At 51.4% G+C, this 45,873-nt stretch carries 39 protein-coding genes, 1 tRNA gene, 1 rRNA gene and 3 pseudogenes; 12 read left to right on the forward strand and 32 right to left on the reverse strand.

The annotated features are described in order from the left end of the window. From BQ8005_RS16315 to BQ8005_RS16330, 4 genes are all read right to left on the reverse strand, one after another. Nucleotides 1-353: nucleotidyltransferase family protein (locus BQ8005_RS16315; RefSeq protein WP_234984072.1), on the reverse strand; the 353-nt coding region annotated here is incomplete at its 3' end. A 7-nt stretch (nt 354-360) separates the two neighbouring features. Then, nucleotides 361-627 (reverse strand): PqqD family protein, encoded by a 267-nt coding sequence (locus BQ8005_RS16320; RefSeq protein ID WP_075318773.1) that lies wholly within the window; start codon nt 625-627, stop codon nt 361-363. Between the two features lie 30 nt (nt 628-657). Continuing rightward, entirely contained in the window at nt 658-1,098 is a 441-nt protein-coding gene (locus tag BQ8005_RS16325; protein WP_075318774.1) for a S24/S26 family peptidase, read from the reverse strand. Then, nucleotides 1,095-2,033: a hypothetical protein gene (locus tag BQ8005_RS16330; protein ID WP_075318775.1), complete on the reverse strand. Its 939-nt coding sequence runs from the start codon at nt 2,031-2,033 to the stop codon at nt 1,095-1,097. The genes BQ8005_RS16325 and BQ8005_RS16330 overlap by 4 nt, the downstream gene beginning before the upstream one ends. 129 nt (nt 2,034-2,162) lie before the next feature. On the opposite strand from BQ8005_RS16330, the gene BQ8005_RS16335 reads away from it, so the two are divergent. The 9 genes and pseudogenes from BQ8005_RS16335 to rodA (BQ8005_RS17955) all read left to right on the forward strand — a co-directional run. Then, entirely contained in the window at nt 2,163-4,121 is a 1,959-nt protein-coding gene (locus tag BQ8005_RS16335) for an ABC-F family ATP-binding cassette domain-containing protein (RefSeq protein WP_075318776.1), read from the forward strand. A 34-nt stretch (nt 4,122-4,155) separates the two neighbouring features. Further along, nucleotides 4,156-6,192 (forward strand): M13 family metallopeptidase, encoded by a 2,037-nt coding sequence (locus BQ8005_RS16340; protein WP_075318777.1) that lies wholly within the window; start codon nt 4,156-4,158, stop codon nt 6,190-6,192. 306 nt (nt 6,193-6,498) lie between these two features. Then, nucleotides 6,499-8,025, forward strand: coding sequence for a bifunctional phosphoribosylaminoimidazolecarboxamide formyltransferase/IMP cyclohydrolase (gene purH / locus BQ8005_RS16345; RefSeq protein WP_075318778.1), 1,527 nt, complete (start codon nt 6,499-6,501; stop codon nt 8,023-8,025). Nucleotides 8,026-8,136: 111 nt separating this feature from the next. Beyond that, on the forward strand, nt 8,137-9,159 hold the full coding sequence (locus BQ8005_RS16350; protein ID WP_021848740.1) for a rod shape-determining protein: 1,023 nt from the start codon (nt 8,137-8,139) through the stop codon (nt 9,157-9,159). A gap of 123 nt (nt 9,160-9,282) precedes the next feature. Further along, a complete protein-coding gene (gene mreC, locus BQ8005_RS16355; protein ID WP_075318779.1) occupies nt 9,283-10,128 on the forward strand; it encodes a rod shape-determining protein MreC in 846 nt (281 codons plus the stop codon). Nucleotides 10,129-10,152: 24 nt separating this feature from the next. After that, nucleotides 10,153-10,662, forward strand: coding sequence for a rod shape-determining protein MreD (gene mreD, locus BQ8005_RS16360; RefSeq protein ID WP_075318780.1), 510 nt, complete (start codon nt 10,153-10,155; stop codon nt 10,660-10,662). Between the two features lie 25 nt (nt 10,663-10,687). Next, nucleotides 10,688-12,556: a penicillin-binding protein 2 gene (gene mrdA / locus BQ8005_RS16365; protein WP_075318781.1), complete on the forward strand. Its 1,869-nt coding sequence runs from the start codon at nt 10,688-10,690 to the stop codon at nt 12,554-12,556. Continuing rightward, nucleotides 12,537-13,224, forward strand: a pseudogene (gene rodA, locus BQ8005_RS17950) (rod shape-determining protein RodA); the annotation flags it as partial. The gene mrdA and the pseudogene rodA (BQ8005_RS17950), both read left to right, overlap by 20 nt. A gap of 23 nt (nt 13,225-13,247) precedes the next feature. After that, nucleotides 13,248-13,997, forward strand: a pseudogene (gene rodA, locus BQ8005_RS17955) (rod shape-determining protein RodA); the annotation flags it as partial. Here rodA (BQ8005_RS17955) and BQ8005_RS16375 read toward each other — a convergent pair. The 14 genes from BQ8005_RS16375 to BQ8005_RS16440 form a co-directional block, all read right to left on the reverse strand. Then, nucleotides 13,939-14,466: a gliding motility lipoprotein GldH gene (locus BQ8005_RS16375; RefSeq protein ID WP_159436286.1), complete on the reverse strand. Its 528-nt coding sequence runs from the start codon at nt 14,464-14,466 to the stop codon at nt 13,939-13,941. The pseudogene rodA (BQ8005_RS17955) and the gene BQ8005_RS16375 sit on opposite strands and share 59 nt — an antisense overlap. After that, nucleotides 14,453-15,799 carry a PSP1 domain-containing protein gene (locus BQ8005_RS16380; protein ID WP_075318784.1) on the reverse strand — a complete coding sequence of 449 codons (1,347 nt, stop codon included), beginning with the start codon at nt 15,797-15,799 and terminating at the stop codon, nt 14,453-14,455. Before BQ8005_RS16380 ends, BQ8005_RS16375 begins: the two co-directional genes overlap by 14 nt. A 19-nt stretch (nt 15,800-15,818) precedes the next feature. Then, nucleotides 15,819-16,940, reverse strand: a complete 1,122-nt coding sequence (gene holB / locus BQ8005_RS16385; RefSeq protein WP_021848747.1) for a DNA polymerase III subunit delta' — start codon at nt 16,938-16,940, stop codon at nt 15,819-15,821. Between the two features lie 19 nt (nt 16,941-16,959). After that, nucleotides 16,960-17,913, reverse strand: a complete 954-nt coding sequence (gene metF, locus BQ8005_RS16390; protein WP_075318785.1) for a methylenetetrahydrofolate reductase [NAD(P)H] — start codon at nt 17,911-17,913, stop codon at nt 16,960-16,962. Between the two features lie 156 nt (nt 17,914-18,069). Beyond that, complete coding sequence (locus BQ8005_RS16395) at nt 18,070-19,359, reverse strand: HlyD family secretion protein (protein ID WP_075318786.1); 1,290 nt, start codon at nt 19,357-19,359, stop codon at nt 18,070-18,072. Between the two features lie 22 nt (nt 19,360-19,381). Further along, on the reverse strand, nt 19,382-21,571 hold the full coding sequence (locus BQ8005_RS16400) for a peptidase domain-containing ABC transporter (protein WP_075318787.1): 2,190 nt from the start codon (nt 21,569-21,571) through the stop codon (nt 19,382-19,384). Further along, a complete protein-coding gene (locus tag BQ8005_RS16405) occupies nt 21,568-22,779 on the reverse strand; it encodes a TlpA family protein disulfide reductase (protein ID WP_075318788.1) in 1,212 nt (403 codons plus the stop codon). The genes BQ8005_RS16400 and BQ8005_RS16405 overlap by 4 nt, the downstream gene beginning before the upstream one ends. Before the next feature lie 104 nt (nt 22,780-22,883). Beyond that, entirely contained in the window at nt 22,884-23,102 is a 219-nt protein-coding gene (locus BQ8005_RS16410) for a hypothetical protein (protein WP_075318789.1), read from the reverse strand. A gap of 219 nt (nt 23,103-23,321) precedes the next feature. Continuing rightward, entirely contained in the window at nt 23,322-24,728 is a 1,407-nt protein-coding gene (locus BQ8005_RS16415) for a TlpA family protein disulfide reductase (protein WP_159436287.1), read from the reverse strand. A gap of 234 nt (nt 24,729-24,962) precedes the next feature. Continuing rightward, nucleotides 24,963-25,160, reverse strand: a complete 198-nt coding sequence (locus BQ8005_RS16420; RefSeq protein ID WP_075318791.1) for a hypothetical protein — start codon at nt 25,158-25,160, stop codon at nt 24,963-24,965. Nucleotides 25,161-25,200: 40 nt separating this feature from the next. Continuing rightward, nucleotides 25,201-25,392 carry a hypothetical protein gene (locus BQ8005_RS16425; protein ID WP_075318792.1) on the reverse strand — a complete coding sequence of 64 codons (192 nt, stop codon included), beginning with the start codon at nt 25,390-25,392 and terminating at the stop codon, nt 25,201-25,203. A gap of 97 nt (nt 25,393-25,489) precedes the next feature. Further along, nucleotides 25,490-27,010: a vitamin K epoxide reductase family protein gene (locus tag BQ8005_RS16430; RefSeq protein WP_075318793.1), complete on the reverse strand. Its 1,521-nt coding sequence runs from the start codon at nt 27,008-27,010 to the stop codon at nt 25,490-25,492. Nucleotides 27,011-27,033: 23 nt separating this feature from the next. Continuing rightward, complete coding sequence (locus BQ8005_RS16435; protein WP_075318794.1) at nt 27,034-27,435, reverse strand: DUF3244 domain-containing protein; 402 nt, start codon at nt 27,433-27,435, stop codon at nt 27,034-27,036. A gap of 127 nt (nt 27,436-27,562) precedes the next feature. Next, nucleotides 27,563-29,230 carry a tetratricopeptide repeat protein gene (locus BQ8005_RS16440; RefSeq protein ID WP_075318795.1) on the reverse strand — a complete coding sequence of 556 codons (1,668 nt, stop codon included), beginning with the start codon at nt 29,228-29,230 and terminating at the stop codon, nt 27,563-27,565. A 202-nt stretch (nt 29,231-29,432) separates the two neighbouring features. Here BQ8005_RS16440 and BQ8005_RS16445 point away from each other — a divergent pair, with 202 nt between their 5' ends. Beyond that, complete coding sequence (locus BQ8005_RS16445; RefSeq protein WP_075318796.1) at nt 29,433-30,731, forward strand: ATP-binding protein; 1,299 nt, start codon at nt 29,433-29,435, stop codon at nt 30,729-30,731. Nucleotides 30,732-30,975: 244 nt separating this feature from the next. Here BQ8005_RS16445 and BQ8005_RS16450 read toward each other — a convergent pair whose 3' ends face one another. The 5 genes and pseudogenes from BQ8005_RS16450 to BQ8005_RS16470 form a co-directional block, all read right to left on the reverse strand. Further along, a complete protein-coding gene (locus BQ8005_RS16450; protein WP_021848753.1) occupies nt 30,976-31,383 on the reverse strand; it encodes a DUF2442 domain-containing protein in 408 nt (135 codons plus the stop codon). After that, a complete protein-coding gene (locus BQ8005_RS16455; protein WP_075318797.1) occupies nt 31,358-31,630 on the reverse strand; it encodes a DUF4160 domain-containing protein in 273 nt (90 codons plus the stop codon). Before BQ8005_RS16455 ends, BQ8005_RS16450 begins: the two co-directional genes overlap by 26 nt. A gap of 153 nt (nt 31,631-31,783) precedes the next feature. After that, nucleotides 31,784-33,058, reverse strand: a pseudogene (locus BQ8005_RS16460) (ATP-binding protein). 349 nt (nt 33,059-33,407) lie between these two features. After that, on the reverse strand, nt 33,408-34,643 hold the full coding sequence (locus tag BQ8005_RS16465; protein WP_075318798.1) for a M16 family metallopeptidase: 1,236 nt from the start codon (nt 34,641-34,643) through the stop codon (nt 33,408-33,410). 22 nt (nt 34,644-34,665) lie between these two features. Then, nucleotides 34,666-35,502, reverse strand: a complete 837-nt coding sequence (locus tag BQ8005_RS16470) for a peptidylprolyl isomerase (protein WP_075318799.1) — start codon at nt 35,500-35,502, stop codon at nt 34,666-34,668. Nucleotides 35,503-35,590: 88 nt separating this feature from the next. On the opposite strand from BQ8005_RS16470, the gene BQ8005_RS16475 reads away from it, so the two are divergent. Beyond that, entirely contained in the window at nt 35,591-36,952 is a 1,362-nt protein-coding gene (locus BQ8005_RS16475) for a sigma-54-dependent transcriptional regulator (protein WP_075318800.1), read from the forward strand. A 500-nt stretch (nt 36,953-37,452) separates the two neighbouring features. On the opposite strand, the gene BQ8005_RS16480 is transcribed toward BQ8005_RS16475, so the two are convergent. The 4 genes from BQ8005_RS16480 to BQ8005_RS16495 all read right to left on the reverse strand — a co-directional run bounded on the left by BQ8005_RS16480 (nt 37,453) and on the right by BQ8005_RS16495 (nt 42,121). Next, nucleotides 37,453-39,993, reverse strand: coding sequence for a S9 family peptidase (locus tag BQ8005_RS16480; RefSeq protein WP_075318801.1), 2,541 nt, complete (start codon nt 39,991-39,993; stop codon nt 37,453-37,455). A 29-nt stretch (nt 39,994-40,022) separates the two neighbouring features. Continuing rightward, nucleotides 40,023-40,697 carry an RluA family pseudouridine synthase gene (locus BQ8005_RS16485; protein ID WP_075318802.1) on the reverse strand — a complete coding sequence of 225 codons (675 nt, stop codon included), beginning with the start codon at nt 40,695-40,697 and terminating at the stop codon, nt 40,023-40,025. A 12-nt stretch (nt 40,698-40,709) separates the two neighbouring features. Beyond that, nucleotides 40,710-41,456: a 3-oxoacyl-[acyl-carrier-protein] reductase gene (fabG, locus tag BQ8005_RS16490; RefSeq protein ID WP_075318803.1), complete on the reverse strand. Its 747-nt coding sequence runs from the start codon at nt 41,454-41,456 to the stop codon at nt 40,710-40,712. 65 nt (nt 41,457-41,521) lie between these two features. After that, complete coding sequence (locus tag BQ8005_RS16495) at nt 41,522-42,121, reverse strand: TetR/AcrR family transcriptional regulator (protein WP_021847652.1); 600 nt, start codon at nt 42,119-42,121, stop codon at nt 41,522-41,524. A 141-nt stretch (nt 42,122-42,262) separates the two neighbouring features. Here BQ8005_RS16495 and BQ8005_RS16500 point away from each other — a divergent pair. Next, nucleotides 42,263-42,338 (forward strand) — tRNA-Met (locus tag BQ8005_RS16500). A 56-nt stretch (nt 42,339-42,394) separates the two neighbouring features. Here BQ8005_RS16500 and BQ8005_RS16505 read toward each other — a convergent pair. The 5 genes from BQ8005_RS16505 to rrf form a co-directional block, all read right to left on the reverse strand. Then, the gene (locus BQ8005_RS16505) at nt 42,395-43,234 is read right to left on the reverse strand and encodes a hypothetical protein (protein WP_075318804.1); all 840 of its coding nucleotides are present in this window, start codon (nt 43,232-43,234) and stop codon (nt 42,395-42,397) included. Beyond that, nucleotides 43,231-43,614, reverse strand: a complete 384-nt coding sequence (locus BQ8005_RS16510; RefSeq protein WP_075318805.1) for a GntR family transcriptional regulator — start codon at nt 43,612-43,614, stop codon at nt 43,231-43,233. The genes BQ8005_RS16505 and BQ8005_RS16510 overlap by 4 nt, the downstream gene beginning before the upstream one ends. A gap of 2 nt (nt 43,615-43,616) precedes the next feature. Next, a complete protein-coding gene (locus BQ8005_RS16515; RefSeq protein ID WP_159436289.1) occupies nt 43,617-44,447 on the reverse strand; it encodes a hypothetical protein in 831 nt (276 codons plus the stop codon). A 20-nt stretch (nt 44,448-44,467) separates the two neighbouring features. Next, complete coding sequence (locus BQ8005_RS16520) at nt 44,468-45,325, reverse strand: ABC transporter ATP-binding protein (protein WP_075318807.1); 858 nt, start codon at nt 45,323-45,325, stop codon at nt 44,468-44,470. Nucleotides 45,326-45,747: 422 nt separating this feature from the next. Then, a 5S ribosomal RNA gene (gene rrf, locus BQ8005_RS16525) occupies nt 45,748-45,858 on the reverse strand. Nucleotides 45,859-45,873 lie beyond the last annotated feature (15 nt).

A 45,873-nucleotide genomic window follows, 5' to 3' on the forward strand; every position in this document is an offset into this window, starting at 1 on the left:
TGGCGGGGCTGGCGGTAGCAGGCGGCCATGCCCTGCCCCTTGAGCAGGACGGGGCGCAGGCCGGCGTCGGTGTAGAGGCGGTCGAGGCGGACAATCATGCGGTCGAGGCGGTCGTTGGCCTGCTCAATCTGGAGCGTCTGCGCCGCCCATTGCAGGTAAAGCGGACGGGGCGGGCGCAGGTCGGCAGGCAGGGTGTTCAGCCCGTCGAACACGACGGCCAGCAGCGACTGCGTATGCGCCAGCCGGTGGAACTCCTGCCACTGGGCGGGAGCCAGTCCGCGGAAGAGGGCCGCGTCGGCGGGCGTATTCCACAGCCCGGCACGGACAAGCGAAAAGAAGGCTTGCTGCATCATGGCGCGGTCAGCTGAGGATGCCGCAACGTTGCAGCGACTGGATGAAGGCCTCGGCGTCGCGACGCGCCTGTTCGGGGACGACATCGTAGCGCTCGGTCAGAGCGGCAGTCAGGGCGTCGGCGTCAAAATCTTTGTCGCGGAAACACTGCCACAGGTAGGCGGCCGTGCGGTTAAGGTTGATGATGCGGCTGAAGTCCACGTTCGTGGAGCCGTCGTGCATGACGATGTATTCCTCGCCAATCTGATGAAGCATGAATTCGGGTTTGATTTTCATATTCAATTATCCATTATCAATTATCCATTCTTATATTCTCCTGTATATCGCCAGTAACCACCGTCTGACGGGCGTGAGCCGCCGCCACCAGCGGGAGTAACGGAGCCAGACGGCACCGTCCGTGGGATACGTCCGCCCCTTGCGGATGACGGCGGTCAGCAGGCCGACGACGCGGCCGGTGTCTGTCCGCTCCGTCTGGTGCAGGTTGCCGTCGCCCAGCAGTATCAGCTCGTCGCCCCGACGACACACGATGCGGTGGAGCACATAGCGATGGTCGTCCGTCAGGGCCAGTACCACGGCACCGGGTTGCAACTGGGCGTCGGTGCAGGGACTCAGTACCACGCGGTCGCGGCGGTCGACGATGAACGGGGTCATGCTGTTGCCGCGCGCTGTCAGCGTCACCGTGTGCCCTTGGCGGATAAGCTCGGCCACCTCGGGGATGAGCAGGTCGTTGGGCAGGCTCTTCTTCATGACGGCTGTCCTCCTCTGGCTTGAGTGACGGTCTGCATGCTGAGACGTGCGGCGGCCTCATCGGGCAGGCACTTCAGATGGCAGACAGGGATGCGGGTGGCGATGCGCGTCACGGTGTCGATGATACCTTTATAGATGGCCGCGTCCTGTTTGAGGCATGAGCACGAGGGCAGCAAGGCGGCGAAGGCGTGCGTGGCCGTCAGGCGGCTGATGTCGTTGGCGGGCGCCTGCTCCAGGCGGACGAAAGCACCGACGGGCACCGACTCGTTCAGATAGCAGGGCGTCTTGCCACTCCAAGGCGTACCATAGACGGTGATTTCGCCCGTCTTGGGGTCGAGAGCCACCACGGGGTTGTCGTCGTTCAGCAGGCGGCTCCCTTCGATATGCTTCAGCCAGAGGCGGGTATGCGTGCTCTTGCCCGTGCCGCTCTTGCCCAGAAAAAGATAGCCACGCCCTTCGTAGCAGATGACAGAGGCGTGCACCATCAGCGTCCCCCGCTCGGCGGTAGCAAAGGTGTAGATCATCATCAGGAAGTTGTTCACCACGAACGGAGCCATCGGGTGCAGGGCTTCGGGCAGGTTGATGACGTTGCGACGGAAACGGTCGGTGCAGTCGGCATAAGCCTCGACGGTGAGGTTGTTCAGCGGAGCGATGCCGATGCGGTAGCTTCCGTCGGCCCGTCGCCGCAGGGTGCAGCGGGCGTTCTCCCATTCGAAAGAGACGGGTTGCGGGAAGGTGTCTTCGACGTCAGTGACGGCAGTAACCTCACTCGGGCAGATGTCCACTTCGATGACTTCCGCGGCCTTCTCTCTCTCCTCCACCGAGAGGACGAACGGGGCGAACGAAGGCAACAAGGCGGACGGCTCCAACGACTCGGCACCGCCGATGCGGAGAACGTGCGGCCCGACGCGATAGTAGGTATTTGTCTGATTCATTTACGCTTTGTTTAAGGCTTCAAAGATAAGCAGAATTGTTGATAATTAATAATTGATGGGCGAGAATTGTCCACAGTTCGCCGCGAATCGTTACCTTTGCAGGCTCAAACGAAAAAAGACATTGACTCTATGATATCTGTAGAAGGACTGAAAGTGGAATTCAACGCCACGCCCCTGTTCGAAGACGTGTCTTACGTCATCAACAAAAAAGACCGCATCGCCCTGGTGGGCAAGAACGGGGCGGGCAAATCGACCATGCTGAAGATACTGGCCGGATTGCAGCACCCCACGGCGGGTACGGTATCCATTCCCCGCGAGTGTACCATCGGCTATCTGCCGCAGGTGATGGTACTGAGCGACGAGCGGACGGTGATGCAGGAAGCCGAGCTGGCTTTCGAACACATCTTCGAGATGCAAGCCGACATCGAGCGCATGAACCAGGAACTGGCCGACCGCACCGACTACGAAAGCGAGGACTATCAGAAGCTCATCGACCGCTTCACGCACGAGAACGACCGTTTCCTGATGATGGGAGGCACCAACTATCAGGCCGAGATAGAGCGCACGCTCCAGGGCCTGGGCTTCAGCCGTACGGACTTCGACCGCCCCACAAGCGAGTTTTCGGGCGGATGGCGCATGCGCATCGAACTGGCCAAGCTTCTGCTCCGCCGCCCCGACGTATTGCTGCTGGACGAACCTACCAACCACCTGGACATCGAGTCCATCCAGTGGCTGGAGAATTTCCTTGCCACGCGCGCCAATGCCGTGGTGCTGGTCAGCCACGACCGCGCTTTCCTGAACAACGTCACGACCCGTACCATCGAAATATCCTGCGGACGCATCTACGATTACAAAGTGAAGTACGACGAGTTTGTCGTTCTACGCAAGGAGCGCCGTGAACAACAACTCCGTGCCTACGAGAACCAACAGAAGCAGATTGAGGATACCGAAGCTTTCATCGAACGTTTCCGCTACAAGGCTACCAAGGCCGTGCAGGTGCAAAGCCGCATCAAGCAGCTGGAGAAAATCGAACGCATCGAGGTGGACGAGGAAGATAACTCCGCCCTGCGCCTGAAGTTTGTCTGCTCCAGCCGTAGCGGAAATTATCCCGTCATCTGCGAAGATGTGACGAAAGCCTATGGCGACCACGTAGTTTTCCACGACGTCAACCTCACCATCAACCGTGGCGAGAAGGTGGCCTTCGTGGGCAAGAACGGCGAAGGTAAGTCTACGCTGGTAAAGTGTATCATGGGCGAAATTTCCGACTACACGGGTAAACTGACGCTGGGACACAACGTACAGATAGGCTACTTCGCGCAAAACCAGGCGCAACTGTTGGACGGCGAGCTGACGGTGTTCGACACCATCGACCGCGTGGCCGTGGGCGACATCCGTCTGAAGATTCGCGACATCCTGGGTGCCTTCATGTTTGGCGGCGAGGCGTCGGACAAGAAGGTGAAGGTGCTCAGCGGTGGCGAGCGCACCCGCCTGGCCATGATCAAGCTCTTGCTCGAGCCGGTGAACTTCCTCATCCTCGACGAACCGACCAACCACCTGGACATGCGCTCCAAGGACGTGCTGAAGGAAGCCATCCGCGACTTCGACGGCACGGTAATTATCGTGAGCCACGACCGTGATTTTCTCGACGGGCTTGCGACTAAGGTCTATGAGTTCGGCGGCGGAGTGGTGAAGGAACACTTGGGTGGCATCTACGACTTCCTGAAGAAGAAACAGATCGAGAACCTAAACGAATTGCAGAAGTCGCCTTCCCTGTCGGAGTCGCCTACGGGAGCCAAGAAACCGTCGGCGGCGGAAGCCCCCCAAGCCTCAGCGGGCCGCCTGTCCTACGAAGAGCAGAAGGAACTGAACAAGCGCCTGAAAAAGTTGGAGCGACGCGTAGCCGATTGTGAGGCCGAAATCGAACAGACAGAAGCCGCCATTGCCATCCTCGAGGAAAAGATGGCTACGCCTGAAGGAGCTTCGGACATGTCGCTCTACGAACAGCACCAGAAGTTGAAGCAACAGCTCGACCGCGTGATGGAAGAATGGGACGCCGCTTCGACCGAACTGGAGGAAGCCAAGAAATAAGCAAGAAAATGTAAACTTTTAAACAATAGAGATTATGAATTTGAAGTATTATTTCCCCGTTGCAGCCCTTTGCCTGGCATTGGCATCCTGCAACACAGGCAAGCAGCAGACGGCTCTGACCGCCGGCATCGACCTTGCCAACCTGGACACAACCAACCTGCCAGGTACGGACTTCTACCGCTATGCCTGCGGCGGTTGGATCAAGAACAATCCGCTGACCGACGAGTATTCCCAGTATGGCTCGTTCACCGTCCTGGCAGAAAACAACCGCAAGCAGATTCAGGGCCTTATCGAAGAACTGGCCGCTACGCAACACGAGGCAGGCTCTGTCGCACAGAAAGTGGGCGACATGTATAAGATTGCCATGGACAGCGTCAAGCTGAATCAGGAAGGCGTAGCTCCCATCAAGGCAGAACTCGACCAGATTGCCGCCCTGAAAGACAAGAAAGAGCTTTACCCGTTGCTGGCTGAGATGTACAAGAAAGGCATCGCTGCCTACCTCGCCATCTATGTAGGTGCCGACGAGATGAACAGCAACATGAACGCCGTGCAAATGGCCCAATATGGCCTGAGTATGGGCGACCGCGACTATTATCTGCTTGACGATGAAGCTACCGTGAAGATTCGCGAGGCCTTCAAGGAGCATGTAAAGAAAATGTATCAGCTGGCCGGCTTCGATGACGCTACCGCCGAGCAGGGCATGAAGGCCGTGATGGACGTGGAAACTCGTCTGGCCAAGGCCTTCCGTTCGCGTGTGGAGCTGCGTGATCCGCATGCCAACTACAACAAGATGGCGATGGCCGACATCAAGAAACAATATGCCGCTTTCGACTGGGATACCTATCTGAAAGGACTCGACCTGAACAATGTGAACGAAATCATCGTCGGCCAGCCCGCTTCGCTCGAGGCTTCAGTCAAGATTATCGACACCCTGCCCCTCGACCAGCAGAAGCTCTACCTGCAATGGAAGCTGATTGACGCCGCCGCCAGCTATCTGAACGACGCCATAAAGGAGCAGAACTTCGACTTCTATAGCCGCACGATGTCGGGTGCACAAGAGATGCAACCCCGTTGGAAGACGGCCGTAAGTGTGGTAAGCTCCATGCTGGGCGAAGCCGTAGGTCAAATGTATGTAGAGAGATACTTCCCTGCCGCCGCCAAAGAACGTATGGTAGGCCTTGTGAAGAACCTGCAGACAGCCTTGGGCGAACGTATCCAAGCCCTTGAATGGATGGGCGACTCCACCAAGGTGAAGGCTTTGGAGAAACTCTCTACCTTCCACGTAAAGATTGGCTATCCTGACAAATGGAAAGACTATAGCGCACTGGAAATCAAGGACGATTCCTACTGGGCAAACATCGAACGTGCCAACCTGTGGGGACATGCCGAGATGGTGGCCAAGGCCGGAAAGCCTGTTGACAAGGACGAATGGCTGATGACGCCTCAGACGGTAAACGCCTACTATAATCCGACAACCAACGAAATCTGCTTCCCTGCCGCCATCCTGCAACCGCCTTTCTTCGACATGAACGCAGACGATGCCTTCAACTACGGAGCCATCGGCGTGGTAATCGGCCACGAAATGACGCACGGATTCGACGACCAGGGCCGCCAGTACGACAAGGACGGTAACCTGAAAGACTGGTGGACGGAAGAAGACGCCAAGAAGTTCGAAGAACGCGCCAACGTGATGGTAGCTTTCTTTGACAGCATCGAGGTGGCTCCTGGTGTACATGCCAACGGCAAGATGACGCTGGGCGAGAACATCGCCGACCATGGTGGCTTGCAAGTTGCCTTCCAGGCCTTCAAGAACGCTACGGCTGGTGCTCCGCTCGAAGTGAAAGACGGCTTTACACCCGAACAGCGTTTCTTCCTGGCTTATGCAGGCGTATGGGCCAACAACATCCGTCCAGAGGCTGTACTTCAAATGACGAAAATCGATGTACACTCGCTGGGCGAATGGCGTGTGAACGGCGCCCTGCCTCACATCGGTGCCTGGTATGACGCCTTCGGCATTACCGACAAGGATCCGATGTTCATCCCCGCCGCCGAACGCGTGTCCATCTGGTAAAATATCTTTCATTGCCGAAACGCATGGCGTATCGGCAGGAAAACTTTTGAAAATGCCCGAACTTCTCGTTGTGGAAGTTCGGGCATTTCTTGTCAAACAGAAAAGCATCGTTTTCCGAAACGGAAAGCACTGCTTTTCGAGGAAGAAAGCAATGCTTTCCCAACAAGGGGCGACTGGGACGGGAAAAACATAAACCGCTCATTCTTTTAATTATAGTAAATTTCTTGCCAAGGTGTATATGGGTAAACCAACAAAATTTGTAACTTTGCGGGGTTATTATATAATACGCATAAAAACCATATAGCCATGACGGAAGCAAAGAGAATCAAAACAGCATTGGTATCTGTTTACCATAAAGACGGTTTGGACGAAATCATTACCAAACTGCACGAAGAAGGTGTGGAATTCCTCTCAACAGGCGGCACACGCCAGTTCATCGAAGGACTGGGTTATCCTTGCCGCGCGGTAGAAGAACTGACCACCTATCCGTCCATCCTGGGCGGCCGCGTAAAGACGCTCCACCCGAAAGTGTTCGGAGGCATCTTGTGCCGCCGCGACGTGGAGCAGGACCTGCAACAGATCGAAAAATATGAAATCCCCGAAATAGACCTCGTTATCGTAGACCTCTATCCGTTTGAGGCAACCGTAGCCAGCGGAGCACCCGAAGCCGACATCATCGAAAAAATCGACATAGGCGGCATCTCGCTCATCCGCGCCGCTGCCAAGAACTACAAGGACGTGGTCATCGTAGCTTCGCAGGCACAGTACCAGCCCCTGCGCGACATGCTGATGGAGCATGGCGCCACGACTTCGATTGAAGAGCGCCGCTGGTTTGCCAAGGAAGCTTTCGCCGTTTCGTCACACTACGACTCGGCCATCTTCAACTATTTCGACGGTGGCGAAGGAAGTGCCTTCCGCTACTCGGCCAACAACCAGAAGACCCTGCGTTATGGCGAAAACCCCCATCAGAAGGGATATTTCTACGGCAATCTGGACGAAATGTTCGACCAGATCCACGGCAAGGAAATCTCCTACAACAACCTGCTGGACATCAACGCTGCCGTAGACCTCATCAACGAATTCGGCAATGACACGACGTTTGCCATCCTGAAGCACAACAATGCCTGTGGTTTGGCTACCCGTCCGACGGTGCTCGAGGCTTGGAAAGATGCCCTGGCAGGCGACCCCGTATCAGCTTTCGGTGGTGTGCTCATCACAAACGCCGTCATCGACAAGGCTGCTGCCGAGGAAATCACGAAAATCTTCTTCGAAGTCATCATCGCTCCCGACTATGACGTGGACGCCCTCGAAATCTTAGGTCAGAAGAAGAACCGCATCATCCTGGCCCGCAAGCAGGGCGCACTGCCCACGAAGCAGTTCCGTTCGTTGCTGAACGGCGTACTGGTACAGGACCGCGACCTCAAGGTTGAGACCCCCGAAGACTTGAAAGTAGTGACCGTCAAGGCTCCTACCGCACAGGAAATCGACGATATGCTCTTCGCCAACAAGATTGTGAAGAACTCCAAATCGAACGCCATCGTCCTGGCCAAGGGACACCAGCTGCTGGCCAGTGGCGTAGGTCAGACAAGCCGTGTGGATGCGCTGAAACAGGCCATCGAGAAGGCCAAGAGCTTCGGTTTCGACCTGCACGGAGCCGTGATGGCCAGCGACGCTTTCTTCCCCTTCCCCGATTGCGTGGAGATTGCGGGCAACGAAGGCATCACAGCCGTCATCCAGCCGGGCGGAAGCATCAAGGACCAGCTGAGCTTTGACTACTGCAACGAGCATGGCATCGCCATGGTGACAACAGGTTTCCGTCACTTCAAGCACTAAAAATAATGAAGAATGAAGAACGAAGAATTTGAGCGCATCGAAGTGCCTGCCTGAATTCTTGTTTTCCGTTCTTCATTCTTAATTCTTCATTCTTAATTCTTCATTAAAAAGATGGGATTATTCTCTTTTACCCAAGAAATAGCCATGGACCTGGGCACGGCCAACACCATCATTACCTCCAACGGTAAGATTGTGGTAGACGAACCTTCGGTTGTGGCCCTCGACCGCCGTACGGACAAGATGATTGCCGTGGGCGAGAAAGCCAAGCTCATGCACGAGAAGACGCATGAGAACATCCGCACCATCCGCCCCCTGCGCGACGGCGTTATCGCCGACTTCTATGCCTGCGAGCAGATGATACGCGGACTCATCAAGATGGTAAACACCCGTCACCGTCTCTTTTCGCCTTCGCTCCGCATGGTCATTGGCGTGCCCTCAGGCAGTACCGAAGTGGAGCTCCGTGCCGTGCGCGACTCGGCCGAGCATGCTGGTGGACGTGACGTTTACCTCATCTTCGAACCCATGGCCGCCGCTATCGGTATCGGCATCGACGTAGAAGCGCCCGAAGGTAACATGATTGTGGATATAGGTGGTGGTTCGACCGAAATCGCCGTCATCTCGTTGGGAGGTATTGTATCGAACAACTCCATCCGCATCGCAGGCGACGACCTTACGGCCGACATTCAGGAGTACATGAGCCGCCAGCACAACGTGAAGGTCAGCGAGCGTATGGCCGAGCGTATCAAGATACATGTGGGAGCCGCCTTGACCGACCTGGGCGACGATGCCCCTGAAGACTATATCGTACATGGCCCGAACCGCATCACGGCCCTGCCTATGGAAGTGCCCGTATGCTATCAGGAAGTGGCCCACTGCCTCGAGAAATCCATCTCGAAGATCGAAACGGCTATCCTCAGCGCACTGGAGAACACACCACCCGAACTGTATGCCGACATCGTACACAACGGTATCTATCTGGCTGGTGGAGGCGCTCTGCTTCGCGGACTCGACAAGCGTCTGACAGACAAGATCAACATTCCTTTCCATATCGCCGAAGATCCTTTGCACGCCGTTGCCAAAGGTACAGGCATTGCGCTGAAGAATGTAGATCGTTTCTCGTTCCTGATGCGATAAATAATCAGCGGTTAGTGGTAAGCGGTTAACGGTGAGTAGCCATCTGAATGGGGATACTAACCGTTAACCCCTTACCACTAACCGTTCATCATTAACCACTAACCGTTATTTAAGATAAGAGACGTGCGTGACCTCCTTAACTTCCTGTTAAAATACAACCACTGGCTCCTCTTCTTGCTACTCGAGACAGTCAGCTTGTTTTTGTTGTGCAACACCGGTCCTTACCAGCACAGCGCGGCTCTTTCGTCCGCCAACCTGATTGCGGGAAAAGTCTACGAAGTAACGGGAAGCATCACGTCCTATTTCCACCTGAAGGATGCCAACGAAGACTTGCTCGACCGCAATGTATGGCTGGAACAACGAGTCTTGCAACTTGAAAGCGCTTTATCCGGATACGTAGGCGACTCTGCCGTCCGCCAAGCGCTGGATCGCTACATGCCGCCAGGCACAGGAATCGAACAAAGCTTCAAGGCGCATGTGATAAAAAACAGCCTGAACCGAACAGACAACTACATAACCCTCGACCAAGGGAGTGCAGCTGGTGTCAAGCCTGATATGGCCGTAGTAGGTGCAGCCGGTGTAGTAGGAATTGTTTACCGCACTTCTCCAAGCTATTCGTTGGTCCTTCCTCTGCTCAACAGTAAGTCCAGCATCAGCTGCAAGATCCAGGGAAGCGACTATTTCGGCTATCTGAAATGGGAAGGAGGCGATCCCCGCTATGCCTATCTGAAAGACCTTCCTAGACATGCAGAGTTCAATCTGGGCGATACCGTTGTCACCAGCGGATTTTCATCTGTCTTTCCACAAGGACTTATGGTAGGAGTCGTCGACGACATGGCCGACTCCAACGACGGGTTGTCTTACCTGCTCAGAATCAAACTTGCGACAGACTTTGGCAAACTGGGTTCTGTCCGTATCCTTGCCCGACGTGGCCAGGAAGAACAAAAAGCATTGGAACAAGAACAATGAGTTCTAAATTCAGAAATAAAAAAAATGACAATAACCTATCTACATAAAGCAGGATGGCTTGTCGCACTGGTTTTGTTGCAGGCATTGATATTGAACAACCTCCACATCGGCGGTTATGCCACCCCTCTCCTGTACATCTACCTGCTCTTGAAGTTTGAGGCAGACGTGCCGACAAACAGGCTGATGTTATGGGCATTCGTACTGGGGTTGATGGTCGATATCTTCTCAGACACCCCTGGATTGAATGCGACCGCAACAGTACTTCTCGCTTTCGTCCGTCCTACCCTACTGAGACTTTTCGTTCCCCGTGACCTCCAAGAGACACTTGTCCCTGCCATCCATACCATGGGAATAAATGTCTTCCTGAAATATGCGACCACAGCCGTGTTACTGCACCACGCCGTATTGCTCTCACTTGAATCATTCTCCTTCGCCCATCTGCCAGAGTTGTTACTGCGGATCATCTCCAGCACCCTCTTTACCATGCTTTGCGTACTGGCTTTAGAAATGCTCTTCCAAAAAGGTAAACGATGAAACGAACTAAAAAATAAACAGACTGATGGCGAAAGATTATACATTCGAAAAACGGAAATACATCCTCGGCGCAATTGTCGTTTGCATCGTCCTGATATACATTCTCCGTCTGGCAGGACTCCAGATCTTCTCAGACAAGTACAAGCGCTACGCCGACAGCAATGCTTTCCTCAATAAAATACAATACCCCTCACGTGGAGCCATTTACGACCGAAACGGCAAACTGCTCGTTTTTAACCAACCGGCCTATGACATCACATTCATTCCACGTGAAGTGACACAACTCGACACACTCGATTTCTGCCGCTCACTGGGAATCACACGCGAACAGTTCCTGCAACGCATGGAAGAAGTCCGCAACTTCCGTAAAAATCCGGGCTACTCCAAATACACCCCCCAAGTATTTATGACGCAACTTTCGGCCGAAGAATGTGGCGTGTTTCAGGAAAAGCTCTATAAGTTCCCCGGCTTCTCCATCCAACGACGCACCATCCGCCAGTACTCCTATAATTCGGCCGGTCATGTCTTGGGCGACATCGGCGAGGTATCCATGCGCGACATTGAAAAAGACGACTATTATATCCGCGGCGACTACATCGGCAAACAGGGAGTCGAACGTTCCTACGAAAAATACCTTCGTGGCGAAAAAGGCGTAGAAATCCTGTTGCGCGATGCGCATGGCCGCATACAGGGACATTATATGGACGGACAACTGGACCGTCCGTCGGTACCTGGCAAGAACCTGAAACTGGGTATCGACATCGATCTTCAAATGTTGGGCGAACGTCTGATGCAAAACAAAATAGGCGCTATCGTAGCCATTGAACCTAAAACGGGCGAAATTCTCTGCATGGTGTCTTCTCCCAGCTTCGATCCACACATGATGATCGGCCGGCAGCGTGGAAAAAACCACCAACTTCTGGAAAAGAATCGCCAAAAGCCTTTATTGAACCGAGCCATCATGGGTACCTATCCTCCCGGCTCAACTTTCAAGACAACACAAGGTCTGATCTTTTTGGAGGAAGGCATTATTCAGGAAGACACCCCTTTTCCATGCTCCCATGGCTTTATTCACCGCGGGCTGCGGGTCGGATGCCACGGACATGCAGCTCCCCTCCCGCTTATACCGGCCATTGCCACTTCGTGCAACTCCTATTTTTGCTGGGGATTATACAAAATGATCGGTGACAAGAAATACGGTTCTCCGCAGGAAGCGCTTACCGTATGGAAAGACGATATGGTGTCACAAGGCTTCGGCTACCAGCTGGGAGTAGACCTGCCAGGAGAACTACGAGGCTTCATCCCCAATTCACAATATTACGACCGCATCTACCAAGGCTCTTGGAACGGATTGACAATTATCAGTATCGCCATCGGCCAGGGAGAAATTCTGGCCACCCCATTGCAGATTGCCAATCTGGGAGCAACAATTGCCAACCGCGGCCACTTTATCACCCCACATGTCGTAAAAGAAATACAGGACAACCCGCTGGACAGCCTTTACCAGACAGTACGCACTCCGACAATCCGAAAGGAATATTACGAGGACATCGTGAAAGGTATGCGGGCAGCCGTTACGGGTAGTACAGGAAGCGGAACATGCCGGTTGGTAGGCACATTGCTTCCCGGAGTAGAAGCTTGCGGAAAGACCGGTACAGCACAGAATCCGCATGGCAAAGACCATTCCGTTTTCATGGGATTCGCTCCGATGAACGATCCCAAGATAGCCATCGTCGTCTATGTAGAAAACGGAGGTTGGGGAGCGACTTACGGTGTACCTATCGGTGCATTAATGATGGACCAATATCTGCATGGCAAACTTTCGCCACAGAACGAGATACTGGCCGAAGATTTCAGTAACCGAGTAATTATTTATGGTAACGAGGAGAGATAGCATTTGGAAATCGCTAGACTGGATGACGGTTGTCATCTATCTGCTACTGGTCATTTGGGGCTGGTTCAGTGTATGCGGTGCAAGTTATGATTATGTAGACCGCGATTTTCTGGACTTTTCCACCCGCGCAGGCAAACAGTTCGTATGGATTATCTGTTCCTTCGGTTTAGGCTTTGTATTATTGATGCTGGACGATATGTTCTATGATACCTTCGCCTATATCATATACGCGGGCATGCTGGTATTGTTACTCGTCACCATCTTCATTGCACCCGACACAAAAGGATCGCGTTCATGGCTCATACTGGGACCGGTAAGTCTGCAGCCGGCCGAATTTGCCAAATTCGCTACGGCACTGGCTTTAGCCAAATTTATGGGAGCTTATGGCTTTGTTCTCCAAAACTGGCGCAACGTGCTGACCATTGCTTTCCTGATAGCCTGCCCCATGCTGCTCATTGTAGGACAGCGCGAGACGGGGTCAGCCCTGGTCTATCTGTCTTTCTTTCTGATGCTTTACCGCGAAGGTATGCCGGGGGCGATTCTGTTTGCCGGAGTATGTGCCGTAGTTTACTTTGTTGTAGGTATCCGCTACGCCGATGTCACGATGCTCCATGACTCCACTTCCGTGGGCGAGTTCGCCGTGTTGTGCCTCATTCTGATTTCCGCCCCTATCCTGCTTCAAGTCTATCAACGCAACCGTACCATAGTCAGTCAGATGACAATCACGTGTATTGCAGTGGTAGCCTTAGCCTGTGCCATATCCGGCTGGCTATGGACATTCAACGTGGTCTATGTGCTTTGGGGACTTTGCGCATGTGCTGCGGGATGGCTTGTATTTTTAGCCTTGCGCGAACGGCGGAAGATCTATGTACTTGTCTCGGCATTCATGATAGCCTCGGTAGGCTTCTTGTACTCGTGCGACTATGTTTTCAACCAGGTCCTGGAGCCTCATCAGCAGATCCGCATCAAAGTAGTACTGGGGTTGGAAGAAGACTTGGCCGGTGCTGGCTATAATGTCAACCAGTCGAAAATCGCCATCGGCTCGGGCGGTCTTTGGGGCAAAGGTTTCCTGAATGGAACACAAACGAAACTGAAATACGTGCCCGAGCAGGACACCGATTTTATTTTTTGTACGGTAGGTGAAGAGGAAGGATTCGTAGGCTCGGTATTCGTACTGTTGCTCTACATGTGCCTGCTCTTGCGTCTGATCCATTTGTCCGAACGCCAGCCTACCGTCTCGGGACGTGTCTATGGATACTCCGTGCTAGGAATCTTCTTCTTCCACCTGTTTATCAACATAGGCATGGTACTTGGCCTGACACCAGTCATCGGCATCCCGCTTCCGTTCTTCAGTTACGGCGGTTCTTCTTTATGGGGATTTACTATTCTGCTGTTCGTATTCCTGTGGATCGATGCGGGGCGTGGGAAGAGGATGAGATAACCATCCTGACTCCAACATCGCTCACGCCTTGCAGAAGTGAGTCTTGCATAACTGGCAACAAGACAAAACGGCAAGTGGCAGGTGTATCCAGCCGAACCGTCGTCACGTAGGATGCGTTATGATAAAGATTGGCAAACCCTTCTCCTGTCCACCGTCCTTCGCTATCGGCCAGCATCAATCGCAAGGTATCTGTACGGACAAGAGAATCCGCCGGAGAAGACAACATGCTGGTCAATGACAGAGCCAGATTGCGGTAAGGATAATTATTGCCATGACGCACATCCACATAGACATCCAGGCTTTTGTCGGGAACCGTAACAGTGGTTGTAAAGGACAGGGTGTCGTTCTTTCTCCACCCCCTGCCCTCTACAGCCTCATAATGGCTATACACGACGTTTTCTCCACAAGCCGTCAACAGGATTACGGCTGCCGTTGCCGTCACAAGCCGCATTACATCAACCTTGTGCATTACCGCTTCCTTTTTCTTCCCGCTTGCCATCATTCTTATCCGCAGGCTTGGCGTTCTTTTTCGACCTGTTGCGGCGGTTTTTCGGGCGTGAAGGTTCGGCCGTTTTTTCTGTCGAGGCCTCTTTATTTTCTTTCTTGCCCTCTACCGGAGCCTGTGCAGTTCCTTCCTGCTTTGCTTCTTGAGCCTGTACATCACCGCCTCCTTTATTTTTCTTCTTTTTCTTCTTGCCTTCTCCGTTTCCGCCACCTTTGTTTTCGTTGCCCCCTTTTCCTTTGCGGTTGCGATCAAAGCGGGTCACGCTTTCCTGTTCCAACAAGTCGGCCGAAACCTGCTTCTTTTCATTATCCGCTTCTGCCAACGTATCAGGCGCCGCTCCTTTGCGATTCATATTGATTACTTCAAAAGCACGGCGAGCAGGAATGGTAACCAAGTTGGCAGGAATAGACTTATCACTCGAATAGGTCACCTGTCCGGCCAGAATATCCGCCTTAAAGTAGAACCACTCGGCATCCTTGGTACGCAGCGTAATCTCCTTGCTGGGCAATCGTTTCTGAGCTTCGACATAGACATCCACCTCATAGTTGAGGCAACATTTCAGTTTGGCACATTGCCCGGCCAGCTTCTGCGGATTGGGCGAAATGTCCTGATAGCGTGCGGCTCCTGTAGAGACAGATACAAAACTGGTCATCCACGTGGCACAGCACAACTCACGGCCACAGGGTCCTATGCCTCCAATGCGTCCGGCCTCCTGACGGGCTCCGATCTGTTTCATTTCGATACGTACCCTGAAAGCCTCGGCCAGCACCTTGATGAGCTGACGGAAATCCACACGACCTTCGGCTATATAATAGAAGATGGCCTTATTACCGTCGCCCTGATACTCCACGTCACCGATTTTCATGTCCAGCCCCAGGCTGAGTGCTATTTGCCGGGCACGTATCATGGTAGAATGCTCGCGCGCCTTGGCCTCAGCATACTTCTCCATATCAGCCGCTTTAGCCTTACGGTAGATACGGCGGATATCTGCTTCGTTGCGCACTCCGGTTTTCTTCATCTGCAGGGGTACAAGGCGGCCAGTCAAAGTCACGACACCGATATCGTGGCCAGGTGTAGCCTCAACCGCCACAATATCTCCTTTCGCCAGTTCCAGGCGGTTGGAATTGCGGAAATAGCCTTTCCTCGTATTCTTGAACTGCACTTCGACATACTCCGACTCGGCTTCATTGCCGGGAATGTCTGCCAGCCAGTCATACGTATTCAGCTGCCTGTCCTGCCGTCCGCAACTGCGGAGGCAAAGCCGCCCGCTTCCGTTATGTAGTGTAAAATCAGTCATAATGTATAATTTTCAATTCTCAATTTTTCATTTTAATCAGCACCGTCATGTTCAGTATCAGATCGAAGAACACCATTCGCGGATTCACATTCTGCTGGATGTGTTCCTGAGCCTTGCCGAGCAGGTCGGTCATCCCGACGATGTTCCGCTCGTTGACGAAAGGAGCAAAACGCGTGGCAAACTGCTGTTCGTCAGGTCCCATATAGTTCATTTCTCCCCGGTGGAAGTTTGCAATAAAATTCTCACGTACCATCCGCTGGGCATATTCCAGAAACATCTTCTGCCGTTCACGACCCAAGACAGCCACCTGCTCACTCCAGGCCTTCATGCCACGTATGTCACGCTGCCAGGCCAGACGCATCAGCCGGGTAAAAAGTTCAAAACACAAAGCCTGCTCGCCGCTCTGCCCCATCATTTCCAACACCTTCAGGAAACTTCCGTCAGCCCTGTGAGCCATCGAATGCGCCTCTTCCTTGGTCTGTCCGTATCGGGTTGTCAACACACGGACCATGTCCTCTTCCTCAATGCGGGGCACGTAGATACGCTGCGTGCGGCTCACGATGGTGGGCAGCAACCGTTCGGGCTCTTCACTCACCATCAGAAAAGCGGTCCGCTCGGGCGGTTCTTCCAGCAACTTCAACATCTTGTTGGCACAAGCCTCGTTCATGCGTTCGGGAAGCCACACCACAACGACCCTCCATCCGCCTTGGCTGGACTTCAGACTCAGTTTGCGAAATGTCTGGTCGCTTTCGGGAGCATAAATCAAAGGTTGCGTATTTCCGGCGTCTATCAGTTCCATCCAGTGCCCCAGGTCGGTATAGGTACTTTCCATGAGCATCTTCCGCCACAAAGGCAGGTAGTCGTCGCTCACCTTCTTGTTGTTCACGATGGGAAAGACAAAATGTACGTCAGGATGAGCCAGTTTTTCCCACTGACGACACGAGACACACTGTCCACAAGCTTCCCCGCCTTCGGGGTGCATGCAGCACAGACGCCGTGCCAGCGCCAGCGCCAAAGGCAGCTTTCCCGCTCCCCTCGGCCCCGTCAACAGCAGCGCATGGGCCGTACGCCCCTGCTCCACCTCCGCTTTCAGGCGGCCGATTACTTCTTTCTGCCCTATAACATCCCCGAAACTGAACATGCCATTCTCAATTTTCCATTCAAAAAATCTGTTTCGCCACCTCGCGTATGCTGTCTTCAGCCGCCACAGAATAGAAATGCAGGCTCGGTACGCCGTGGGCCATCAGCTCGCGGCATTGGCGCACGCACCACTCGATACCCACCTGCTTCACCTGTTCGTCGTTCTTGCAACGCTCCACTTCCTCAGCCAGTTCCTGCGGGATGTCCACTTTGAATGTCTTGGGAATGATGCTCAACTGTGCAGCACGTTTCAGGGGCTTGATGCCCGGTATGATAGGCACCGTAATACCCGCCTTGCGGGCACGCTCCACGAAGTCGAAGTAACGGTTGTTGTCATAGAACAACTGCGTCACGGCATACTGCGCACCGGCATCCACCTTCCGTTTCAGCCACATCAGGTCGCTCTCCAGGTTGGGAGCCTCGTCATGTTTCTCGGGATAACAGGCTACGCCGTAGCTGAAGGGTGTGCGCGTCACGGTCATCGGACTTCCATCCTCGAAGATTCCCTGGTTGAAACGGTTGATCTGTTCTTCCAGTTCGATGGCATGTGAATACCCACCCTCTTCGGGCACAAAGCGCGCCTCGTGCTTCGCCTTGTCGCCGCGAAGCACCAGCAGGTCGGTGATACCCAGGAACTGAAGATCCAGCAGGACATACTCCGTGTCCTCGCGCGTAAATCCGCTGCACAACAAGTGGGGAACCGTAGTCAGTCCGTATTTGTTCTGTATGGCTGCCGCCACGGCTACCGTGCCCGGTCTGCGTCTCAGGCGCTTCCGCTGGTAAAGTCCGTTGCCCAGTTCCTGATAGACATACTCGCTCCGGTGGGTGGTGATATTGATGTATTTGGGGTCGAACTCGCGCAGGAGGTCTATGGTGGCGTACAGCTTCTCGATGCCTGTCCCCTTCAGAGGTGGAAGCACCTCAAAGGAGAAGGCGGTATGCTGGTTGCTGTTTATCAAGTCTACTACTTTCATTGGCTATGCCGTTTGTTTAGTTATTCTGCAATGCGCCCATAAGCGCATATTGGGACAAAAGTAAGAAAAAACTAACAAACAACAGGGCTTTTTCCTCGATTTCTTTATTTCTTCAATGCTGTCATCGGATAGCAAACGATATCGTTCAGAACCTTTTTACCTGTATTTCTCCCATAAATAACGAAGCGGGCTAAGCAGCCGTGCCGTCACACTCCGCTCGTCGGCCAAAATCTGTGCTGTTCCCGCCAGTTCACCTCCGAAGTCCAGCCGTTTGCCGTAGGACGTGCGCAAGTCCTGCGGCAAGCTTACAGTCACCGTGTACATTCCTTCCTCATCGGCCAGCAGCGACACCGTCTGTACACACCCCGTCAGGAAACCGAATTCCATATACGGATACCCCGCCACACTGATATTCACCCGCTGCCCCGGCCTCACTTTCCCCGAACCCGATTCCGGCAGTTTGATTTTCCCGATGACAGCCCCCATGTCTTCGGCTACGACCGAAAACACCTTGTCACCGCTGTTCACATTCTGGTTCTTCTGCCATACGTTATTATAGGACAGAATCCCTTCCGCCGGACTGACGAACAGGAAAGACAGTTCCCAGTCGCCTATCTGCGTCTTCAGTTCGCCCAACGCCGCTTTCAGGGCGGTCAGCTGCGTGTTCTCTTCCCGCTCCCGTTCCATTTCCGTCTCTATCAGGCTCTGCTCCAGCTGGGCTTTCTGAATGCGCGCTGTAGACAGTGAAGTCATCAGTTGTTCCGTTCCCTGCCGTTTGGACAGCAGTTCCTGTTGCGCCTTCTCATATTCCGCCTTGGCTGTCAGGCCACTCTCGTACAGGCCTTTCTCCCGGGCGTGCACAGTCTCTGCAATGGTACTTTGCCGCTTGTCCAGCTCCACCTGCCGCTGCAGGTGCCCGATGTAGGTACGGTATTCCTTCAGTTCCCGCGCCGTCGCCTCCAGCTTCTGCCGGTACAGGTCCAATGCCAGAAAGTTGCGATAGTCCGTCAAGCTTCTCAAAAACGAGGCATAAGCCGTCTGTATGCTTCCCAGTGCCCGTTTTTCGGGAAAACGTACAGCCCGTACACAGCTGTCTGTCACGGTGAATGCCGCCAGTTCCTCTTTCAGTGCCAGTACGTCGGCCGTCACTGCCGGATTGTCGAGTACGGCAATGATGTCGCCTGCCCTCACCGAATCCCGATCGTGCCGATACAGTTCCTTCAGCTTGCCGCTTCCCTTGGCCACAATCCACACCGGCGGATGTTCGGTGGTCACCGTCACGGTAGCGTCCACCGTGTCGGGATACTTGAAGAAGCATCCGCCCACAAAAATAAGGGCCAGCACTCCGAAGAACACCGTGATGCCCCATCGTACCAGCGCATGCGGAGGCCGTGTCAAAATCTCCTGCACTTCCTCGCTCCTCAGTTCTATCTCTTTCTGTTCCATCGCCAATCACCAACCGTCCGTTTCATATTTCCAACTGGTTCTTCACCAGTCTGTAGTACTGCCCTCCCCTTGCTATCAGTTCCTCGTGCGTACCCTGTTCGCTGATGCGTCCACGATCTATCACCACTATCTTGTCGGCATGGCGCACGGTACTCAGGCGGTGGGCCACCACCACCGAAGTCCTTCCTTCAAAGAAGCGTTGCAGGTTCTCCATGATACGCCGTTCGTTGTTGGCGTCCAGCGCATTGGTCGCCTCGTCGAAGAAGATGAATTCCGGATCCTTATACACCGCCCTCGCTATCAGGATACGCTGCTTCTGCCCTTGGCTCAGTCCATGCCCCTCACTGCCGATGCGGGTATTGTATCCCAGCGGCAGGCCGTCAACAAAGTCATCGATGCAGGCCATCTGCGCCGCCCGGCGAAGCCGTTCCTTGTCGATGTGTTCCACTCCCGGAGCAATATTTCCCGCAATGGTGTCCGAAAAGATGAACCCGTCCTGCATCACCACCCCGCACCGTTTCCGCCATTCCCTCACGCTGTAGGCCTCCAGCGGCACATCGCCCAGCATGATGCTGCCCGACGCAGGCGGATAGAAACCCAACAGCAGTTTCACCAGCGTTGTCTTCCCGCTGCCGCTCATGCCTACGATGGCCGTCTGTTTTCCTGCCTCCACCCGCAGGCTGATACGGTCCAGCGTAGACGTCTCGGCCAGCGGGTCGTACTTGAAGCACAGGTTCTCCATCCGCAGGTCCTGCCCGCGAGGTATGTCGTGCACGGTTTCCCGTCCGGCCGGTTCCTCGTCCGGTTTGTCGCGCACCTCGCTCAGGCGGTTCATGCTCAGGCGGGCGTCCTGCATATCCCTCGCAAAACCTATCAGTTCGTTCACCGGGCTGTTCAGCTGCCCGATGATGTATTGCACCGACATCATCATGCCCAGCGTCATGTCGCCCTGCACCACGAAGCTGGCCACCAGCCCCGTGATGATTACGTTCTTTGTCTGGTTGATAAGCACCGCGCCCGAATCCTGATACTGCCGCAGGGCCAGGCTTCGGATGTTCACCCGGAACAGGCGTGCCTGTATCCGTTCCCACTCCCACCGTTTCTGTCGCTCGCACGCGCTCAGTTTGATTTCCTGCATACCCGTCACCAGCTGTACCACGCTGCTTTGGTTGGCGCTCTGCTGGGCAAAGCGCTTGTGATCCAGCTCCGCCCGCTTCTTCATGAACAGCCACACGTAGGCCACGTAAAGCGCGCTGCCTGCCATGAAGATGAAAAACACCAGCGGGCTGTAGAGCAACAGCACCACCCCGAACACCACAATGTTGAACGTGGAGAACACCACGCTCAGGCTACTGCCCGTCAGGAAGTTCTGGATGCGGGTGTGGTCATTGATGCGTTGCAGGATGTCGCCCGTCATCTTCGTGTCGAAGTAGCCCATAGGCAGGCGCATCAGTTTAGCCAGAAAGTCGGAGATAAGGGCAATATTGATGCGTGTGCCCAGATGGAGCAGAATCCATCCGCGGATAAACTCCACCGCCGCGCTGCTGAAGGTCAGCGTCAGCTGTGCCACCAGCACTAGCCAGATGAAACCCAGATTCTGGTTGTTGATGCCGAAGTCCACCACGCTCTGTGTCAGGAAAGGCTGCATCAGCTGTATCCCGCTGCCCAGCAGCAGCCCCAGCAGCAGTTGCCCCACCAGTTGTTTGTAAGGCCGCAGATACGAGTACATGAAGGCGAATCCCTTCCGGTCCATCTCCCCCTCGTCGTCGTCCTCCTGTGCATAAAACTCCGGAGTAGGCTCCAGCAGCAACGCCACGCCCATATCCAGCCCGTCCTTCTTCGCGCTGAGCCAGCAGCGGCAGAACTCCTCCCGTGTATATTTCAGTTTCCCCGCCGCCGGATCGGCCACCCACACATGCCGACCGTCCATGCGATACACCACCACGAAGTGCTGCTGGTTCCAATGCACGATGCACGGCAGGGGCGCTTCCCTCAGCCGTTCGTAATCCACCTGCACGCACAGGCTCCGCAACCCGATGCGTTCAGCCGCCTCGCTGATACCCAGCATTGACACTCCCTCGCGGGTCAGGAAACTCTTTTCGCGTAGTCCTTCCAGCGAGTAGCGTTTGCCATAGTGGGCGGCCACCATACGCAGGCAGGTAGGGCCGCAGTCCATTTGGTCGTGTTGGATGTAGTGAAGAAAGGATTTCATTTCGTCATCAGACTATCCATTGTTTGCATCAGTTCATCACCACGTAAATCTTTAGCGATGATACGTTGGTTCTTATCAAGAAGCAAATTCTTCGGAATAGAATGCACTCGCATTCGTTTCATATTTTGTGTAGGTTGTCCGTTGGGATACGTACCGATTACATGTACAAAGTTTCCGGTATCATCTTTATCAATAGCTGCCTGCCAGGCTTTTCTATCCGTATCCAAAGAAATGGCATAAACAAGTAACCGCTTACCATATTGCTTTTGAACTTTCTTTATATTAGGCATTTCCTTTCTACAAGGCACACACCAACTTGCCCAAAAATCTATCAGTACAAAATCCTCAGCACGATGATCAGTAGTAAATTCATTTCCCATAGCATCTGGAAAAGACAAAATCAATTCATCGCCAATCTTTTGAGGATAAAATAGGATGTCTTTCCTTTTTTTCCTTAACTCCTGTATACGCAAAGAACATTTTCGGGCTTCTGTAGTTGCAGGTAAGCCCTTTTTCTTATGCATATACTCTTGAATCAAGCCTGACGTAGAAAACTTTAAAGCAATTTGCTCTAATATATCACCAACTTCCTTTGAATAAGAACGAAAATCAATCTTCAGGCAAACGGCCATTTCATAAGCTTCTTCCGCCACATCAGCATTCAACAGCATCGTACGCCGTTTTTCAAAGGTATTTCTTTCCAAACGTTGTGCTTCCTCTGCTTTTTTCTCTTGATACAATGTTCCGATTTGCCGTAAATATTCCGATCTTTCTTCCAGAAAATCGTGTAAACGGTTATTTAAAGAACCACCTTGCTCGGCTCTTTTAAAGATGGAAACATCACCATCCTCTTCACACACAGTTATCCCCAAACTGGAATTCGGTTCTATCGCCAACTGCATATTGAGTGGTCCTTGTTTCTCAAAAAGAATATTCACGGCTTGGGCTTCTGGAATATATGTTTGCAATTGGACAACATGCTCTCCTTGGGCAACAAATACAGAATCGAAAATCGTACATTCATTCCCGGAAACCCAGTCCTTATAACCATGTAAATAAACCCACTGACTTTCACTACAAACATAATCGTCCAAATACAGCTTTAGAATAGCAGTTTCACCTTCATTGCTTTTTATTTGTGCGTAAATGGGGAAACACAATAAACCCATCCATAGCGTAAGGAAAAAAGCTCTAATAAAATCTTTCATTGCTTCTAGAGAACATTAAAAAGGAATGCATATACATTTGAATACGCCTTTAACAAACTCTTCGGTAATCAAAACATAATGCATTCCTTTATGTATAAGTCATATTATGCAGGTTCGCAAATAGTAATACCACCTAAAGACTGATAAGTCAACTCACGTTCAACGTCTCTTTGCGTATACTCATCACCAACAGTAACTGTACGTGGAACTCGATCTCCATCTGCATATCCTGTAACACAATTGAATGTTTTACTTCCGCCAGCAATCGCATTCATTTGAGCCTTGCCCAATTCAAACGCCTTAAAAGAATTTAAGTTTTTCATAATTCTCAAAATTTAATGTCATACACTATTTATTTTCGGACTTTATTTCAGGCTGAAATCCAAGAACAGCCGTTGTCTTCGCGAAAAACAATATCTTTATGTCAATACATATTTCAAGTCCTGTATCTCATACACGTCCGGTATCGGACGGTTGCCCACCACGGACACGTTCTATTCGCCAATTCGATTATATTGTATAGTGGAAAAAATCCCATTTTATCAGACATTCCCATCCGTGGCATCATTTATAATACTATCCAACACCACTTTCAATTGTGAATAATCGCTCGGCCTTGGCAAGTTCACATTCAGGATTTTTCCATTAGGACTGATTAATACATACCGAGGAATATCAAAACGTTCCGAACTATAGATTTCTTTCGTAATATTTTTCACTAAGGCTGCGGAAGCCATCAAATGGAATCCCTCCAACTTATAATGTTCAATGCAGTTCATCCAAGCCTTTTCTTGCTTCTTTGTGTCCATAGATATATATACAGTTTCTACATTCTCATAGCTCTTCATTATATTTTTCACTTGATCCTTGTAGTCGAACTCGGCACGACATGGCATACACCAACTTGCCCATAGGTCAATGTACAGATATTTCCCCTGTAACTCTTGCAAACTACTGAGTTGAGACAAGCAATTTATCGGTTCATAAATTAAATGCCAATTTACAGAAGTTTCATTATCGGAATCTGTTTTTTCTCGAATTCTTTGGTTAATAATGCCTGCATATTCACTCTCGGGGAATTTTTCATTGAAGAACTTTTTCAATTTAGTTAAGTCCATTTCCCCTGTATTGTATTTTAATTGTACCAAACACGCATGTCCTAATAAAGCCGGTTGCATTTCTGGCGATGCAAATAGGTACTTCGTATATGGGCCACACATATCTGAATCATATTCTTCCGGACACTTTTTATCCTTGTAATAATGTCCATAGTATCTCCACACATAAATATTAGAAGGATACTTAAGTAAATCATAAGAAACAGGTAACTTTTCATATATACAATCAACCATTCCTTGTATTTCAAGACTGTCTTTTACTGTCAAGGACTTATTCTTCTGTTTTTCAGAAAAAGCATAATCTAAAAAAGAAACAATATCGCTATTAATATACATATATATTTCTTTTTCAAGGATGTCTGAAAATTCTTTTGAAATCTCTGCATCAGACAACATATTATGTATCCTCAAAAAAAGAAAAGAATAATTCAATTCATTCTCTAACGACCTAAAAGCAGAATACAAATTTCTTTTGCCATCAATATATTCTCTAAAAACGTTTTGCATTTTCAAATAATTATCAATATCTGGCTCTTTCTCAAAATTATCATAATAATATTGCAATCCATTACAATTATCTCCCTGAAAGGTCAAACTCTGTTTTTTCAAAATTATCGTCACAGAATCATTCGGACATAATAACACATTGCACGATCGTTGATATTGTGGAAATCTACACAATATAAATACAGATTTAGAAATTTTCATTTTGAAGCGAAATGCCTTTCCACCTTCAGCCATACCCCGTTCAGCTATAACTTTATCATTATACCCTCCATCTATAGGTTTATAAATGAGCACTTCACAAGGTTTATCTGCAATAAAAGTCACATTCGCCTCATTTGCAAACGCCTCTTCTACAAAGAGCACAATTATCAACAAAAAATAGCACAAATACCTCATAACTTATGTTTAACAAAAACGTATCATTGCTAGTATTTCAAGATTCTTAAATCGCTCTAAAATTAAAAATGAATCCACGTCATTAAGGGCATACGAAAAAAGGAATTAAGGCCTTATTTACCAGACCTTATTCCTTATTCCATATTGTTTCTATTAATCATATCAAACAATCACAGGCGTACAAGCCCACCCAGCAAGTCCACATTTTCGTCCTGCAGTTTTTTCTAAATCTTCATAAGTAGTTCCTTCAACTTGAAAAATAAGAGAAGTACCTCCACAATGGCAATTTTGAACCACTCCTCCTTTAAGGTTATTCATTTCAACCTTTGTCAACTCAAATTTCAAAAATTTGTTTTTCATACCTGAAATTCAATTTACAAAACATTACACTTTTATTACTTCAAACCTTTACGCATTCTGAATTATGATCTCCACACCATTGTTGTACATCATCCAGAACATCTAACATCGTATCACCTGCTAGAATAAATATTTCATTACTTTGTGCACAACGACAAGCGGCAATCACTCCACCTTTAAGTTTACTCATTGCTTCTTTGGAAACTTGAAATTCTTCAAATTCTTGTACCATTCGCTTACATATGTATCAATAATAATAATAGTTATTCCGGACTTTATTTCAGGCTGAAATCCAAGAACAGCCGTTGTTTTCGCGAAAAACAATATCTTTATGTCAATACATATTTCAAGTCTTGTAACTCATACGCCTCCGGCATCGGACGGTTGCCCACCACAGCCCAAGGGGTACGATTCCATCCTTGCTCCACACAATAGAGTTGCTGACGCTTCCACTGTTCCACATCTTCCGCTACAGGCGGTACGGCATCCGGCGGTAACTGCCCCGTCCGAAACCAAGCACCCAACACATCCAACGCCTGCCTCCATCCGCGAACACGACCGGTGGCAATCACCGTCTGCGCTACCCGCTGCCCCATCGCATCGTAAGGGAACGTCAACAGAAGCAACGACACCGGTACACTTGCCGACAAGACCTCCAATTGTGGATGGACACGGGCACAATTCCGGCAAGTGGGGTTAGTCACAAGCAGCAGCCGCTCCGTCCCCTCCACTCCGTTGCACAAGCACAAGCCATCGGGAGGCGGGTTGCCTACCACAGGCTCCAACGCCTGCAATGCCCGAAACGCCTGCGGACTGAGCAGACCCGCCCAACGGACCTGATACCGCTGATACAATCCCTCGGCATGTAACCACGTTCCGACCTGCAGCCAAAGGCTCCAACTGATGCCTGCCGACAAACCTAACACGACCACGGTACCCCACGAAGGAAACGAACCGGCATCGGCCTGCCACAACCGGTACAAAGGCAGCATGCCCAGCCATATCACCCCATCCACAACCAAGCAAAGCATACACCCCTTTCGGACGACAAACACCTGATACGCCAACGAATAGAAAGTGAAAGCCAATGCGCCAACCCCACACACCGCCACAACCGTCCACCCTCCCGCAGGCGAAACCAACACAAACAGCAGCAACGTCAGAAAATAGAACAACGACCATTCGCCTAACCCCACGCCCGCCAAACGACTGCCCCTGGACTGCAACACCGCGTTGCAATCCACCGCCTTGCCGATGTGGCAGAAACGGTGCAGGAAATTACGGTCGGCCGTTTCTTTATAGAGGATAGCAGAGGCAACCAACACACCCGCACACAACGTGGACCGATAGAAAGCCTCCATCGGTGAAGATGCCCAACCGACAACAAGCACCGTGGCCAGCATCCACGCTGCCAACAGGCTGTAACGACGAATCCAATAGGCTACGTTCCAAATGTGGAAGAACCTGTCCTGCCGGGTGTATGCCGTCACTTCACCCACCAGTACACCGCCCGTCCAAGTACGGAGAAACGCTTCGCGATCCACCCGTATCCGCCTGCCGCGTGTGTACACTGTCAACATGGTACCGTGCAACCGCTCTACCAGACAAAAAGGTTCTTCTGCCTGCCGGGTCACCGCAATGAACGGGGCTTCCAGTTGACCGAAGTATTCCGGCGGAAGCTGATAGGCGGCATTCCGCACTTCCAATCCGTCCAACGCGTCGCTCAGCCCCCGCATGCTGTTGCCCAACGGATGGGCAAGCAGGCGGGCGACTGTACCACGGTCTACCCGTACGGAAAGCATCCGCAGGTAGCGGTAGAGTAAAGAAGCGGTATGGGTATCAACGGACATATAAATGCAAAGTTAAAGCCGGGTTATAACGTAAATTCTCCTTGCAACCACTCATCCTCCGACACTATGTCAAGCTGATAAGTACCGCCAGCACAATAACTCAAGTCAATCTCCGCAAACCCACAAACCGTCTGCGAAGCGACTTCTTCTCCTGTAGACAGGCTGGTAACACGAACGATAAAAATACCGGGCAGTTCGCCAAGGTCTACACTAACCACCTTATCATATAAACAAGCGTAAGCAGTGGGCTGTACAAGGGAATAAGTTACTTTATCCTTTGTATCTTTAACATGCAAGGGAATTTTCTTTTTTTCCGATTCCTCCGTATCCGTCGTCGTGGTAGTCGAAGAAGTATTTCCATCCTTAGCATAGAAGGGCAGCGTGCCCATCCATAAAGAAATTAAAAATAGAATCAATGCTTTCATTTGTTAACTATGTTTTTGCTTTTAATACCCCAAAATTAGCCTATTGAAAGCACCGGATTTGTGGAATTTTTGTGGAATTTTCGGGTTTCCACAAATTTTTTTTAGGTGGAGAAGGTGTGGAACGGGGCTATTTGATGCTTTTCAACACCTTTTCCAGCTTTTCGTCGCCCGCTTCGGGAAAACAATGATGCAAAATGCGTTTCTGCCGCTTGTACACACCAGACCGGTCTTTTTCCAGCAGGACGGCAATCTCCTGGGTGGACCATCCCAACAGATGAAGCCCGCAAAAGCGGAGGTCGTTCTCCGAAAGCGAAGCCTTCTTCTTCAGGCGGGCGATGAATCCATCGGTATAAAGGTCTATGTAATGAAGCAGCTGGTCCTGATCTTCCACGGTGAAGTGTTCCTCATAGTCCGCATACGATTTATAATGAGCCAGGATACGTTTAGCTTTGGCGTACGGTTCCGTCTCCTGCAGACAAGCCGACAGGTTGTCGAAGTTGAACGCCGACTGTTCCTCCCGTTCCGCAGGAGGAGGCAGAAGCCTCACTTCCGGTTCGGCCGCCGACGGTTCTGCGGACAAGAGTATCCAATGTTCCTGCCACCAGTACTTCATCAACGTATCCATCTGCCTGCGGCGGCGTTTCCGCTCCCTGATCCGCCATCCCAACAACAGCACAATACAAACAGCCAATACACCAATCGCCGCCAAACAAATCAGAATCAGCCGCTTCATTTGCGCCTGTTCCTGCTGATGTGCCTGATCCTGTTCCGTTAATCGGATCTCGGCCACCTGCTGTGCCCGCCCGGCAAGGTCATATTCCGCCTGCTGATATTTTTTCTGATACATCAATGCTTTTTCCACATCTCCCAGTTCTTCGGCAATATCAGCCAAACGCATATAGGCTGCCGAACGAACAGCCAGAGAAGGACGGCACACAACCGTCTTTTCAAGCCAAATCGTAGCTGAATCGTAACGGTTCAACTGATAATAGGCTTCACCTATCAGCAAACTGGACATATAGCTCTGTGTGGTATCCGGTTCCAACTTCCAAGCCTCCTGAGCATATCGCAAGGCCTGTTCTCCATCTTCCATATAACTATACAGCAGACTCAAAGTCTCTATACAACTAATCCTATTTTTTAGGAACTTTTTGTGCTGAGCCAATTTATAAGCCTTCAGCAACTGTGTTTCCGCTTCTTGATAACAATCTTCACCTTTGGCTATCAGATGAACACTCCGCCTGTCCAAAATTTCCAGCCACAATGCTGTATCGGCCACTTGCACAGCTACCTGTTCCGCTTGCCTATAGAGGGAATCGGCCTGCGGATACATCCCCTGGCTGTGATAGATATAAGCCATGCGGCCATACGTCCGCCCCAGCCACCAGGTATTTCCACATTGTTCCATCAGTGCCTTTACCCGCTGGAAGATGTCCAACGCTTGCCCCGCCTGCCGATGATTCTGATAAAGGATGCAGCCACGGTTGTACTCGCCACGCGCCTCCCAAAAGACATCGCCCGCCCGATGGAAATAGCCGATGACCGGCCACAGCAATGAGTCGCTGGCCGGCATCTGTCCGTTACGGCACTCCGCCTCCACCGTCAGCAACCGATGGCGCATGCGGTCGCCCTCCTCCAGGTCCGAGGGGGAGATGCCCTGCAACAGGCGGAGGGCACTGTCGGGGTACAGGTCCATCACACGGTCGGCTTCGGCCATCCGTCGGGAATAGTCGGCATGGGTGCAGGCGGTCCACAACAAGACTGCCAGCAGGCACAAGGGATAGAGGGGCTTCATCGTATTATCAACAAGTAGCATAGCGCGTGCAAACATACAAAAAAATCAGCAGATTGACTTCGTAGAAGAATGATTTCAAGAATATTCGGTCGGAAAAATGTATTATACATCAAAATATTCGGTCAGAAAAATGCGTATATCCCATTAAAGTTCGGTCGGAAATATGTATTTTTGCATCGGGATCATCAGAAATACAAGGATTATGCATAGAAACATCATTGAGCAACTAAAAGTCTGGAAAAACAAAAAAGGCCGGAAGCCTCTTGTATTGGCCGGAGCACGTCAGGTGGGGAAAACTTACATCCTTAAACATTTCGGAGAACAAGAGTTCGCCAATGTCGCTTATATCAATTGTGACAACAACGAACTGGCCAGAAATCTGTTTTCGGAAGATTACGACATGCGGCGTATCTTGTTGGCCATCGGCGCCATTACCGGGCAGAGTATCGAAGCCGGTAAGACATTGATTATTCTGGACGAAATACAGGAAGCACCGCGCGGTTTGTCGGTCTTGAAGTATTTCTATGAGAACGCACCGCAATATCATGTTGCCGTGGCAGGTTCACTGTTGGGAATAGCCATGCACCGGGGAGAATCTTTTCCGGTTGGCAAAGTGGACGTATTGCACATCTATCCCATGACCTTTGATGAGTTTCTGTTGGCCAAAGGAAAGAAACAAATGGTTGACATCCTACGGGCCAAGGACTGGGCTACTGTCAAGCTTCTCAAAAACGAGTATGTCAAGTCTTTGAGAGAGTATTACTTTGTGGGAGGAATGCCGGAAGCTGTGGCTGAGTTCGTATCATCAAATGATGCCAGGAAAGTAAGGACGGTACAAAACAACATACTCTTTACCTATCGGCAGGATATGTCAAAACATGTATCCGCCTCGGAGGCTAACCGCATAGGTATGGTCTGGCAGTCGATGCCTTCCCAACTTGTAAAGGAAAACAAGAAATTCATCTATGGCGTTGTCCGTCCCGGTGCACGGGCCAAGGATTTCGAGGCAGCCATTCAGTGGCTGCTGGATGCAGGTCTGGTGTACAAGGCCGAAAGAATTTCCCAACCCAAGATTCCATTGAAATTCTATGCCAACATCTCTGCTTTCAAACTGTTCCTTTTGGATTGTGGACTGCTGGGCGCCATGAGTGAAACACCGGCAGAAAGACTGTTGATTGCCGACAACGGCATGGAGGAAGCCAAAGGCGCATTTACGGAAAACTATGTCATGAGCCAGCTGACAGCCACATGCGAAAGTTCTGTATTCTACTACAGCAACGATGCAAAACTGGAGATTGATTTTATCATACAGCATGGCAGCGACATCGTTCCGATAGAAGTAAAGGCGGAGGAAAACCTGCGTTCAAAATCCTTAGCTTGTTTTGTCGCTGCCAATAAAGGGTTGCACGGCCTCCGTTTTTCCATGTCCGATTACCGCAACCAGGATTGGATGACCAACGTTCCGCTATATGCCGCCTCCATTCTGTTTCGAGATAACTGAAACACGTATTTGAGGCATTGGGTATATGTATCCATCATTAGCGCGCCAAAGTCCATAGTTAGCGCGCTAAAGTAGATAGTTAGTTGCCTAAAGTCCATAGTTAGCACCGAAGACCTGCCATGTTGCCGAACAGAAGTGAACGAAGTTTGTCCGATTCCGGCTTCACGCTTTCACAACAAGCCAAACAAGCTAAAAATCAAATATTTACAGTGAAAGATAAGGTTTCACGAAGGTGAAACATGAACTAAAATACAACTTGGGCGTATTCTTCGCTCAGTTTGTGTATTTGACACAAAATCTGATTTTCCCGTTCCTTCGACGGTTTCTTGAAACCGTTGATATAATTACGCAAAAGGGTGGCGTTTATCCCGACAAGTCTCGCAAATTCGGACACATTAATTTCCTTATGCAGAAGGAAGAACCGTTGCAATTTGGTAGGTTCCGCATCTTCGTATTCAAAGCTCTCAAAGCTTACATCCACATCAAGCGTACGCCAATGTATCCCGACTACACTCATCGTATAATCTTCCCTTTCCGCTTCGTTTGCCTGCATCAATCCGGGATACCATAGCAAGGATTGACGATAGGTCTTCCCATTGTCCCCCAGACCATAAAGATATTCACCATCAAACCATATTCTCGTAATCTTCATTGTCAGCCTCCTTTCCAAAATACTTGTTCCAATGCCTAATGATTATATCGCTATTTTCCTCTATCATCATGCCTATTCTCTTCAAATCCTGAGCCTTGATTCCGTGTTGTTCGTAGAAAACAAACTCGTTTCCATCCCATACATATTTCGCCATGCCGTCTTTTCCTACAACATGCACATGTATCGGTTCATGTTCGCGACTAAAAAACATGAACGAAAATCCAAAGGCTCTGAATATTTCCGGCATACCCTAATTCGCTTTTATCACAAGACAAATATAGGTATTATTTACGATACCTCCAAACGGCAGAACAAGTTTCAACGCAACATTCTAATATACAAGCGAATACGGTGAAACTTCACCGGAAGAAAGTCGTCAAAAGCGTTGTTTCACAGCAATTTAATTTTTCAAACACCCAATAGGAACAACATAAACTCCATCTGTCCGCCTGTAAGCAAAGTCACCTACACCGGTCAATACCATACAAAATGCAGGTGCTTTCATTCGGGAGGTATCAATAATATTAGCAAGTGCGATTAATGTCTTTGCGCCTTCTTCAATAAGTTTGTCTCCGCCTAATTTTATTTCAACAAGACCATACGACCCATTACGCAAATGCACCACCGCATCACATTCCAAACCATTTTTGTCTCTATAATGATAGACCGATCCATCCAAAGCATCTGCATAAACACGAAGCTCCCGGATACACATCGTCTCAAAAAACAATCCGAAAGTATTCAGATCATTAATCAAGTCATTAGGACCAAGTCCTAAAGCAGCTACTCCCACCGAAGGATCGACATAATACCTTGTGTCGGATGTGCGTACCGCGGTTTTACTTCTTAAATTAGGATTCCATGCAGGCATATCCTCTATAACAAATATTTTTCGCAAAGCAGTAAGATATGTTCCTACCGTTTCATCGCTAACCTCTTCCGTCTCATTTGTTGATATATCCGCAAGAATTGTTGCAATACTAGCCTGTGAACCTTGATGTCGGGCATATGACCTCATGATTCTCTTTGCCCGCTCCTCGTTTCTTTTCACATTATCAACTCGCGATATGTCACTGCTTGTAATGGCTTTATAATATTCCGCTGCTTGCAGCAATGCTGCCTTTTCCGATTTTTTAGCCAAAGATTTAGGCCACCCGCCACGGCAAACAACAAATGCAAGCATTGGTAATGTAAGTTTATTTAAAGCACCTATTTTGTCCGGCGCAAGAAACAAATCTGACAAACTGATTTCACCGGTAGATTCACCAGATTCCCACAGAGTCATAGGGCGCATGGTAAGCCATCCATATCTTCCAGTTCCTGTGTGATGTATTTCTTTAGCATCAACAGGTACGGCAGACCCTGTAAGCATGAATTGCCCGTCTTCATCTCTATGATCCACCTCAAACCGAATGGCATCCCAAAACTGAGGAACTTGTTGCCATTCATCAATCAGGCGTGGAGTTTTTCCTTCAAGCAAAAAACGGATGTTAGTCTATGCCATCTGTTTATATTGTTCTTGTTTGGCTGGGTCATCCATATAAATGATGCTCTTAGCCTGTTGTTCAGCCGTAGTGGTTTTACCACAAGCCTTGGGACCCTCTATTAAAACAGCCCCCATTGCTTCTAATTTATCACGCAATAATTTATCTGCTATTCGATTTCTATATTCCATGAATACTTAGTTTTTGCAAAGATACGGGAATCGTCTGAAAATCAAACAAATCATAATACAAATTTGGCAATTTGGCGGAAAATCGTTTGGTAATTTGGCGTAATTTCGTTTGGCAATTTGGCAAATCAAGATTATTTCCATCCCAAGGAAGATCGTACCATTCTGGCCTCACGCTTTCAAAACAACTGCAACACACAAACAATCAAGAATTTGCTTGAAAGGCAGGAAAAGTCACGGAGGTGAAACATGAACCAGCAGGCAAGTTTCAACACAACATTCTAATATACAAGCGAATACGGTGAAACTTCACCGGAAGAAAGTCGTCAAAAGCGTTGTTTCACAGCATCGGTCAGCCTTTGCGATAGTGGAGCACCACGCCGTTTTCGCGACGGAAAGCCCGATCGGCCACCTGACGCAGACGGTCGGCTGTGACGGCACGATAGTTGTCTACCTCGCGGTTGATGTCGTCGGCCTGCCCCGCCAGTTCGAACCAGGCGAGATTGGTGGCTACGTTCAGGTAATTCATATTACCAAATATCTGGGAAGCCTCAAACTTGTTTTTCACCTTCTCCAGTTCCGGCTCGTCTACCAGCTCCCGACGGAGCAATTCCAGTTCGGCACGGACGGCGGCCTCGGCTTCGTCGAGGGAAACACCCGGCGAGGGCTTGCCGCTGATGTGAAGCAGACCGGCATCGCGGCTGCCGGAAATGTAGGCGTCGATGCTGGAGAAGAGTTTGCGCTCCTGCACCAGGCGGAGGTTCAGGCGGCTGGAGCGGCCGTTGGAGAGAATATCGGACAGAATGTCGAACGCGTAATAGTCGGGATCGTCGCGGCGGCACATGTGGAAAGCCATGAAGAGCGCGTCGAGGGGAACGGGACGCTCCACGCAGAGGCGGCGTTCTTCGGTCTGCTCAGGTTCCTGCGGCAAGCGGCGTTCGGACACTTCGCGACGGGGGATGGGGCCGAACCATTTCTGCGCAAGGCGCACGGTTTCTTCCCAACCGATGTTGCCCGTGACGGCCAGCACGGCATTGTTGGGCGCATAGTGGCGGTAGAAGAAGTCCTTCACCTCGTCGAGCGTGGCCTGTGCAATGTGCTCCAGCTCCTTGCCGATGGTGGGCCACTGATAGGGATGGACACGATAGGCCAGCGGACGGATGAGATGGCCCACGTCGCCGTAGGGCTGGTTGAGGCAACGCTGCTTGAACTCCTCCATCACCACCGCACGCTGTACCTCCAGGCTGCGCTCGCTGAAGTCGAGGCCCAACATGCGGTCGGACTCCAACCAGAAGCCCGTCTCCACGTTTGCCTTGGGCACGGTGAGGTAATAGTTGGTGATGTCGTTGTTCGTCCAGGCGTTGTTCTCGCCACCCGCCAGCTGGAGCGGCATGTCATAGTCGGGGATGTGCAGGGAGCCTCCGAACATGAGGTGTTCGAAGAGGTGGGCAAAGCCGGTGTGCCGGGGATGCTCGTCGCGTGCACCGACATCGTAAACGATGTTCAGCGCCACCATCTGCGTGCTGGCATCCTCGTAGTGCACCAGTTTCAGGCCGTTGTCCAGTGTCAGTCGGTTAATCTTGAACATACCCAGCTCTCCCCCAGACCTTTCAATCCAACACTTCGACCTTGATGATCTTCACGTCTTCCTCGGGACGGTCGTTGCGGTCGGTCTTCACCCGCTGGATCTTGTCGACCACTTCCATGCCTTCCAGCACTTCGCCGAAGACGGTGTATTCGCCGTCCAGATGGGGTGTACCGCCCACGGTGGTGTATGCCTTCACCTGCTCGGGTGTAAAGCGGAACTCGGGCTGGCCGGCCAGCTGCTTCTCTACCTGCGCAATCAGGGTGTCCTGCAAGTTCATCAGTCCTTCCTGATCGCCTGCCTTGCGCATCTTGTAGATGTCCTTGGCATGCTTGGAGGCCAGCGTGTTGAACAGGTTGTTGAAGCGCATCTGGTTCATCTGCTGCTCCATGCCCAGCAGGGTGGAATCGCTATAAACCTTGCCGGTCACGATGTAGAACTGGCAACCCGACGAAGCTTTCTCAGGGTTGACATTGTCTCCCTGGCGGGCAGCGGACAGGGCGCCTTTCTTATGGAAATACTTGGGATAGACAAACTCGGCAGGCACGGTGTAGCCCACGTCGCCCGACCCCAGCATCTGCCCCTTGGCAGCGTTCTTCGACTCGGGGTCGCCTGCCTGGATCATGAAGTCCTTGATGACACGATGAAAGAGGGTGCCCTCGTAGGTACCGTCCTCGGCCAACTTGATAAAGTTATCACGGTGTTTCGGCGTTTCGTTATACAATTTCACCACGATGTCGCCGGCGGTGGTCTCAATCTTCAGTCTGGTTTCTTCGCTCATGTTTCTGGCTTTTTTCTCTGACTTGCAGGCCACAAGGCAGCAAGCCAGTATGGTTAATAATACAAATGAAATCCTTTTCATTCTATCTTTTTGTTTAATTTAAGTCTGCAAATATACTAAAATCAGCCAAAACCACTTACCTTTGTAACATTAAAATAAAATTCAGGCTATGAAATCTATATTAATAGTAGAAGATGACATCACTTACAGCATGATCCTGAAGACATGGCTCACGAAGAAAGGTTTTCAGGTACAATCGGCCAGCAGCATCGCGCGTGCCCAGAAAATGGTCGAATCGGATGCCATAGACCTGATATTGTCGGACCTCCGCCTACCCGACCGCGACGGCATCGACCTGCTGAAGTGGATGAGGGAACAGGGACGACAGACACCACTGATCATCATGACCGGCTATGCGGACATCCAGTCGGCCGTACAGGCCATGAAGCTGGGAGCGCAGGACTATGTGGCCAAGCCCGTCAACCCCGACGAACTGCTGAAGAAAATGGAGGAAGCGCTGAAGACTCCCCTACGGGAGGCAGCCGCCAAGCCACAGGAAGAAGCTCCGGCCAAACCGGCGCATGCCCCAACCGAACCGGCGTCGGACTTTCTGGAGGGAGAAAGCGATGCCGCCAAGCAGCTCTACAACTACGTGAAACTGGTGGCGCCCACCAACATGTCTGTACTCATTAACGGTGCCAGCGGCACGGGCAAGGAGTATGTGGCTCACCGCATCCACCAGCTGAGCAAACGTGCCCAATATCCGTTCATCGCCATCGACTGCGGTGCCATCCCCAAGGAACTGGCAGCCTCCGAGTTCTTCGGCCATGTGAAGGGAGCCTTCACCGGTGCCCTGACCGACAAGACGGGCGCCTTCGTAGCGGCCAACGGCGGTACCATCTTCCTGGACGAAATCGGGAACCTGAGCTACGAAGTACAGATACAGCTGCTCCGCGCCCTGCAGGAACGCAAGATACGCCCCATCGGCTCGAACAAGGAGATACAGGTGGACGTGCGTCTGGTGTCGGCTACCAACGAAAACCTGGAGCAGGCCATCGAACGCGGCCACTTCCGTGAAGACCTGTACCACCGCATCAACGAGTTCACCCTGCGCATGCCACAACTGAAGGACCGCCACGAGGACATCCTGCTCTTCGCCAACTTCTTCCTCGACCAGGCCAACCGCGAAATGGACAAGCATCTGACGGGATTTGACGAAGCGGCCTCCAAGGCCCTGACCGAATATCATTGGCCGGGCAACCTGCGCCAGATGAAGAACATGGTGCGCCGCGCTACCCTGCTTGCTACAGGAAAGTTCATCACCATGAACGAGCTCTCCGACCTGCAGCAGACGGCCAACACGCCAACCGCCAACATATCCCTGCGCAACGAAGAAACGGAAAAACAGCACATTCTGGAAGCCCTACGCCAGACCGGCAACAACAAAAGTCGCGCGGCCCAGATGCTGGGAATCGACCGCAAGACGCTATACAACAAACTGAAACTTTACAACCTGTCGGACTCATTGTAGAATAAAAGTGGGGAAATATTCCCCACCCGACTCCACACATCCACAACCTTTTCCACACTTCCCCTCCAGCCAGCCAGAACCTAACAGGCTGTTTATCAAAAGTATAAGAAAACAGTATGTTTTCTGGCACACTATTTGAGCCTTTCTACATGTAAGCAAACGCTTGCTTGAACAGACTAACTTAAACCTAAACAATATATATATACTCAAAAGCAAGTGAAAGTAAAACGTTAGTATTGTAGCAGCCCTGTTTATGTTTGTTTGTGGAGAGCTCTCTTTGGCACACTTCCCTTCAGGAAGTTGCCAGGAGAGCTAAATTCAAAAAACCGAAGATTTTCAGCCCTACTATTCATCGGTCATGAAACAATCCATCCCCATCAAACTAAACATCTGCCCAAGTTGCTGAACAACAGTAAGCCACTAACAAGAAAAAAGCCGCCCCGTCTTGTCTATTCTGGGGGCGGCTTTTTCTTTTTTATCGTTTTGACGTTTCTCTACGCTTACCAATGACGTTCGGGATACAGGTCGTTCCACCATTCGGGGCTGTCCTGCAACCACTTGGCAAACCAGGCCATAATGGAGTTGTGCCACTGGACACGTTTGTCGTAGTCGGCAATAAAGTGGTTCTCACCATCCACGGTAATAAATTCCACCGTCCGGTCCAGAATCTTCAACGCATTGTACAGCTGGATGCTCTCGCCGATGGGCACATTGGTGTCGGCCGTACCGTGCAGGAGCAGCAGGGGCGTATGGATCTTGTCGGCATTGAACAGGGCGCCGTGCTTGGTAAAGAGGTCGGGCTGCGACCAGGGATAACTGCCTGCGGCAGCAATGGCGTTGTAGGAATAGCCCCAATAGCCTTCACCCCAGTAGCTGGTGACGTTGCTGATGCCGGCATGCGAGGCGGCAGCGGCAAAGATGTCGGTCTTGGTCTGCAGATACATGGTCATGAAGCCGCCATACGAGGCACCCAAGCAGCCGATGCGCTTGGCATTGACAAACGGATGGGCCTCACAGAATTTCTTGGTACCCTCGATGATGTTGTCAGCCGTATAGTCGCCCCAGGCATTGACGTGGCGGGCAGAGAATTCCTGTCCGTAGCCGATGGTGCCGCTGGGCTGGATGACATAAACCACATAGTCGCGCGAAGCGAAGAGCTGCGGACTGTAGGGCGAGGTCATGCCACGCGTAGTGGGTGTAGTACCACCATAGTAGTAGACAATCAGCGGATATTTCTTCTCGGGATCGAAGTCGGGAGGCAGACACATCATGCCTTCAATTGTCGTGCCGTCCGAAGCCGTGAAGTTCCATTCTTCCATGCGGCCGAACTCAATCTTGTCCAGCGTCTTCTGCATCGGATTGGCCAGCAGCTTGGATGTCTGCTTCTTGCCGTCGTACAGATAGGCCACGCCGGTCGAGGTGTTGCCACCGCCTACATAGGCTGCCACCTGGGGAGCCTTGTCGGCCAGCGTAAAGGACGAAATGACATCTTCGGCCAGGGGGAGCATCTCGAACGTGCCTTTCTTCGGCGTATAGCGGTAGATGTGCTGGCAGTCCTTGTCGGTGGTATTGAAATAGATACAGCCGTCTGTACGGTTCCATTGCAGGAGAGACACCGACGGATTGAAGTCGCGCGTGATGGGCGTTATCTCCTTAGTAGTCAGGTCCATCAGGAAAGCCTGCGTGTCGAAGTCGTTGGCAATGGGATGCGAACCGCAGTTCTTGCCGATGCCGCCAAAGGCCTCGGGACTGCCGATCAGCACCAGCTGACGGTTGTCGGGCGAATAGGAGGCGGAGTTGAGGTAGGCGTCCTCACGCACCAGTGTGTCGGCCTTCATCGTGTTCAGGTCGATTTCGAACAGGGTGGTCAGGCTGTAGGGACACTTCGTGATGTTGGGTTTCGACGTGGTGCAGAGCAGCTTGGCGCCGTCCCAGGAAATATCGTTCAGGTAGACGGGACGCGAACCGTAGGTCAGACGCTCGGAAACGCCCGTCTTCAGATCGTACTTCACCAGATAGGAGCGGTTGCGCGAGCCGGGGATGCGGTCGTCGGGCATCAGCATGCGCTTCAGGGGGCCGCTCACCTTCTCGCCTTCGTCCGAGGACGAATAAATGAGGTAGTCTTCCGTGGGCGACCAGGTGAATCGTCCCTCCGGCAGGTTGGCCATCACCGTCTCCTCGCGCATGGTGGCGGGATCGAAGACAATCAAGTCGTTCTTTTCGTCACCCGTCACGGTATAGTAGAGCTTGCTGCTTACGGGCATCCAGCGGGCATTGGTGGGCACGTTGGGATGGATCATACGACCGGTCTTCACTTCGGTCAGCTCCTGCCACGTGCGCGAACGTTTGGTGGAGTAGTTGTCCCAATAATAGGTCAGCAGGTACTTGCCGTCGGGCGAGAGGGAAACGGAGTAAACTTTCCGTCCGAAGGCGGTATTGTAGAGCGACAGGCGGCGCTTCAGGTCGGGAGCCATGTGGAAGGGTACGTTCTCGAAGTCCTTATCGCCCTCGAAGGTGCACTTCAATACAGGTTCAGCCTTGTCGTCGGCCGAGGCAAGGAGCTTGATGACGATTTCGTTATCGGCTTCGGGCTCCAGACGCAGGCTGATTTCAGCGGGATGCACCTGCGAGAGGCTGTCCTGGGCAGCATCTTTCACATGCTTGGACACGCCGTTGACGAACACCTCGAAGCGGGCGGGTGAAGCCACCTTGAGCTTGCCCTTCATGAAGCGCTCGGCACGCAGGTTGGTAGCGAAGAGGTAGAGCAGATTGTCACGGTCGGCACGGGCTACACGGACATAGCCGGCGGTATCGGCCTCGACGCGGTCGTAAGTATAGGAGTCGAAATCCAAGTTCACTTTGGTTTTCAGCAGTTCCTTCATGGCAAACTTGTCGCCCGTGAAGTTGATGCTATCCCCCTGGAGGGGTGCCCGCAACGATACGGCGGGACGCAGGTAGAAAGCAGACGCCTGCTGTTGCTGCGCCTGCAGGGACATTCCTGCACAGAGCAGCAATGCCGGGAGTATCAGTCTTTTTTTCATAGAAAATCAGTGTTTTCAAAATACAGGTTTTACAAAGAACTTGTGAGGCTGCGCCACAGATTGTCCGACGGAACGGGAGCCACCACATCGATCAGTTCCTTCGAAACAGGATGGACGAAGCGCACACGGCGGGCATGCAGGCAGATACTGCCGTCGGGATTGGAGCGGGGAAAGCCATACTTCAGGTCGCCCTTGATGGGGCAGCCCATCTTGGCCAACTGACAACGGATCTGATGGTGGCGGCCCGTCTTCAGGTCCACCTCCAGCAGGCTGTAATTGTCCGAACGGGCGATGAGCCGATAGTGCAGGATGGCCTTCTTGCTGCCGGGCTTCTCGGTGTCGTAGGCGTAGCTCTTGTTCTGCTTCTCGTTGCGCACCAGGTAGTTCACCAGCTCGCCCTCGGTCTCGGCGGGCGTCTGCTTCACGATGGCCCAGTAGGTCTTCTTCACCTCGCTGTTCTTGAACATCTCGTTCAGGCGCAACAGGGCCTTGCTGGTCTTGGCAAAGACAACAAGACCACTCACAGGGCGGTCCAGGCGATGGGTCACACCGATAAAGACGTTGCCGGGCTTGTGGTACTTCTCTTTCAGATACTGCTTGACGGTTTCCGAAAGGGGCACGTCGCCCGTCTTGTCTCCCTGAACAATCTCCGAAGCGGTCTTGTTGACGATAATAATGTGATTGTCCTCGTAAACGACGGTCATCTCAATGCTGCATTACATGTTCATACCACCGTCGATCTGGATCACCTGACCCGAAACGTAGGACGACATGTCGGATGCCAGGAAGGTAGCCACGTTGGCCACGTCTTCGGGCGTACCGCCACGGCGCAAAGGAATCTTCTTGCACCATTCGGCCTTCACTTCGTCGGACAGGGCGTCGGTCATGGCTGTGATGATGAAGCCCGGAGCGATGGCGTTGGCACGGATGCCGCGTGAGCCGAGTTCCTGAGCGATAGACTTCGCCAGAGCAATCATACCAGCCTTCGAAGCCGAGTAGTTGGCCTGTCCGGCATTGCCGTGAACACCTACTACAGAAGCCATGTTGATGATGCTGCCGGCTTTCTGGCGCATCATGATGGGCGTACAGGCGTGGATGAAGTTGAATGCCGACTTCAGGTTCACGTTGATGACCATATCCCACTGCTGCTCGCTCATGCGCATCATCAGGCCGTCGCGGGTGATGCCGGCGTTGTTCACCAGGATGTCGATGCGGCCGAAGTCCTGATGGATGGCCTCTACCACCTTGGCCGTATCCTCGAAGTTGGCTGCGTTCGAAGCGTAAGCCTTGGCCTTCACGCCCATGGCTTCGATTTCTTTGGCAGTATTCTCGGCGTTCTCGTCGATTAGCAGGTCCGTAAATGCTACATTGGCGCCTTCAGCGGCGAACTTCAATGCGATAGCCTTACCGATACCACGTGCGGCACCAGTTACGATGGCTGTTTTTCCAGTTAATAATCCCATAATCGTATTGTTTAAAAATTAAAAGTATCTTTTCTTTGTCGTAAAACTATCTTTTCCGCTCCGTATCACAGTGCTTTCGGATCCTTGCGGTGCAGGGCGCCGAAGACGATGCGTGCCACGTACTTGTCGCGTGTGGCGTCGTCCAGATTGGCTCCGATCTGTCCGCGGATATAGGGCACCTCGATACCTTTCACACAATAGTGCACCAGCTCGGCGGTCATGTCGAGGTCGTCTATCTGAAAGACACCCGTCTCCATGCCCTCGCGCAACACGTCCTTGAAGAGCTGCACCTCTTTTTCGTCGAACCGCTTACGTGCCTTCTCCACCTTCCAGATGTCGCGGAAGAAGTCGGCACGGAGCGTACCGTTGCGGTAGACCACTTCCTTCACCACGTCCAGGCGGGTGTAGATCATCTCGAGCATCTTCTCGTCGGGCGAGATGTGCTTGTCGGCCACACGCTTCATCGTGTCCAGCAGGATGTCCAGCTGCGACTCGACCACGGCCAGGTAGATGTCCTCCTTGCTCTTGAAGTAGGTATAGAGCGTGCGTCGCCCTTTCTTCGAAGCGAGGGCGATGTCGTTCATCGTGGTGTTCTCGACGCCCATCTTCGCAAAAAGCTGACGGGCGACGTCCACTAACTGGGCTCTGGTCTTGGATAACGGCATGGTTTAATAATTGCACATTGCGTATTAATCTGTGCAAAAGTAAGACATTTCCCATTATCACACAAGAAATAAAAAAAATATCTGCCGAATATTTGTTTTTTCAAAAATAAGTCGTACCTTTGCACCCGAAATCAAGAACATCGCGGAGTGGAGCAGTTGGTAGCTCGTTGGGCTCATAACCCAAAGGTCGTAAGTTCGAGTCTTGCCTCCGCAACCAACAAAAAAAGGAATTGCAATCGCAATTCCTTTTTTCGTTTTATCCTCTCCTCCCGCTTATTCGTGCAGGAGGATTTCACTTGGATTCTTCATTTTCAGATTCAGCTTGGCATTCTCCGACAAAGGATTCCATAAAATACGACGGCATTCCTGTGGATCAGCCTGGAAGTCCACATTCCTCGAGCCGCTCAAGTATTCAGTATCGATGCGGAAGGAATCTGTTTCAACCTTGAAATTATACAGTCCGTCCAGATTCAGATACAAACGGTCCACCGAACCGCTGTTCAAACACAACTGACGCGACAAGGCAGACAGGGCACGGAAGTGGGAATTCTGCACAGATACCGTGGCAGGACCGTCGAAGAAATCAATGGCCAACGAATCGCGTTGCAAGTCCTGCAACTCTACCGCATCAAACACCTCTCCTTTCAAGTACTCAACGCTTTCGGGCAAGCGTAATTCCAAAGGCTCAGCCTGCAGGTTAAAATAGGAAGGTATTTTCCCTTGTGGCATTTTCTTCTTCAGCTTCTCGGGCGGAAAGCTGAACACAATGTCCAACGTATCTCCCTGCGATTGAAAGTCCATAAACTCCTCTATATCGGCCACATAAAAGAAGCTTCCAGTAGCAGTGTCTGCCGAAGTCACTTTCAGACGGATATTATTAACGGCCAAATAATAATTCAACTCGTCGTTGCCACCTTGTTTATGCAGCATTCTATCCATGCGGAATCTTATAACCTTACAGGCAGGCAACGGACGCATCCGCTCTTCCCCTTCCAGACGGACGGTCATGTCCGACGCACTTCCACTGTGCGTTCCCCAATAGATAATGGTGGCGCTCATACCAGCCAAAAGGGCCAGCAGTACACCCAATATAACATAAGTAGTTCGTTTCATAACTTGTTATTCTTTTCTTGATTCTTGGCATAATCGCGGTACATCGCCGCCAGTTCGGCATCGGAAATGCCCAGCGTGTACAGCTGTTTGAAAAAATAGTCGACCTCGTTCGTCAGGAACTGTTCCTTGCGCAGGGCGAGAATCCGCTCGCGGGCACCCGCGGCCACAAAGTAGCCGATGCCCCGCTTGTTGTAGATGATGCCCTGCGACTGGAGCTGGTCGAACGAACGCATCACCGTGTTGGCATTCACCTCCACCACGGCGGCATACTCGCGCACCGAGGGAATGCGGCCGTCTTCGGCAAACTTCCCCACCAGCACTTCGTCGCAGATGCGGTCGGCAATCTGCAGATAAATAGCTTTCGTATCTCTAAAATCCATACTTACCAACGATTAATGATTTCCGCTTCCTTCAAACGATAGTAGGCCGTCACCCAGCAGAAGATGGCAAAGGCGAACAAGAGGCAAGTGAACAGCGTCATCACCGTTTCTTCCTCCATGTCGGGACCATAAGGACCGAAAGTCAGCGACTTGACCAGCGAAACCAGTACGGCCATAAAGATGGAAATGACGACAATCAGGGCCGCCGTGGTCTTGATGAACGCATTCTTCGGCCACAAGGCGCTGCCCAGTACATAGGCGCTCTGGACGGCAAAGTAGAAGGAAAAACTAAAGAGCGTCCACCGTCCTGTACTGAAGAAATGAGGAAACAGGGTTTCATCTCCCAACCGTCCGTAGGGGAACGTCTGTATCACCTGAGTGAAGTCGGGATAGGCCAGCGAATAGACCAATACACGCGTCAGGTCCGCCAATACAAAAGCTACGGCATAGGCCAGCAGAAAGACCAGCGTATAAATGAACCAGCGGGAGAAGTACTTCTCGAACATCGTGGCCGGCAGCATCAGAGCCGAAATCCGACGGCGCTTGTCTTTCATGAATTCCATCACGAACGAGGCACTCAAAGCTCCCATGATAAAGATGAGGAAACATCCTACTCCAAACTGGGCACCCCAAACCGGGTCCCTGTATTGGGAATCCGACATTTGAAGTCTTTCCAGATAGAAAGTTGCATTGCGCGAATCCCAATGATATTCCAAATAGCCCATCCAGATGAATATGACAGCCAAAGCGCCATACATCACTACCAGCCGCAACACATTCGTCCGCCAGTTCTCCACCAAATCTTTCTGACAGTAATCCAGAAAACGCGGCATGCTGAAAAAACGATCACGCATCATCTCTCCTCCTCCACTTTAGAATGAAACAATTCCTTTATCTTCTCGGGGTCGGCCAATACAGCACCGAAGAGCAGCTCCAGGTTGAGCTTCGTCTCTACGCCCTCGCGGTTGGGCAGCAGCAGGCTGTTGCCTTGAACCGAAGGCAGTTTGTACAAGGCCTCCTCGGCCAGGGCGGGGCTGTCGCTCTCCACGAATGCCAGCCGTTCGGTCACGCGGGCGATAGACTCGTCGAGCAGCACGCGGCTGTTGTTCATAATCACCACATGGTCCAGCACATTGTCAATGTCTCTCACCTGATGGGTGGAGATTACAATCGTCCGCTCGTCCGACATGCCCGAGGCGATGAACTTACGGAACTGGCTCTTCGCCATAATGTCCAGTCCGTTGGTCGGTTCGTCCATCAGCAGCAGCGAGGTATGCGTGGCGAGTGCAAAACTCATGAACACTTTCTTCTTCTGCCCCATCGACAACCCACCCAAATGAATGTTCCAATCCATCTCGAACAAATGCAGGTAGGTCATCATGTCCTCCTTGCTGAAGTTAGGATAGAACGGGCTGTTCAGCTCCACAAACTGAACCAGCGAAACGGCAGGCAGATCAAATTCCTCGGGTACCAGAAATACATCCCGAAGCGTTTCGGGCAGGCGTCTCCGCATATCCACCCCATGATACATCACGCGGCCATGCTTGGGCGTCAGCAGTCCGCACATCAGATACAACAGAGTGGACTTGCCCACTCCATTTTTCCCCAGCAACCCATACACCCGGCCTTTCTCCAGGGAAAACGAAAAGTCCGACAACACCTCGGGCTTTCGGCGTCCATAACTGAACGAAATATTCTCTACTTGTAGCATAACATATTAATATTTGATGTTCCATCACCAGTATCCTCCTGAAATAACAGATTAAAGGCCTATCATCCGTATCATTTAAAGGATAATAGTGTATTAGATTAATAGTACACTGCAAATGTAGTAAAAGAAAACGTATGCACAAAAGAATAGGAAGAAATCTTCGCAAGAAAAATGAATTTTATACAGAAAGGCAGAAAACAGAAGCCAGGAATGCAACGAAGCACTGGATAAAAGAATGACGAAGTACAATATGAGGGTGCACCGAAGCACTGTGTGAGGACATCAGAAAGCACTGCATGAAGAACAGACAAAGCACTGCGTGGAGGCGTAACGAAGCACTGCATGGAAGAGATAGGGATTCTCCCGGCGGGCACAAAAACAAAGTCCCCCGCAACAGGATTGTTGCGGAGGACTTCTCAAGAAAACGGCGGCGACCTACTCTCCCACTGTTACGCAGTACCATCGGCGTGACCGGGCTTAACTTCTCTGTTCGGAATGGGAAGAGGTGGAACCCCGGTGCTATAGCCACCTGAATAAGGTTGACATGA

The organism is Bacteroides togonis, assembly GCF_900130135.1.
In the GTDB taxonomy this organism is placed as follows: Bacteria; Bacteroidota; Bacteroidia; order Bacteroidales; family Bacteroidaceae; genus Bacteroides; species Bacteroides pullorum.

Coding starts and splice junctions, on each gene's coding strand:
- BQ8005_RS16430 (WP_075318793.1), bottom strand. CDS start 27,010: ATGTCCGTTGATACCCATACCGCTTCTTTACTCTACCGCTACCTGCGG.
- BQ8005_RS16375 (WP_159436286.1), bottom strand. CDS start 14,466: ATGCACAAGGTTGATGTAATGCGGCTTGTGACGGCAACGGCAGCCGTA.
- BQ8005_RS16450 (WP_021848753.1), bottom strand. CDS start 31,383: ATGAAGATTACGAGAATATGGTTTGATGGTGAATATCTTTATGGTCTG.
- BQ8005_RS16350 (WP_021848740.1), top strand. CDS start 8,137: ATGGGATTATTCTCTTTTACCCAAGAAATAGCCATGGACCTGGGCACG.
- BQ8005_RS16435 (WP_075318794.1), bottom strand. CDS start 27,435: ATGAAAGCATTGATTCTATTTTTAATTTCTTTATGGATGGGCACGCTG.
- BQ8005_RS16440 (WP_075318795.1), bottom strand. CDS start 29,230: ATGAAGCCCCTCTATCCCTTGTGCCTGCTGGCAGTCTTGTTGTGGACC.
- BQ8005_RS16405 (WP_075318788.1), bottom strand. CDS start 22,779: ATGAAAGATTTTATTAGAGCTTTTTTCCTTACGCTATGGATGGGTTTA.
- BQ8005_RS16325 (WP_075318774.1), bottom strand. CDS start 1,098: ATGAAGAAGAGCCTGCCCAACGACCTGCTCATCCCCGAGGTGGCCGAG.
- mrdA (WP_075318781.1), top strand. CDS start 10,688: ATGGCGAAAGATTATACATTCGAAAAACGGAAATACATCCTCGGCGCA.
- BQ8005_RS16335 (WP_075318776.1), top strand. CDS start 2,163: ATGATATCTGTAGAAGGACTGAAAGTGGAATTCAACGCCACGCCCCTG.
- BQ8005_RS16340 (WP_075318777.1), top strand. CDS start 4,156: ATGAATTTGAAGTATTATTTCCCCGTTGCAGCCCTTTGCCTGGCATTG.
- BQ8005_RS16485 (WP_075318802.1), bottom strand. CDS start 40,697: ATGACCGTCGTTTACGAGGACAATCACATTATTATCGTCAACAAGACC.
- BQ8005_RS16465 (WP_075318798.1), bottom strand. CDS start 34,643: ATGTTCAAGATTAACCGACTGACACTGGACAACGGCCTGAAACTGGTG.
- purH (WP_075318778.1), top strand. CDS start 6,499: ATGACGGAAGCAAAGAGAATCAAAACAGCATTGGTATCTGTTTACCAT.
- metF (WP_075318785.1), bottom strand. CDS start 17,913: ATGAAAGTAGTAGACTTGATAAACAGCAACCAGCATACCGCCTTCTCC.
- BQ8005_RS16475 (WP_075318800.1), top strand. CDS start 35,591: ATGAAATCTATATTAATAGTAGAAGATGACATCACTTACAGCATGATC.
- BQ8005_RS16330 (WP_075318775.1), bottom strand. CDS start 2,033: ATGAATCAGACAAATACCTACTATCGCGTCGGGCCGCACGTTCTCCGC.
- BQ8005_RS16510 (WP_075318805.1), bottom strand. CDS start 43,614: ATGGATTTTAGAGATACGAAAGCTATTTATCTGCAGATTGCCGACCGC.
- BQ8005_RS16455 (WP_075318797.1), bottom strand. CDS start 31,630: ATGCCGGAAATATTCAGAGCCTTTGGATTTTCGTTCATGTTTTTTAGT.
- BQ8005_RS16445 (WP_075318796.1), top strand. CDS start 29,433: ATGCATAGAAACATCATTGAGCAACTAAAAGTCTGGAAAAACAAAAAA.
- BQ8005_RS16410 (WP_075318789.1), bottom strand. CDS start 23,102: ATGAAAAACTTAAATTCTTTTAAGGCGTTTGAATTGGGCAAGGCTCAA.
- BQ8005_RS16470 (WP_075318799.1), bottom strand. CDS start 35,502: ATGAAAAGGATTTCATTTGTATTATTAACCATACTGGCTTGCTGCCTT.
- BQ8005_RS16425 (WP_075318792.1), bottom strand. CDS start 25,392: ATGGTACAAGAATTTGAAGAATTTCAAGTTTCCAAAGAAGCAATGAGT.
- BQ8005_RS16480 (WP_075318801.1), bottom strand. CDS start 39,993: ATGAAAAAAAGACTGATACTCCCGGCATTGCTGCTCTGTGCAGGAATG.
- BQ8005_RS16505 (WP_075318804.1), bottom strand. CDS start 43,234: ATGAAACGAACTACTTATGTTATATTGGGTGTACTGCTGGCCCTTTTG.
- mreD (WP_075318780.1), top strand. CDS start 10,153: ATGACAATAACCTATCTACATAAAGCAGGATGGCTTGTCGCACTGGTT.
- BQ8005_RS16420 (WP_075318791.1), bottom strand. CDS start 25,160: ATGAAAAACAAATTTTTGAAATTTGAGTTGACAAAGGTTGAAATGAAT.
- BQ8005_RS16520 (WP_075318807.1), bottom strand. CDS start 45,325: ATGCTACAAGTAGAGAATATTTCGTTCAGTTATGGACGCCGAAAGCCC.
- BQ8005_RS16495 (WP_021847652.1), bottom strand. CDS start 42,121: ATGCCGTTATCCAAGACCAGAGCCCAGTTAGTGGACGTCGCCCGTCAG.
- BQ8005_RS16380 (WP_075318784.1), bottom strand. CDS start 15,799: ATGACTGATTTTACACTACATAACGGAAGCGGGCGGCTTTGCCTCCGC.
- holB (WP_021848747.1), bottom strand. CDS start 16,940: ATGTTCAGTTTCGGGGATGTTATAGGGCAGAAAGAAGTAATCGGCCGC.
- BQ8005_RS16515 (WP_159436289.1), bottom strand. CDS start 44,447: ATGCCGCGTTTTCTGGATTACTGTCAGAAAGATTTGGTGGAGAACTGG.
- BQ8005_RS16400 (WP_075318787.1), bottom strand. CDS start 21,571: ATGAAATCCTTTCTTCACTACATCCAACACGACCAAATGGACTGCGGC.
- BQ8005_RS16320 (WP_075318773.1), bottom strand. CDS start 627: ATGAAAATCAAACCCGAATTCATGCTTCATCAGATTGGCGAGGAATAC.
- fabG (WP_075318803.1), bottom strand. CDS start 41,456: ATGGGATTATTAACTGGAAAAACAGCCATCGTAACTGGTGCCGCACGT.
- BQ8005_RS16395 (WP_075318786.1), bottom strand. CDS start 19,359: ATGGAACAGAAAGAGATAGAACTGAGGAGCGAGGAAGTGCAGGAGATT.